This window comes from Pantoea sp. UBA6567, assembly GCF_002434165.1.
GTDB classification, from domain to species: Bacteria; Pseudomonadota; Gammaproteobacteria; order Enterobacterales; family Enterobacteriaceae; genus Pantoea; species Pantoea eucrina.
This window is the reverse complement of the sequence record NZ_DJJN01000010.1, coordinates 57,672-113,344: the sequence shown is the minus strand read 5'-3', so window position 1 is coordinate 113,344 and position 55,673 is coordinate 57,672. Positions and strand designations below refer to the sequence as shown.

The window sequence follows — 55,673 nt, the reverse complement described above, 5'->3', positions numbered from 1 at the left end:
GCTGACGATAAAGTCTGCGATGTGATCAGGCTGATTGATATCCAGCAGCGGCAGATCCAGCGCCAGTGCTTCATCGCTGGCTACGGCAATAACATATTCATCCAGCAACTCTTCTGCCTCACCTTTTACACCACGCCGCCACAGTGCAATTTTTGTCACTTTCTCATCCCTGAATCCTTCAACCAGTATCAGATCCAGCGCTGCGCTGTTCATCTGTGCTGCCAGATGTTGCAGAGAGGCGGGTTCATCAGGCGTTTCACACATCAGCGCCCAGCGCCGCTCGCTGGCAACCATCACCTGATCGGCGCCCGCTTTACGTAAAACGTAGCTGTCCTTGCCTGGCGTATCGATCTCCAGCTGATGATGAGAATGTTTAATCAAACCGGTCCGCACACCGCGCTGTTTTAATAGCGGTATCAGCGATTTAAGCAGTGTGGTCTTGCCGGTACCGCTCCACGCGGCAATGGCGAGTAGAGGTACGTCCATTATTCTTCCTGCTCCTGTGCCAGATCGTCTGCTGTATTAATATTGCGAAACACCCTCTCATCCTCCTCAAACAACACTGCATGACCGCCGCTGGCACGCAAAAACTGCATCAGACGCCGTTCGCCGCGGGCGAGATAGGTGGCAAGTTCATCAGCCAGCGCCCGGTTAAGCAGAGCCAGCACCGGATGATCGCGCATGGCTGACCTGACCCAGACCGCCGGCGCTTCTGCGCGCTGTTGCCACAGCTGCAGAACGAAATCCTGAGGTATATAGGGTGTATCACAGGCGCAGAAAACGACCCACTCACTCTGGCTATGGCGTAACCCGCTCAGCATACCTGCCAGCGGTCCGGGCCAGTCAGGTAATGTGTCGGTTATCACCTTACAGCCGCTTAACTGATATTGATCAAGGTGCCGGTTAGCGCTGATCAGCACACTATCTACCTGTGGCTGCAGTCGCTGCAGAACATGCTGATAAAGAGGCTGATTGTGCAGCTGCACCAGCCCCTTATCACGGCCTCCCATACGACTACCCTGGCCGCCTGCCAGAATAACGCCGGTAAATACGGGCATGGTTGTCTCCTTTAATGAACCCGTGCAGTGTAAAGCAGTGTGATGAGGGATCCGCTATGAAAAACCATCGTCTTAACGAACTGATTGCGCTTCTGCAGCCTGCCTGGCAGCAGGAGCCAGAATGTCACCTGCTGGCCTTTTTACACAAGCTGGCGCAGGAGGCGGGCTTTCATGGCCCGTTAAGTGAATTACGCGACGACATATTGATTTACCATCTCAAAATGCGTGATGCCGACAGCACGACAGAAATACCCGGTATCAGAAAAGATTACGAAGCAGACTTTAAAACGGCACTGTTACGCGCACGCGGTGTGATCAAGGCTGACGAGTAGTGCTATCCTTGCGCATCTACTGCAAAGGTAACATACAGGGCCGAAAATGAACGACGCTGCCTTTAATTTTCATACGCTGGATCCGGATGCCATCCTCGATGCTTTATGGGATACCGGGCTGCGGGTGGAGTCAGGCTTAACGGCACTGAACAGCTACGAAAACCGCGTTTACCAGTTCAGCGATGATGAAAACCGGCGCTACGTCGCTAAGTTCTATCGTCCGCAGCGCTGGAGCCGGGAACAGATCCTTGAAGAGCATGCGCTGTCGCTGGATCTGCTGAATGACGACGTGCCGGTAGCGGCACCGCTTACGCTACAGGGCAGCACGCTTAACCAGCATGCCGGATTTATGTTTGCCGTGTTTCCCAGCGTTGGCGGTCGTCAGTATGAAACGGATAACGAAGAACAGATGGAGTGGACAGGACGTTTCCTCGGCCGCATGCATCAGACCGGCTGCCGTAAACCTTTTGTCCGGCGTCCGACGCTGGGTCTTGAGGAGTATATCCTGCAGCCACAGCAGACGCTGGCGCACAGCGAGCTGGTGCCAGCAAGGCTTAAAGAGAGCTTACTGAAGGCGCTGGATAGCCTTTTTATCACGCTGCAGCAGAGCTGGCATACAAAGTGGCAGCCGCTGCGCCTGCACGGTGACTGTCATCCGGGCAATATTTTGTGGCGCGACGGCCCGATGTTTGTTGATCTGGATGACGCGCGCACCGGTCCGGCCGTGCAGGATCTCTGGATGCTGATAAACGGCGACCGGCAGGAGCAGCGCATTCAGTGGGATATCCTGATAGAGGCGTATAACGAGTTCGGTGATTTCGATTTACATGAATTGACACTGATTGAGTCTTTACGCGCCATGCGCATGGTTTATTATCTGGCCTGGGTCGTACGCCGCTGGCAGGATCCCGCTTTTCCGCGTGCGTTTCCCTGGATGACTGACGAGGATTTCTGGCGCCGGCAGATTGCCCTCCTGATTGAGCAGGAGCGACTGTTGCACGAACCCCCATTACGGCTTGGTCCGCAATTTTAATAACGTACTCAGGAGATAGGTTAACAATGAAAAAAATCTGGCTTGCGCTGGCGGGAATGCTGCTGGCATTTAGCGTATCAGCGGCGCAGTTCACCGACGGTAAACAGTATGTCACGCTGCAGAAACCGGTGGCAGGTGAACCGCAGGTCATGGAGTTCTTCTCCTTTTTCTGCCCGCACTGCTATCAGTTTGAACGTGTTTATCACGTCAGCGATGCGGTGAAGAAGAACCTGCCAGCTGAGACCAAAGTGACAAAATATCACGTCGATTTTCTCGGCGGCGATTTAGGCCCGGTGGTCACGCATGCCTGGGCAGTGGCCATGGCGCTGGGCGTGGAAAGCAAAGTTACCGCACCGATTTTTGATGGCATTCAGAAAACGCAAACCATCACCGATCCGGCCAGCCTGAAAGAAACCTTTATTAAAGCAGCAGGGATCTCAGCTGGCGATTATGACGCTGCCTGGAACAGCTTTGCGGTGAAAGCGCTGGTTGCGCAGCAGCAGAAAGCGGCTTCTGATGTTAATCTGCAGGGCGTTCCGGCTATTTTCGTCAACGGCAAATATATGGTTAATAACGGCGGTCTCGACACCAGCTCTATGGAGAATTTTGTCGCCGATTATGCCAACGTGGTTAAGTTCCTGGCTGAAAAGCAGTAACGCGCCACCCTTAAACGCTGGCAACGCCAGCGTTTTTTATTTCTTCACCCTCATTTATTCTTTTTCCTGCCTGCACTCTGTAGTGATATCCACATGGACGATCGCGTTTTCAAAATCGCGTTCTGCGTCACGGCAACTTATTAACCTGTTGTAAATAAATAGTTATTATCTGCTTATTATTTTTCTCATGCTAAAAAAATAGCGCCTTATGAAATTTGCGCACAAAGTTATCCACAGAAAGATCGTTGCGATCCACGTTTGATAACCGTGAAAAAAAGCCCCTCTCTCCCGTGTTCATTCAACATTTTTCTCAGGTTGTGGCATCCTTATAAGCCTGAATCTCGCAACGAAGAAACCTTAACACTATGGCGAAAATCGCAGAAAATCCCCTGATTCTGGTAGACGGATCCTCTTATCTCTACCGTGCATATCATGCCTTTCCGCCACTGACCAACAGCGCGGGCGAACCTACCGGCGCGATGTATGGTGTGCTCAACATGCTGAAAAGTCTGTTGATGCAGTATCAGCCCAGCCATGTGGCTGTGGTCTTCGATGCGAAAGGAAAAACCTTCCGCGACGAACTGTTTGAACACTACAAATCTCATCGTCCGCCGATGCCTGACGATCTGCGTGCGCAGATAGCACCGCTGCATGAGATGGTAAAAGCGATGGGGCTGCCGCTGCTGGCTGTATCGGGCGTGGAGGCAGACGATGTTATCGGTACGCTGGCACTGGAAGCGGGCAAACAGGGGCGCAGCGTACTGATCAGTACCGGTGATAAAGATATGGCGCAGCTGGTCACGCCAGAGATCACACTGATCAATACCATGAGCAATACCGTACTGGGACCGGAAGAGGTTGAAGAGAAATATGGTGTGCCGCCGGCACTGATCATCGATTTTCTGGCGATGATGGGCGACAGCTCCGATAACATTCCCGGCGTACCCGGCGTGGGAGAGAAGACCGCACAGGCGCTGCTGCAGGGGCTGGGTGGTATGCACGCCATTTATGACAATCTCGATAAAGTGTCCGGTCTGTCATTCCGCGGCGCGAAAACCATGGCGGCTAAACTCGAACAGAACCGCGATGTGGCCTTTCTCTCTTACCAGCTGGCGACCATTAAAACCGATGTGCCACTGGAGGTCAGTTACGATCAACTGACGGTAAACCAGCCTGACGTTGAGACGCTGCAGACGCTGTTTGCCCGCTTTGAATTCCGGCGCTGGCAGGCCGATCTGCAGGAAGGTAAGTGGCTGCAGGGTAAAAAGAGTAATGTGCAGGCGCAGAGCGCTCTGGCTGATGAGCCTGAGGCTGCGGAAGCTACCAGCGTGCTCTCCGCGGACGGGTATGTCACTATCCTTGATGAGGCAACCTTTAGCGCCTGGCTCGATAAGCTGAGGCAGGCTGAGGTGTTTGCATTCGATCTCGAAACGGATTCACTCGATACGCTTAGCGCCACCATTGTCGGTATCGCGTTTGCTGTCGCCCCAGGGGAGGCTGCCTACCTGCCGGTTGCGCATGACTATCTGGACGCACCCGATCAGCTCGATCGCACTGACGTGCTGACGAAATTAAAGCCGTTGCTGGAGGATGAACGCGCGGCGAAAGTGGGGCAGAACCTGAAATACGATCGCGGCGTGCTGAAAAATTACGGTATTGAGCTGCGCGGCATCCGGTTTGACACCATGCTGGAGTCCTACTGCCTGAACAGCGTTGGCGGCAAGCATGATATGGATAGCCTCTCTGCGCGCTGGCTGAATCACAAGACGGTCACGTTCACAGAGATCGCCGGCAAAGGTAAAAATCAGCTCACGTTTAACCAAATCGCGCTGGAACAGGCGGCACACTATGCGGCGGAAGATGCCGATGTGACGCTGCAGCTGCATCAGCAGATGTGGCCAAAACTGGAGCAGGAGGCGGGCCCGAAACAGGTCTTCACCGATATCGAAATGCCTCTGGTTACGGTGATTTCGCGCATTGAGCGTAACGGCGTGCTTATCGATCAGAATATCCTCGCCAGACATTCGCAGGAGCTGACGACCCGCCTCTCTGAGCTGGAACTGAAGGCGCATGAACTGGCGGGAGAGCCGTTTAACCTCTCTTCCACCAAACAGCTGCAGACCATCCTGTTTGAAAAGCAGGGCATCAAGCCCACGAAAAAGACGCCGGGCGGCGCGCCCTCAACCAGTGAAGAGGTGCTGGCCGAGCTGGCGCTTGATTATCCGCTGCCAAAAGTCATCCTGGAACATCGCGGGCTGTCGAAGCTGAAATCTACCTACACCGATAAACTGCCGCAGATGATCAATCCGGTCTCAGGACGCGTTCACACCTCTTATCATCAGGCGGTCACGGCGACCGGCCGGCTCTCCTCAACCGATCCGAACCTGCAGAACATTCCGGTTCGCAACGAAGAAGGGCGCCGGATCCGTCAGGCCTTTGTCGCCGGTGCAGATAAACGCATTGTTGCTGCGGACTATTCTCAGATTGAGCTGCGCATCATGGCGCATCTGTCGCAGGATAAAGGTCTGCTGGAGGCCTTTGCGCAGGGAGAAGATATTCACCGCGCCACGGCAGCGGAAGTGTTTGGTGCCCCGCTGGAAAAGGTCTCAGCTGAGCAGCGCCGCAGCGCCAAAGCGATTAACTTCGGCCTGATTTACGGCATGAGTGCGTTTGGCCTCTCGCGTCAGCTGAACATCGGTGCCGGTGAAGCGAAGAAATATATGGATCTCTACTTCGAACGCTATCCGGGCGTACTGCGCTATATGGAAAAGACCCGCGATCAGGCGGCGTCTAAAGGTTACGTAGAGACGCTGGACGGGCGTCGTCTGTGGCTGCCGGATATCAAATCCAGCAACGCTATCCGCCGCAAAGCCGCTGAGCGGGCGGCCATTAATGCGCCGATGCAGGGCACTGCAGCGGATATCATCAAGCGGGCGATGATTGCCGTGGATGGCTGGCTGCAGCAGCAGAACAGTGATGATGTGAAGATGATCATGCAGGTACACGATGAACTGGTATTTGAGATCCATAAAGACGCGGTAGAGAGCGCCAGCGAGAAAATCCGTCAGCTGATGGAGAGCAGTATGTCGCTGGATGTGCCGCTGCTGGTGGAAGTGGGTGTCGGTGATAACTGGGATCAGGCGCACTGATCTAACTCGCTGCCTGTTAAACATTTTTTTGGAAATTAAACTACAGCCGCTGTGCGAAAGTGTGACGGAGCTGGTAAAAATTATGTCAAAAGCTGAAATTGGATCACAAAAAATCCTTTGTCGGTCAGAAAAAATCAGGTAAAGTTCGTCGCGTAGGGTACAGAGGTAAGATGTTCTATCTTTCAGACCTTTTACTTCACGTAATCGGATTTGGCTGAATATTTAGCCGCCCCAGTCAGTTATGACTGGGGCGTTTTTTATTGGGCTTTTTTCACCCGGCAACGCTGCCGTTACTCAGCCGGCTGGTTATCTGCGTCACCTTCACGGGCCGGCTCAAGTTCGCTGAACCAGGTATCCAGTTTCTGACGCACCTTGTCCACGCCCAGCTTTTTCAGCGAAGAGAACATCTCAACCTGCACGTCGCCCATAAAGCCCAGCGCGGCTTCGCGCACCATGTTGAGCTGCGCTTTACGTGCGCCAGAGGCGAGCTTGTCCGCTTTGGTCAGCAGCACCAGTACCGGAATATTGCTGCTTACGGCCCACTCAATCATCTGCTGATCGAGATCTTTAAGCGGATGGCGAATATCCATCAGCACCACCAGCCCTTTCAGCGCCTGCCGCTTCTGCAGATACTCTGCCAGCGCACGCTGCCATTTACGTTTCATCTCCTCAGGCACTTCGGCATAGCCGTAGCCGGGCAGATCCACCAGACGTTTGCCTTCAACCACTTCAAACAGGTTGATAAGCTGAGTGCGCCCCGGCGTTTTACTGGTGCGCGCCAGACTTTTCTGGTTGGTCAGGGTATTAAGCGCACTGGATTTGCCTGCATTTGAGCGCCCGGCAAAGGCTACTTCAATACCCGTGTCGGCCGGCAGATGACGGATATCTGGCGCACTGAGCATGAAGTGAGTGATGTGATAATTCAAAGCAGACAAAATAGACTCCAGCTGATAGATACGGACTAATGGCGCTGATTATACCTGTTATGGCGCAAAAGTACCCGACAGCCGTAGCCCTGACAAATCGTGTAAGAGATCGCCGATTTTTGCTGCCAGTTTTAGCTTAAAAATAAAAAGTTCAATATTTTTTTATTATTATAATACAATGAATTGCGCATTATTTTGCTCTTTTCCCTTTAAAAAAGAGCGAGATCTTACTTGTTGATTTGGCACTTTCGTCTACATTTGTTGTCAGTGCAAGGCAGCACCCATCAGGATGATGCGCTCAGGAGTGTCCGGAAGACCAGGAGCATGGCAGGAGTACGATTCAGGCAGGAATCGGGAATGGACAGGGATTACTCGCAGGAGCGATATGGCGACGGAGCGACCGGGACGTTGAGAGCCGTAAAGGATTTATTCAGAGTTTCCTTCGTACGAAGGTGCGAAATAAGGCGATAGCAAAAGCTATCGCCTTTTTTCTTTGTCTGCTTTCTGCTAGATTTCGCCGCAATTCTATACTGAACTCACCAGGCATCACTGAGACCGGACATCATGAAGCAACCTGCACCCGCCCAGCGTGGCAAACCCGCTGCTAAAGCCAAACGTAAATCGCGTGAAGAACTGAATCAGGAAGCGCGCGATCGTAAACGCGATAAAAAGCATAGCGGCCATAAATCGGGCAGCCGCACCAGCCCGACGGCGCAGAGCAGCGGCAGCGCACAGACTAAAAAAAGCAGCGATGCCCGCATTGGCAGCAAAAAACCGGTGGCGCTGGTGGCTGACGGCAAAACGCAGCCCGTGACAAAAGCGGCACCTCAGCCCAAAGCGAAAGCGCAGAAAGTACGCCTGACGCCTGAAGAGGAGCTGGCGAAGCTGGAGAACGATGAACGTCTCGACACGCTGCTCGATCGCCTGGAAAAAGGCGAGACGCTGAGCGGTGAAGACCAGGCGTGGCTGGATGAGACGCTGGACCGCATCGATGAGCTGATGGAAACGCTGGGGATCGCGCTGGATGATGACGCCGAAGATGAACAGGCTGAAGAAGATATGATGCGCCTGCTGAAAGGGCAGTAATCCCGTTACCGGACGGCATGCGCCGTATCGCATGCCGCGCTGAACAGGTATTCGACAATGTTTTGGCCTGGATCAATTTTAGCGCTGCTGCTCACATGTTATATCCTCTGGTTATTGTTTAAACTACGCCGCCTGTCGCGCCTGAAGTCGCGTTTACGGCGGCGTTCTCTTCACCGCTTCACTGACCCTTCTGCGCGACCTTTCCGGACCACACGCCACCGAAAGAGGTAAGCATGACCGCGCAGCAGATAGAATGGGATCAGCAGCTGGTGGAGAAATACAGCGGCTCAGGCCCGCGTTATACCTCCTATCCTACCGCGCCGGAATTCAGCGAAACTTTTCGCGCCGCAGATTTTGAGCAGGCTGCTACCCGTTATCCTCACCGGCCGCTCTCTCTTTACGTGCATATCCCGTTCTGCCACAAACTGTGTTACTTCTGCGGCTGCAATAAAATAGTGACGCGCCAGCGGCAAAAAGCTGATCGCTATCTGAATGCGCTGGCGCAGGAGATTGCCTGTCGTGCTCCGCTGTTTGCCGGTCGCCGGGTGACACAGCTGCACTGGGGCGGTGGCACGCCGACCTTTCTTGACGGAGCGCAGATAAGCCGGCTGATGGCGCTGCTGCGGCATCACTTCGCGATAACGGATGATGCTGAAATGTCGATCGAAATCGATCCGCGTGAGATCGCGCCGGCCACGATCGATCATCTGCGGACGGAAGGATTCAACCGTCTGAGCATCGGGATCCAGGATTTTGATCGGGCGGTGCAGGCGCGCATTAACCGGATACAGGATGAAGCGGCCATTGGTGCGCTGGTAAAGCGCGCGCGCGAACAGGGTTTTCGTTCGGTCAGTTTCGATCTGATCTACGGTCTGCCGCTGCAGAGTGCGGAACGGTTTGCGCTGACGCTGCAGCGGGTGATCGCGCTCGCTCCCGACCGTCTGAGCCTGTTCAGCTATGCGCATATGCCGGCGCTGTTTGCGGCACAGCGCAAAATCAAAGCAGCAGACCTGCCTGACGGCGCGCAAAAGCTGCTGATCCTGCAGCAGAGCATTGCCACACTGACCGCCGCAGGTTACCGGTTTATCGGGATGGACCACTTCGCCCGGCCGGATGATGACCTGGCGATCGCACAGCGCAGCGGTCTGCTGCACCGCAATTTTCAGGGCTACACCACGCACGGTGAGAGCGATCTGCTGGGGCTGGGCGTATCTGCCATCAGCATGCTGGGCGACAGCTATGCGCAGAACCGGAAAGCGCTGAATGAGTGGTATGCAGGGGTGGAACAGCAGGGTAGCGCGCTGTGGCGCGGATTAACGCTGACGGAGGACGATCGTCTGCGGCGTGAGGTGATTAAACAGCTTATCTGCAACTTCACGCTCGATTTTGCCGCCGTGGAGGCGCAGTGGCCGATCGTGTTTGAGGACTATTTTGCCGACGATCTGGCACAGCTGGCTCCGCTGGTGGCGGAGGGGCTGGTTTGCTATGAGAGGCGGCGTATAACGGCGACCGGACGCGGTCGTCTGCTGATCCGCTCTGTCTGCATGTGTTTCGATCGCTACCTGCGGCAGAAAAGCCGCCAGCAGCACTATTCCCGGATCATCTGAATAACAAAGGGAGCATACGCTCCCTTGCTATTAACTGAACAGGCTCGCCGTAATGGCGCATACCACAGCAGCCAGCGCAGTCTGCGGCGAATGGGCCACCGCGCTGCCAATGGCTGCCAGATTATGCGCTATTGTCAGCATGACAGATTGCAGCATGATACTTCTCTCCCGATTACCGCGAATATCATACTCACCGGTAACGGTCTGTACAGCCTGTGCGTGCAAAAAATCAGCAGAAGCGCCGCTGATGTCGCAGCGTTACTCCATGCCCAGCTCTTTAAGTTTGCGCGTCAGCGTATTGCGCCCCCAGCCAAGCAGGCGTGCCGCTTCCTGTTTATGCCCCTGGGTGTGACGCAGCGCCGTGGTCAGCAGCGTACGCTCCATCTCCGGCTGCGCTTCAGATAACAGGTTCTGATGACCGGAACGCAGCGCGCGATCGGCCCACTGCGCCAGCAGCGTGGCCCAGCTGTCCGGCAGCGACTGCACCGGACTGTCAGGCGTGGCGGATTCAAACAGCTCCGGCGGCAGATCCTGAATCAGCACTTCCTGACCGGCGGCCATGACCGTCAGCCAGCGGCAGGTGTTCTCCAGCTGGCGCACGTTGCCCGACCAGTGCAGGCGGGTCAGCGCCGTTTCCGTTTCCGGATGCAGGATTTTAGCCTCAACGCCCAGCTCGCGTGCGGCAACCTGCAGGAAGTAGCGTGCCAGACGCGGAATATCTTCGCGGCGCTCACGCAGCGGCGGAAGATGTACCCGAATGACATTGAGGCGGTGGAACAGATCCTCACGGAATTTGCCTTCCTGCACGCGCAGCTCAAGGTTCTGATGCGTGGCGGCAATAATGCGCACGTCCACTTTTACCGGCGCGTAGCCGCCCACGCGATAGAACTGACCGTCTGCCAGCACGCGCAGCAGACGCGTCTGCACATCCAGCGGCATATCGCCAATCTCATCAAGAAATAGTGTGCCGCCATCAGCCTGTTCAAAGCGCCCCTGACGGATCTGATTGGCGCCGGTAAACGCGCCTTTTTCATGCCCGAACAGTTCAGATTCAATCAGGTCTTTCGGGATCGCCGCCATATTCAGCGCGATAAAAGGCGCCTTGGCGCGCGGGCTGTGGCGGTGCAGCGCATGCGCGACCAGCTCTTTACCGGTTCCCGACTCACCGTTAATCAGCACGCTGATGGAGGAGCGTGACAGACGGCCAATAATACGGAACACATCCTGCATCGCCGGCGCTTCGCCGATGATGTCGGTTGTCGGGCCGCTGACGGGCTGATTGCGCGGCTGCTGCTGCTCCTGATAGTGGCTGATGGCGCGCTCGACCAGCGCTACCGCCTCATCGATATCAAACGGCTTGGGCAGATAATCAAATGCGCCCTGCTGATAGGCACTGACGGCGGCATCAAGATCGGAGTGCGCCGTCATAATGATGACCGGCAGCATCGGATGACGCTGCTTGATCTGCTTCAGTAGCGCCAGGCCATCCATGCCCGGCATGCGAATATCTGACAATAGTACGTCCGGGGTTTTGCTGGCGAGTGCATCCAGCACCTCACTGGCGCTGTCAAACGTCGCGCAGCTTAAACCGGCTCCAGTGAGCGCGCGTTCAAGCACCCAGCGGATGGAGCTATCGTCATCGACGATCCAGACTATCCCTCGTTGCATAGAAACCTCACTGGCGAATGGGCAGGTAGACCGAAAACTCGGTGTGACCTGGCCAACTGTTAAATTCAATTTTTCCGGAGTGCTGATCGATCAGGCTGCGGGCGATAGAGAGTCCGAGACCGGTACCCCCTTCGCGTCCGCTGACCATGGGATAGAACAGCGTATCCTGCAGCTGTGCCGGTATGCCCGGCCCGTTATCTTCCACATCAATACGTGCCACCAGCCGGTAGCGCGTGCCGTGCAGCGTCAGCTGAAAAGCGGTACGCGTACGCAGCACGATGGTACCGCCCTCTGCGCCGAGCGCCTGCAGCGCATTGCGTACGACGTTAAGCAGCACCTGTTCAATCTGGTCAGGATCGTGCGGCAGCTCCGGCAGGCTGGGATCGTAGTCGCGTACCAGCGTTATGTTGTCCGGCAGCTCCATCGAGACCAGCTTGACCACGCGCTCCGCCACCTGATGAATGCTCTGCGTAACGTGCAGCCCCGGCTGCTGCGGGCCCAGCAGACGATCGACCAGGTTGCGCAGCCGGTCTGCCTGCTCGATGATAACGTTGGTGTATTCGTTCAGCGACGGGTCAGGTAGCGCGCGCGACAGCAGCTGTGCCGCGCCGCGCAGGCCGCCAAGCGGGTTTTTAATCTCATGCGCCAGGCCGCGCACTAAATCGCGTGCGGCAACCTGCTGAGCATGCTGGATCTGCTCCTGGCTGAGCCGGCGCTGATTGTCCATCGGCGCCATCTCCAGCAGGATCAGGCCGTCCGGCAGACGCTGCGCGGTCAGCGACATGATGTGCGCGCGTCCGTCAACCACCAGCGTGACTTCGCTGTCGGTAAAGCCCTGGCCTGCGGCCAGGCTCTCGCGCATCACGTCAAGATTGAGCGAAAAGTAGCCGGTCAGCTCCGGCAGCGGCGTACCGAACAGCTTACGCGAACTCTGCGCCAGCAGCTGCTGCGCAGCCGGATTGGCATAGTGGATCACCAGCCCGTCATCGACCAGCAGAATACTGTTTATCAGGGAGTTGAGAATCTGCCCTGCGTCGGGCAGTGAGCCAGCAACCATACCACGATCCTCTGCACCAAATGGGTGCACTATAGCGTTTTGGGATGGAAAACTCCCCGATAACGGCAATTTTGCGGTGAAAAAAACCCATCCGGAGATGGGCTAAAGTTTCCACGGCAACAAAAAAACGTTGTCCTCTTTTGCCCGGCCTGGCGGACAAAAGAGGTGAATGGCCATTTAAACGCTGTAGTAGAGTTCAAATTCAACCGGGTGTGGCGTCATGCGAACGCGATCAACATCTGGCTTGCGCAGTTCGATATAAGCATCGATAGCGTCATCAGTGAATACGCCGCCGCGGGTCAGGAACTCGCGATCTTCATTCAGCGCGTTCAGTGCTTCTTCCAGAGAACCGGCTACTTTCGGGATCTCCGCTTCTTCTTCCGGCGGCAGATCGTAGAGGTTTTTGTCCATCGCATCGCCAGGATGGATTTTATTGATGATACCGTCGAGGCCAGCCATCAGCAGCGCAGTAAACGCCAGGTATGGGTTAGCCGCTGGATCCGGGAAGCGCGCTTCAATACGGCGGGCTTTCGGGCTGGCAACCACCGGAATACGGATGGAGGCTGAGCGGTTACGCGCGGAGTAAGCGAGCATAACCGGCGCTTCATAACCCGGCACCAGACGCTTGTAGGAGTTGGTGGTTGGGTTAGCCAGGGCGTTAATCGCTTTAGCGTGCTTGATCACACCGCCGATGTAGAACAGCGCGGTTTCAGAGAGGCCGCCGTACTTATCGCCAGAGAACAGGTTTACGCCACCTTTAGAGAGTGACATATGGCAGTGCATACCGGATCCGTTGTCACCAAACATCGGTTTTGGCATAAAGGTTGCGGTCTTGCCGTAGGCGTGCGCAACGTTGTGCACGACATACTTATAAATCTGAATTTCATCCGCTTTTTTGGTCATGGTGTTGAAGCGGGTTGCCACTTCGTTCTGACCAGCGGTTGCCACTTCGTGGTGATGTGCTTCTACAACCAGACCCATCTGCTCCATAGTCAGACACATGGCAGAACGGATATCCTGAGAGGAGTCAACCGGTGGTACCGGGAAGTAGCCGCCTTTCAGACCCGGACGGTGGCCTTTGTTGCCGCCTTCGTACGCTTTGCCAGTGTTCCAGCACGCTTCAATATCATCGATAGCGACGTGTGAACCTGAAGTCGATGAACCAAAACGGATATCGTCAAACAGGAAAAACTCTGGCTCAGGTCCGAACAGCACGGTGTCAGCAATACCGGAAGCGCGCAGGTACTCTTCAGCGCGCTTGGCGATGGAGCGCGGATCGCGATCGTAACCCTGCAGCGTGCCTGGCTCGAGGATGTCACACCGGATGATGAGGGTCGGGTCTTCGAAGAACGGGTCCATCACCGCAGTGGTGGCATCCGGCATCAGCACCATGTCTGATTCGTTAATGCCTTTCCAGCCACCGATGGATGAACCATCGAACATTTTGCCTTCTTCAAAGAAGTCTGCGTTAACCTGATGAGCAGGAATGGTGACGTGCTGTTCTTTACCTTTAGTATCGGTAAAACGCAGATCGACGAACTTAACTTCATGCTCGTTCATCATCGAGAGAACGTGTTCAGCGGACATACTCAACTCTCCTGGAAATGGTCATCTGTTGTCGTGGTGAGAGAACTCAAAATGCCTGGAATGTGTCACGACTACTGACCACCCCTGACTAAGATCCCGGCAAGCTATTCAGCCATCAGGCCACTGTCGTTTGCACTTAAAAAAGATAAAGCGAATTCTGTGCCAACTTTTTTTAAGTGCAATAAATAGCGCTGTGCGGCGCGCTGCGGTGCATCAGCAGCTGCACCAGAACAGACGCATTGCTTTATTATGGTGCAAAAAGATGCGCTGATGGCACTAAAATGGTGCATAAAGCCAGCAGAGTGCAGATATTTGCACCGCTAATGGTGCTAAAAACCAGCAGCGTGAGAATATTGTCGGGAAAACTGTGATCATGTTCAGTATTCCGCTTAATCCGTGTACAATACCGCGTTATTTCTATAATGCCTGAGGCAAAGCTGTGATCGAAAATTTGCGTAACATCGCCATCATCGCGCACGTTGACCATGGAAAAACCACCCTGGTCGACAAACTGCTGCAACAGTCTGGTACTTTTGACGCTCGTACCGAAGCGACTGAACGTGTGATGGATTCCAATGATTTGGAAAAAGAGCGTGGAATTACCATCCTCGCAAAAAACACCGCCATCAAATGGAACGACTACCGTATCAACATCGTTGATACCCCGGGACACGCCGACTTCGGTGGTGAAGTAGAGCGCGTCATGTCCATGGTGGATTCGGTGCTGCTGGTTGTTGATGCGATGGATGGCCCTATGCCGCAAACCCGCTTCGTAACTAAGAAAGCCTTTGCTCACGGTCTGAAACCTATTGTTGTTATCAACAAAATTGACCGTCCAGGCGCGCGTCCTGACTGGGTTGTAGACCAGGTATTCGACCTGTTCGTTAACCTCGACGCGACTGACGAGCAGCTGGACTTCCCTATCATTTATGCGTCAGCGCTGAATGGTATTGCAGGTCTGGAACACACTGATATGGCTGAGGACATGACTCCGCTGTATCAGGCAATCGTCGATCACGTTTCTCCGCCGCAGGTTGAAGCTGATGCGCCGCTGCAGATGCAGATCTCTCAGCTGGACTACAACAACTACCTGGGCGTTATCGGTATTGGCCGCATCAAGCGCGGTAAAATCAAGCCGAACCAGCAGGTTACTGTGATTGATAGCGAAGGCAAAACCCGCAACGCGAAAGTGGGTAAAGTGCTGACGCATCTGGGTCTGGAGCGTATTGACAGCGATCTGGCAGAAGCGGGCGACATCATTGCCGTTACCGGTCTGGGTGAACTGAACATCTCCGATACCATCTGCGACACGCAGAATGTAGAGGCGCTGCCGGCGCTGAGCGTAGATGAGCCTACCGTAACCATGTTCTTTAACGTCAATACCTCACCGTTCTGCGGTAAAGAAGGTAAATACGTTACTTCACGTCAGATCCTGGATCGCCTGAACAAAGAGCTGGTACACAACGTTGCACTGCGCGTTGAAGAGACCGAAGATGCTGATGCATTCCGCGTATCAGGTCGTGGTGAGCTGCACCTTTCCGTTCTGATCGAAAACATGCGTCGTGAAGGCTTTGAGCTGGCGGTATCCCGTCCGAAAGTTATCTTCCGTGAGCATGAAGGCCGCAAGCAGGAGCCGTTTGAGAACGTTACCCTCGATATCGAAGAGACCCACCAGGGCTCAGTGATGCAGGCGATGGGTGAGCGTAAAGGCGACATGAAAAACATGGATCCGGATGGCAAAGGCCGCGTACGTCTCGACTACGTGATCCCAAGCCGTGGTCTGATCGGCTTCCGTAACGAATTCATGACCATGACCTCCGGTACCGGTCTGCTCTACTCGACTTTCAGCCACTACGACGACGTGCGTCCGGGCGAAGTTGGTCAGCGTCAGAACGGCGTTCTGATCTCTAACGGTCAGGGTAAAGCCGTTGCGTTTGCTCTGTTTGGTCTGCAGGATCGCGGTAAGCTGTTCCTGGGTCACGGTGCAGAGGTTTATGAAGGCCAGATCATCGGTATTCACAGCCGCTCTAACGACCTGACGGTAAACTGTCTCACCGGTAAGAAACTGACCAACATGCGTGCGTCAGGTACCGATGAGGCGACGACGCTGGTTCCGCCACAGAAAATGACGCTGGAGCAGGCGATCGAGTTCATCGATGATGACGAACTGGTTGAAGTTACGCCACAGTCAGTCCGTATCCGTAAACGTCACCTGACCGAGAACGATCGCAAACGCGCGTCTCGCGGCGGTAAAGAGTAAACGATACGTTCTGTTATCAGGCCCCGCACTGCGGGGCTTTTTTGTTTCTGTTGCCCGCCTTTTTCCCCGAATGCTCCCTGTTCAGCTACGCTTTTTGCCGCTAGAGTGAATGATCCCGGAAGCACAGAGGAGAGGCGTCATGCTGTACATCTTTGATTTGGGTAACGTGATTGTTGATATCGACTTCAATCGCGTACTGGGCGTCTGGAGTGATTTAGGCCGTGTGCCGCTGGCCACGCTGCAGAGTCGCTTCAGCATGGATGAAGCGTTTGAACAACATGAACGGGGCGAGATCAGCGACCCGGAATTTGCCGAGCGCCTTTGCGAGCAGCTCGATATTGCCCTGAGCTATGAGCAGTTTACCGCTGGCTGGCAGGCCGTGTTTGTCGGCGTTCGCCCGGAGACGCTGGCGATCATGAACCAGCTTCGCGCCCGCGGCGAACGCGTGGTGATCCTTTCCAACACCAACCAGCTGCATTTTGAATTCTGGCCGACGCACTATCCGGAAGTTCAGCAGGCTGCCGATCGCGTCTATATGTCGCAGGAGCTCGGCATGCGTAAACCGGAAGCGCGGATTTTCAGCCATGTGCTGGCGCAGGAGGGTTACACGGCGGACCAGGCCATCTTCTTTGATGACAATCAGGCGAATATCGATGCGGCGCGCGCGCTGGGAATCGAAAGCGTGCTGGTGGAAGATCACAAAACCCTGCCCGCCTGGTTCGCAGCGCGTGGGTAAATGTGATGGCTAACACTCTGCGCCACCGGGCGCATGCGTTCTTTTTGTGGCTGAAACTGCTGTGGCGGCGCATCGACGAAGATAACATGACCACGCAGGCGGGGAATCTTGCCTACGTCTCCCTGCTGGCGCTGGTGCCGCTGGTGGCGGTGATCTTCGCGCTGTTCGCCGCGTTCCCGGTTTTTTCCGACATCAGCGTACAGCTCAAGAATTTTATCTTTACCAACTTTATGCCGGCAGCTGGCGACGTGATCCAGCGCTACCTTGACCAGTTTGTCGCTAACGTAAATAAAATGACGGCGGTAGGCGCGGTAGGGCTGATTGTCACGGCGCTGCTGCTGATGCACTCCGTTGACAGCGCGCTGAACGCCATCTGGCGCAGCAATTCGCCGCGTCCGATGATCTATTCGTTTGCCGTTTACTGGATGATCCTGACGCTCGGCCCGCTGCTGGCTGGCGCCAGCCTGGCGATTAGCTCCTATCTGCTGTCGCTGCGCTGGGTCAATGTCACCGGCGTTACCAGCCTGATCGACCAGGCGCTGCGTATCTTCCCGCTGGTGCTCTCCATTCTGGCGTTCTGGCTGCTTTACAGCGTGGTGCCAACGCGGCGCGTGCCGGGGCGCGATGCGCTCACCGGGGCGGTGGTGGCAGGCCTGCTGTTTGAGCTGGGTAAAAAAGGCTTTGCGCTCTATGTTACGATGTTTCCCTCGTATCAGTTAATTTATGGCGTACTGGCCGTTATCCCGATTCTGTTTCTGTGGGTCTACTGGACGTGGTGTATTGTTTTGCTGGGAGCGGAAGTCACCGTCACCCTGAATGACTATCGCCAGCTAAAGCTGCAGGAACATGAACCATCCCGTGAGGAAACATGATTGCATTAATTCAGCGCGTCAGTGCCGCCAGCGTGGCGGTCGACAACCAGATCATTGGTGAGATTGGCGCCGGACTGCTGGTGCTGCTGGGCGTGGAAAAAGAGGATGATGATCAAAAAGCCCGGCGGCTCTGCGATAAAGTGCTCGGCTACCGTGTTTTCGGTGACGAGAATGACAAAATGAATCTGAATGTGCACCAGGCTGGCGGCAGCGTGCTGGTGGTTTCGCAGTTTACGCTGGCGGCAGATACCCGTAAGGGCATGCGTCCCTCCTTTTCCGGCGGTGCCGTACCGGCAGAAGCGGAGCGGCTCTATAACGTCTTCAGCGACTGCTGCCGGGCCAGCGGTATCACAACCGCCAGCGGTCGCTTTGCGGCCAATATGCAGGTTTCACTGGTTAACGACGGTCCGGTCACTTTCTGGTTGCAGGTGTGAGATCGGCAGCCTGGCGGCAGGCAATCGGCCACGCTGGCTCCGAACGGGAGAATCATTTTATGTATCATCTTCGAGTGCCTCAGACGGCCGAAGAGCTGGACATGTATTACCAGTTCCGCTGGGAAATGCTGCGCAAGCCGCTGCGCCAGCCGCAGGGCTCAGAGCGGGATGCCTGGGACGCGCTGGCGCACCATCAGATGGTGGTGGATGAGCAGGGCAAGCCGGTTGCCGCAGGCCGCCTCTATATCAACGCAGAGAATGAAGCAGCTATTCGCTTTCTGGCCGTGCACCCGTCGGTACAGGGCAAGGGGCTCGGGACGCTGGTGGCGATGACGCTGGAATCCGTGGCGCGACAGGAAGGCGCCAAGCGCGTAACCTGCAGCGCGCGCGAAGACGCCGTGGAGTTTTTTGCCAAGCTGGGTTTTATCAATCAGGGTGAAATCACCGCACCGCAGACCACGCCGGTGCGCCATTTTCTGATGATCAAACCGGTGGTGACGCTGGATGATATTCTGCATCGCGCCGACTGGTGCGGCCAGCTCCAGCAGGCGTGGTATGAGCATATTCCCCTGAGTGAGAAGATGGGCGTGCGCATCCTGCAATATACCGGGCAGAAATTTGTCACCACCATGCCGGAGACCGGCAATCAGAATCCGCACCATACGCTGTTTGCCGGCAGTCTTTTCTCGCTGGCCACGCTGACCGGCTGGGGGCTGATCTGGCTGCTGCTGCGCGAACGTCATCTGGGCGGAACCATCATTCTGGCGGATGCGCATATCCGCTACAGCAAACCGATCAGCGGACGGCCCGGCGCCACTGCCGATCTCGGCTCGCTGAGCGGCGATCTCGACCGCCTCGCGCGCGGGCGCAAGGCGCGCGTGCAGCTGGAGGTTGAGCTGTACGGAAATGAAGAGCCGGGCGCAGTATTTGAGGGCGTCTATATTGTGCTGCCTGCGGACCAGCATGGTCCACTCGAAGCGGGTGGCTCCGGCGCGCTGATAAACTGAGGATGGTGCAGCCGATCGCGCGGCAACAACGCGATCGGCCTGCCGTTCTTAATCTGTCTGCCCGTTACGCATGCTCTGCTGCAGCGAGCCGGCGTCGGTGGTAACGGAAAGGTCTGCCGAAATGCCCGGACGCAGCGGCGTACCGGCGCGCAGTGACCCCTTAAGCTGCAGCTGCAGATTACTGTCACCGCTCTGCGTCAGCGCTGGCCAGCCCCAGTTTTCCAGTACGTTGACCGGCACCGCCTGGCCCTTCAGACTCAGCGTCAGCGGACGTTCGGCGCTCTGGCCTACCGTTGCCGTCGCCTCCAGCAGTCCATTGCCGTTAAAAGCGCTCATTTCTGTTATCTGGATTTGCTGCTCATCTGCCGTCAGCGCTATTGAGGGATGACGCAGATCGGTACGGTTAAAGGTCGCTTCTGCCGCGTTAAGACTCGCTTTGCCCGACCAGATCCCCCACTGATGCGCGCGCGCCAGCAGCAGATTATCCGCAGAGCCGTCCAGCGCCGTCATCTGGAAAGGAAACGCCGGATTGATATCGATAATCAGGTTACGATTGGCGGTGGCGTGCTTCACCAGCACGCTGTCAAGCCAGGCGGGCAGGGCGGCCTGCCAGCGCTCGCGCCAGTTCTGCGGCAGCGTATACTCCAGTCCGGCCACGGCCAGATCGTCCAGCGTCAGTTGCCGGTTGCTGCGCGTCCAGCTGCCGCTGGCGCGCAGAATACCGTTAACCCAGCGGGAGCTGAACTGCGTAAGTCTGACGCCTTCAGGCGAGAACTCTGCATTAACGATAGGATCATCCAGCGCCAGGCTGCCATTGATAAAGTTGCCGGCATTCATCGCCAGATAGCCTTCGTTACTCTGCCAGTCGCCGTTGCGCAGGGTAATGTCCCGCAGCGTAAGATCGAGGTCGGTGACCGCCCAGTCCGGTCCCTGCAGCCGGGCGTCGGTGACATCCAGACGGTTAATTGTGACCGCAGGGGCCGTCAGCAGCGGGCGCAGGAAATCATTCAGCGATTGGCTGGTCTGCAGACGGATATCATTCAGGCGCAGCTGATCAATGCTCCAGTTACCCTGGTCGTCACGCTCTGCCCGACCGGTCACCGATCCCCGGGCGATATCCGCACCTATCGTGGTGAGCTGCAGGCGGCGCTGCGCCACGTTGCCCTGTAGCAGCACGTTATCACCGGCCAGCCCGTTCAGCGTCAGCTGCGCGGCGCTTATCTGAAACTGTGCGTCACTGCCCAGCATATCGGCGGATACAGGTTTCCATGGAACAATACCGCCATTGACGCCGCGGGCAGAGAGCGGCAGCGCCGTGCGCGGGCTTTCCAGGCGCACATTGCGCAGCTGCAGGCGGTTGGCCTGAACGGGCAGCGTGGTGGATGGCGTCTGATTAGCGAGATTGATCTCCCCTTCATGAATTTCAATGCTGTCAAAATGAAGCCAGTCGCTGAACTGCACCATCGCCAGGCCCAGATCGATGCGTTTAGCCACGACAACCGCAGGCTGGCCATCGTGACCAAAACTGAAATTATCCAGCACGATATGCGAAGGGGAAGAGAAGTTGTGCTCAATTTTACTGACGGAGAGATGCCACGCAGTTTTATCACTTACCCAGCGGCTAAACCAGCCGGCGCCCCACTGTGTCTGCACCAGTACATAACCGATCACCAGCAGCAGCAGAATCAGCAGTAATAGAGTAAGGAAAAACTTGCCCAGGAATTTCATTGCATTCATCCATCGCGATCGTTGTCCGGTCAGTGGTTGTTATGCCTGAATTACCGTTACAGCTCAACCGTCTGGCGAAAAATGCGGATAAATAGCAGGCAGGCGGGCGCCTGCCTGCTGCGCTATTTTTCCTGCGGGAAAATAAGATTAAGCACGATCGCCGTAATACCGCCGGCAGCAATACCGGAAGAGAGCAGCGTTTTCAGCCACTCTGGCGCAAACTGCAGGATCAGCGGCTGCTGAGAGACACCGAGTCCGACCGCCAGCGATAGCGCAATAATCATGATAGCGCGGCGGTTAAGCGGCTCGCGGGATACAATGCGCACGCCGGAAGCGGCAATGGTGCCGAACATCACGATAGTGGCCCCGCCCAGCACCGGTTCCGGAATATGCTGAACAAAGCCGCTGACCGCCGGAAACAGCCCGAGAACCACCAGCATCAGCGCCACCACAAAGCCTACATAGCGGCTGGCCACGCCGGTCAGCTGGATCACGCCGTTGTTCTGACCAAAACAGGAGTTGGGGAAGGTGTTAAACAGGGCAGAGACGCAGGAGTTCAGGCCGTTTGCCAGTACGCCCCCTTTCAGGCGCTTCATATAGAGCGGGCCGCTGACCGGCTGTTCTGAAACGTCAGAGGTGGCGGTGATATCACCGATGGTTTCCAGCGAAGTAACCATAAAGACCAGCATCAGCGGGATCAGCAGATTCCAGTCAAAACCCAGCCCGTAATAGAGCGGTGAAGGCACAGCCAGCAGCGGCTGCTCTACCGGTGCCGCGCTCTCCGGCAGCATATCCAGTCCCCACGCCAGTGCATAACCCACCGCCATCGCGATCACCAGCGATGCCACACGCAGATAGGGGTTGCGCTGACGGTTAAGCAGAATAATCACCAGCAGTACGGCACCTGCCAGCAGCAGATTTCCAGGCGCGCCAAAGCTGTGATCGTTCATAGCAGCAAAGCCGCCGCCAATTGAGGTCAGCCCGACCTGAATCAGTGAGAGACCGATAATCATCACTACGATGCCCGACACCAGCGGCGTAATAATCCGGCGTGCAAGATGCAGCACGCGCGACAGCAGCATTTCGGTACAGGAGGCGACCATCAGCGTGCCAAACAGCGCTGCCATCATGGTGGGCACATCCGCGCCACCATTCTTCAGCGCCATACCGCCCATAATCAGCGGCGTAACAAAGTTAAAGCTGGTGCCCTGAATCGACAGCAGCCCGGAGCCCACCGGTCCCCAGGTTTTGATCTGCAGCAGCGACGCTACGCCGGAGGCAAACAGCGACATACTGATGATGTGCTGCGTATCCTGTGCCGGCAGCCCCAGCGCCTGGCAGATCAGCAGTGCCGGGGTGATCACGGCGACAAACATCGCCAGCAGGTGCTGACAGGCGGCAAACAGCGTCTGCGGCAGCGGCGGGCGATCCTCAAGACGATAAATCAGTTCGCTTTTTGTCGTGGCAGACGCACTGGCGGGCGAAAGGGGTTCGGCACGATTAACAGACATGACAGGCTCTCAGTAACAGCAAAGTGGCGATTTTAAACGGTTGCCCGCTGAAAGCAATCGTTTGCATCGCTGCGGCTGATTACCGGCTGGACAATTTTTCAGCGGGCGCGCAGGGCGCGCCTGAAACCGGCCTCTATGCGTGGCTGTAGCGTTCAGTTTCCGGCAGCCAGCGCTCAATCAGCGCCTGTGCCTGTTCGGGGTAATATTGATGGATATGGCGCGCCACGCGCTGCACTTCGGGGATCATGGCCTGATCGCGCAGCAGGTCAGCGACCCTGAATTCAGCGTTGCCGGTCTGCCGCGTGCCCAGCAGCTCGCCGGGGCCGCGAATTTCAAGATCGTGCTGCGCAATCACAAAGCCGTCGTTGCTGTCGCGCAGTACCTGCAGGCGACGCTGAGCGGTTTTGCTCAGCGGGGCTTTATAAAGCAGCACGCAGTGTGAGGCGACAGCGCCGCGTCCGACGCGTCCACGCAGCTGATGCAGCTGTGCCAGACCGAGCCGCTCCGGGTTTTCGATGATCATCAGGCTGGCGTTAGGGACATCCACGCCAACCTCAATAACGGTAGTGGCGATAAGCAGCTGGATCTCGTTCGCTTTGAACGCGGCCATTACCGCCTGCTTCTCTGCGGGCTTCATCCGACCGTGCACCAGGCCGGTGCGCAGATCGGGTAATGCCACGCTCAGCTCCTGCCAGGTCGCTTCAGCGGCCTGCGCTTCCAGCACGTCCGATTCATCAATCAGGGTGCAGACCCAGTAGGCCTGACGTCCCTCCAGGCAGGCGCTTTTTACGCGTTCAATAATCTCGCTGCGGCGCGTGTCCGGAATGGCAACCGTTGTGACCGGCGTGCGGCCCGGCGGCAGCTCATCGATTGTCGAGGTGTCGAGATCGGCGTAGGCGGTCATCGCCAGCGTGCGCGGAATGGGTGTCGCGGTCATAATGAGCTGATGCGGATGAAAACCCTGCTCTTCGCCTTTTTCCCACAGCGCCAGCCGCTGATGCACACCAAAGCGGTGCTGCTCATCAATAATCACCAGCGCCATGCCGCTGAACTTCACCTGCTCCTGAAACAGCGCGTGCGTGCCCACCACCATCGCCACCTGACCACTGGCGATCGCCGCCTGCTGCGCTTCGCGCGCTTTGCCTTTCTGCTTGCCGGCGAGCCAGCCAACCTCGATGCCGAGCGGCGCAAACCACTGACGGAAATTTGCAGCGTGCTGCTCGGCCAGCAGTTCAGTCGGCGCCATCAGCGCCACCTGTTTGCCGTGGGCAATGACGTTCAGCGCTGCCAGAGCCGCCACCAGCGTTTTACCGGAGCCGACATCGCCCTGTACCAGGCGCAGCATCGGATAGTCATTAGCCAGATCGCGCTCAATCTCTTTTACCACGCGCTGCTGCGCGCCGGTCGGAGAGAAAGGCAGCGCGGCCAGCAGCCTGTCCACCAGCGTATGGCAGGGGGTCAGCGGCAGCGCATGATGACGCTGTGCGCCCGCGCGCACGGCCAGCATGCTGAGATTATGCGCCAGCAGCTCTTCAAGAATTAATCGCTTCTGTGCCGGATGGCGGCCGGTTTCCAGTTCGCTGAGCCGGAGATCGGGCGGCGGCCGGTGCAGCGTGCGCAGCGCATCAGGCAAGCTGATCAGCCCGCCGCTCAGCTCTGACGGCAGCAGCTCAGCGATCGCACAGCTCTCCAGGAGAGTCAGCGCCTGGTCGGTAAGATTGCGCAGCGTGGCCTGACGTATCCCCTCCGTGGTGGGATAGACCGGCGTCAGGGTTTCCTGCAGCTCAACGCCGCCCTGCTCACCCTGAACGCGGTATTCAGGATGGATAATTTCGGCGCCGCGCTGTCCGCGCTTGATCTCACCATAAGCGGTGACGCGGCGACCCGGCGCCAGGCTGTTTTTCATGCCGGCGGTGAAGTTAAAAAAGCGCAGAGTGGCAATCCCGCTGCCGTCACCAATCTGGCATACCAGCATGCGGCGGCGACCAAAGGTGACTTCGCTGTTCAGCACTTCGCCTTCGATGGTGGCCCAGATACCAGGCAGCAGATCGTTAATTTTGTAGAGCTGGGTGCGATCTTCATAGCGCAGGGGCAGGTGCAGCAGCAGATCCTGGATAGTAAACAGGCCGAGTCTGGCCAGCTTAGCGGCCTGGCTGGCGCCGACGCCGGTCAGGGTACTGAGCGGTATGGCATCCAGCAGCCGGCCTTTCATTTCCGACCCGTGGCTTGCATGGCGGACCACCAGCTGGCATCAGCATCGATGCCACCCTGCATGTTGATCTGCGGATAGGGCAGGCCTTTCTGCTTCGCCACGCGGGCGAGAACCGGATAGCCGCCTTCAAACAGCAGACGCTGCTGCTCTTCTTCATCCAGCAGGCTGTGCTTACGCTGATACATGCCGGCATTCTGTCGCTGGCGCTGTGCTTCATACAGAATCAGCGCCGAGGCCACAGAGACATTCAGCGACTGCACCATACCCACCATCGGAATAATAATATCCTGGTCAGCCAGCGCCAGCGCGTCGGCGGTGATGCCGGTTTTTTCCTGACCCATCAGAATGCAGGTCGGGCGGGTGTAATCGATAGCGCGAAAGTCGACCGCCTTGTCTGAAAGATGGGTGGCGAGCACCTGCATGCCGCGATCTTTCAGATGGCGTACCGCTTCCGTAATGTGCGTATGGGTTTTAACTTTTACCCAGCTGTTGCTGCCTGCGGAGGCCGAAACCATCGTGCGCATCCGCACGCTGGGCCAGACGGCGTGAACCTCATGAATGCCCACTGCGTCTGCCGTGCGGATCACCGCAGAGACATTGTGCGGCTTGTGCACCTGCTCCATGCAGACGGTGAGATCGTGCTGACGCAGCGCCAGCATTTCCTGAATTCGGGCAAAACGTTGAGCATTCATGCATTAATTACGGTTACGGTGGACTTTAATCACATCCGGCATCACGCGAATTTTGCGCATGATGTTTGCCAGATGGACGCGGTCGTTAGCAGTCAGACGGATAAAGGCGCTGTAGACGCGGCCATCGCGCTCTTCGGTATTCAGGCTCTGAATATTCGATCCCGCCGTGTTAATGGCGGCGGTCAGGTTCGCCAGCGCACCCTGGTGGTTAAACATATCCACCTTAATCTCCGCCACGAATTCCTGATCGGTTACCTTATCCCACTCTACAGCCATAAACTTCTCGGGCTCTTTCTGGTAGCCACGGATATTACGGCACGATTCATGGTGTACGACCAGACCCTTGCCAGGGCTGACGTGTGCGACAATCGGGTCGCCGGGAATAGGACGGCAGCACTTGGCGAAAGTGATCAGTACGCCATCCGCGCCTTTAATCGGCAGTTTTTTGCTGCGCTTGCTGCTCTGCGCCGCATCCGCAGCGGACTGCAGCAGGTTTTTCGCTACGACCACGCTCATGGCGTTGCCCAGACCAATTTCAGCCAGCAGATCGTCCATGCTGGCGAGCTTCATACGCTCCAGCTCCAGCTGCACGTTTTCTGCCGGTATCTCAGCCAGCTTTTTACTGCCGCCCAGCGCATGGCTCAGCAGACGACGCCCGAGGTTAACGGAATCTTCACGCTTGAGGTTTTTCAGCAGCTGACGGATCTTGGCGCGCGCTTTTGAGCTGACCACAAAGTTGAGCCAGGCAGCGTTCGGGCGTGCGCCAGGCGCGGTGATAATCTCGATTGTCTGTCCGCTGGTCAGCGGCTGTGACAGCGGATAGGGCTGGCGATCGACGCGCGCGCCGACACAGGCGTGGCCAATGTCGGTATGTACCGCGTAGGCGAAATCGACCGGCGTCGCACCAGCAGGCAGCTCAACGATGCGGCCTTCCGGCGTAAATACGTAGATCTCATCCGGAAACAGATCGGATTTAACACTTTCGATAAATTCAAACGAGCTGCCGGCGCTTTGCTGCAGCTCCAGCAGGCTCTGGAGCCATCGCTGAGCGCGGATCTGTGCGGTCGTGCCGCTTTCGCCCGCTTCTTTATAGGCCCAGTGGGCTGCCACCCCCATCTCTGCCATTTGATCCATATCTTCGGTACGGATCTGCACTTCAACCGGCACGCCGTGCGGGCCAATCATGGAGGTGTGCAGGGATTGATAGCCGTTGGCCTTGGGAATAGCGATATAATCTTTGACGCGGCCGGGACGCGGCTTATACAGGCTGTGCATCTGACCCAGCACGCGATAGCAGGTATCGAGATCTTTCACCACCACGCGGAATGCGTAGATATCCATGATCGAGTGAAAACGCTGCTCTTTGAGGTGCATTTTGCGGTAGATAGAGTAAAGATGCTTTTCGCGTCCGCTGACGCGGCAGGGAATGCCCGCCTCCAGCAGACGCCCGTCAATTTCTGACAGGATCTTCTGAATCATCTCTTTACGATTACCGCGCGCCGCTTTGACCACCTCTTTGATCACCCGAAAACGATTAGGGTAGAGCGCTTCAAATCCCAGCTCTTCCAGCTCTGTTTTCAGATGATGAATACCAAGACGGTGCGCCAGCGGGCTGTAAATCTCCAGCGTCTCCAGCGCAATGCGGCGTTTTTTATCCGGACGCAGGGCGCCCAGCGTGCGCATATTGTGCGTACGGTCAGCCAGCTTGATCAGAATGACGCGGATATCCTGCACCATCGCCATGATCATTTTGCGGAAGTTTTCAGCCTGCGCTTCTTTCTTGTCGCGGAACTTCAGCTTGTCGAGCTTGGATACGCCTTCCACCAGTTCAGCCACGCTCTTGCCAAACAGCTGTTCCATGTCCTGATAGGTGGCAGGTGTATCTTCGATCACATCATGAAGCAGCGCGGCCATCAGCGTTTCATGGTCGAGTTTCATCTCGGCCAGAATGCAGGCCACGGCAACAGGATGGGTGATGTAGGGCTCACCGCTGGAGCGAGTCTGTCCCTCGTGAGCATCACGTGCGACAAGGTAGGCTTGCTTGAGGCGCTTGATTTGCTCCTCAGGCAAGTATTTTTCAATCAGCTGATTGAGGCTTTCAAACAGATACAAGGTTGACCTGCAGAGTGCGGTTAACGACGACCTTCAGCGATAGCGGTAACGGCTTGCAACTCAGCGGCTTCCTGCTCTTGCTGTTCCTGACGATCACGCACATCCAGAATCTGGTTGGTGATCAGGCCTTCTTCGATTTCGCGCAGGGCGATAACGGTGGCTTTATCGTTCTCTTCCGGAACCAGCGGGTCTTTGCCGCCTACCTGCATCTGACGTGCACGACGTGCAGCGACCAACACCAGGTCAAAACGGTTACCAATTTTCTCTACTGCGTCCTGAACGGTTACGCGTGCCATAGGTGTGCTACTCCACAGATGATGAAGAAATGACTGGGCATAATACTGAAACTGAATTCAGACTGCCAATAGTTTGCTGATTAAAGCATCATGACGCGCTTTCTGGCGTCCCATACGCAGACGTTCTGCGCGAATAATGGTTTTCAGATCGGACAGCGCCAGATCGAAATCATCATTAACAATCAGGTAATCGTATTCAGCATAGTGGCTCATTTCCGCCACGGCCTGCGCCATGCGGCGGGCGATAACCTCTTCGCTATCCTGACCACGGCCGCGCAGGCGGCGATCCAGCTCTTCGGTTGACGGCGGCAGGACAAAAATACTGCGTGCTGCAGGCATTCTGCTGCGGATCTGCTGCGCGCCCTGCCAGTCGATATCCAGAAAGACATCCACGCCGGTGGCCAGAACCTGCTCAATCGCGGCACGGGATGTACCGTAATAGTTGCCAAACACTTCGGCATGCTCGAGGAACGCATCCTCAGCAATCATGCTTTTGAATTCAGTTTTGGAAACAAAAAAGTAGTGCTCACCATGCGCTTCGCCAGGCCGCATGTCGCGGGTGGTATGCGATACCGACACCTGCGTGTCGTAGAGCGGTTGTGTCTTTAACAGCGCCTGAATCAGGCTGGATTTACCCGCGCCGCTGGGGGCGGAAACAATATAAAGCGTGCCTTGAGCCATGGTTATCTTGAATTGAGTAAAGAGCGGAGTCGATTTCCTGCACAGTATACACGGGTTAGGGCCGCCACGCAGCGTTTGCCGTGCAGGTAAGGCAATTCTTTTCTGCGAACAGGCGCAAACCGCGCGGTAACAGAGAGTAAAACGTCAGATTTGTGCGCGAGCGCGATTCCACACTCTGCGCAGGCTACTGGCTATGAGCCACCACCGTACGCTTCAATCAGCAAAAAAGGAGAGCGGCAATGAAACGATGGCTGTGGTTAGGTCTCTGCCTGCTGAATGCAGAAAGCCGGGGAAAAGCGCTGTGTCCTGTCTGGTCGCCGGTGCGGGCGCAGCAGGAGATAACGCGCCTGCAGGAGCAGTTGCGTCACTGGGACAACGTTTACTACCAGCAGGGGGCGTCGCTGGTCAGCGATGATGACTATGACAGTCTGCTTTCCCGGCTGCAGCAGTGGCAGCGCTGCTTTGTACCCGACGAACCGGTACATGAAACCGCGCTGCCAGCCAGCCGTGGCGCGCCACATCCGGTTGCGCATACCGGGGTGCGCAAGCTGCGCGACAGGCTGGCGGTTGCTTACTGGATGCAGCATAAATCCGCGCTCTGGGTCCAGCCTAAAGTCGATGGCGTGGCCGTCACGCTGCTCTATCGTCACGGCAGGCTGACGTCGCTTATCAGCCGTGGCGATGGCGTGCGCGGTGAGGAGTGGCGCGACAAAGCGGCGCATATTCCGGCTATTCCGCAGCGGATTGAGACCTCGCTGGCGGAGGTCGTCCTGCAGGGAGAGCTGTTTCTGCAGATGACCGATCATCAGCAGGCGCGCGATGGCGGAGCCAATGCGCGGGCGCAGGTGGCCGGCGCGATGATGCGGCGCGAGATCGGTCCGCTGCTGAAACGCACCGGGCTGTTTATCTGGGCGTGGCCGGACGGCCCACCGGAGATGACGGAAAAACTTACGCAGCTGTCGCGCTGGGGCTTTGATCTTGCCCGGCAGTGGAGCCAGCCGGTCAGCGATGAAGAACAGGTTGCCGCGTGGCGCGAGCGCTGGTTTCGCGCCGCGCTGCCGTTTGCCACCGATGGCGTAGTGATCCACGCTGCGCCTTCTGCTGCCGGCCGGGACTGGCAGCCAGGACAGGGAAGCTGGTCCGCCGCATGGAAATATCAGCCTGCCGAAGTCAGCAGCGAAGTGCGTGCCGTTACGTTTTCCGTTGGCCGCACCGGGAAAGTTGCGGTGGTGCTGAACCTGCAGCCGGTGCAGGCAGAGGATAAAACCATCCGGCGTATCAGCATCGGCTCTGTTGCACGCTGGCGCGCGCTGGATGTGATAGCCGGCGATCAGGTCACGCTGACGCTGGCCGGGCTGGGGATCCCGCGTCTGGAGCGGGTGATCTGGCGGGTGGCGGAACGCCACTATCCGGAACCGCCCGCCAGTGATGATTTTCACGCTACCAGCTGTCTGCATATTACGCCTGCCTGTCGTGCGCAATTTCTTTCCCGCCTGAGCGGGCTGAGCCAGAAAACAGTACTCGATATTGCCGGTATGCAGCGCAGCAGCTGGCAGCGCCTGGTGCAGCATGGTGCGCTGACGCACCTGTTTTCATGGCTGACGCTGACGCCAGAGCAGATTGCCGCAGCGGAAGGCATATCGCCGGCACGGGCGCAGCGTATCTGGCTCAGTTTCAGGCTGACGCGTCAGCAGCCGCTGCGACGCTGGATCGCGGCGCTGGGCCTGCCGCTGCCGCGTCAGGCGCTTGCGTCCCTGCCGGATACGCAGTGGGAAGCGCTGCTGGCACGCACCGGGGCGGACTGGCAGCAGCTGCCGGGGGTTGGCGACGTGCTGGCGCAGCGGCTGGTCACCATGCTGCAGACGCCTCAGCTGCGTGAGCTAATCGCGTTTCTGCAGCAGCAGGGCATTCCGGCCGTTCCCTCAGTGTTCAGGATGGGGATAGTTGAAGACCGGCAGGCCGAGACGGAAACGCAGGGCGAGCAGGCGGGCAGCAAAACCGAACAGCAGGGTGATAATGACCACCGCTTCATGTGCCAGCGAGGTTTTCAGCAGCAGGATATAGATCCAGCCAGACGCGAAGGCGATACCGGCATACAGCTCTTTCTGGAACACCAGCGGAATGCGGTTGCAGAACATATCGCGCAGTACGCCGCCAAATACGCCGGTGATGACCGCAGCAATTGCGGCGATGATCGCCGCGTGGCCGGAATCCAGCGCGACCTGCGCACCAATAATCGAGAACACCACCAGGCCCAGTGCATCAAGTACCAGAAACACTTTGCGCAGGTGATTCATCAGCGGTGCAACAAAAGTGGTGACCACCGCTGCCGCCGCAACAATCATGATGTACTCCGGATGCTTTACCCAGCCGAGCGGGTAGTGACCCAGCAGAATATCGCGCACCGACCCGCCTCCGATTGCGGTGACAGAAGCGATGATAATAACGCCAAACAGATCCATTTTGCGCCGGCCTGCAGCCAGCGCGCCGGTCATCGCTTCAGCGGTAATGCCGATAAGGTAGAGAACAGTTAATAGCATGGGGGGCTCCAGCAGTCTGGCCGGCAAGGCTAAAGCCTCCGCGGCGCAGAGACTATTGAGATTTTTTCAACTGAACGGAGTCAGATTAGAATAGATAATGTGATGATTAAGAAAAGGCAGGCAGGGAAGGGGATAAACAAAATGCGTCAATATTTGTGATAAAAAAATATGATGCGGGGCAGCCTGTTTTCAGACGAGGATCGATTAAATCGCCTGCAGCGCAGAAAAGAAAAAAGCGTGCTGTTAACCAGCACGCGAACGCATCGGACAGATGCCCAGAGCCCACCATACAGACTTGTTGTTATTATCCGTTTCTTGCTCGCACGCTGGCGAATTCTTTCAGGCTAAAACGGTACGCAGGCTGGAACCAGGCGCGACCGTAGTAGCAACAGAGCAGCATTCTGACGGAGACCAGCGCAAGGTATCCCCAGACCGCGCATAGCGCCGACGGCATCAGCCACACCGTAAAGAGTGTTGCCGCCAGGCCCGCTGCTACCGAGGTGATCTCGATAAAAGCGATACGCGTAAACTGCTTTTCCCGCTGCAGGATAGCCCGGTAGTGCTGCCCCTGCGGGATAATAATAAATATTACCGACATCATCTCCAGCATAACCGCAAGCTGCGGCTGCTGCGCTATAGCGCTATAAATGTCACTGCCAATAAACAATGCTGCAAAAATAAATAAGCCGGTAAAAATACTTCCCCAGTAAAGAACGGACATTTCGCTATTATTAAAGCTTATTTTGCGAATAATTTTATTATTAAAGCCGCGATCGGCAAGTGTATCGATAACCAGCAGAGCCAGTATGGCGATAACCAGCAGGTTTAATTCATTCGCCTGCAAAGTCTGCGCCAGCAGCGTCAATTGTAAAACGCCAATGCCAATAATTTTTGCTGAAGAGAGAAGCGACCATTTGGCGCTGGACAGCTCTCTTTCACGTATCGCCACAGTATGCTCATTATGGTACATGTACCATCACAGTTAAGGAGTTGTACAGAGCAGAAGCGGCACGCCCTGCACCTTAGTGCAGCACATCCTGACGCAATCCTGAGATACCTTTCAGGTTTTGCCATTTATAAATACACTGCAGCAAATGGTGTTCTGAAAATAGCGCAATACCGCAGGCGTTTATTATTTCTTTTGTCTGCACGGTATCTCCTCCGGTACGGAGGAAATCCGTGAGATCGTTATAAAATCCTTTTGTATTATTATAATCCCCGGCCAGCATCCGTCTGGCAATCTCAACGAATTCTTTTTCTGACAACAAAGGATAAGTTGAGCGATCCATGTTTTTCCCTGTTTTTATTATTAAGTCTTGCTGTGTGTGAATACGTTATACAGTTTTTTATTTAATTTAACACCATGAGAAAATTCCTATAAACAAACTTTAGAAATTAATGGTTTCAGACTATGCATTAAAATAGTTAAGCAGCGATGTTTCTGACTAATTAATCTTTTCAGGAAATTATCTTATTTATCTCAGCGCCCGACCTCCGGATGACATAAATGTCTTTTTATATCAATACCTTTACAAGATTACGTCATGCGGTCAGCCAGGAATTTTCCTGTTAACAACGCTTTAGCCTGGCTGGGGATACGGTGCTGAAATCGGAGAAAAAACCACGAAACAGTTAAGGAGCACTGCGCAAAAAAAATGCAGTTTTTTTTGTAATTGCGCCCAGCAATGGCTGGGAAATCAGGATTTATGTAAGCGTTTGATTCTAGTGAGTTAAAAGATAAAGTAATCTTTCCATGTCGGCGCGCAGGGCCGCCACTTCCTGCACGAAGTGCGCATCGGAAGTAAAAGGCTGACAGTAGAGCACGGCTACAAGTTCAGCTCCCTGGCCATTAGCAATCACGCGCATCGGCATGTAGCGCTCTTTACCGCTGCCGTTATCTGTCCAGTAGTCCATAACGCCAAACGGATTATGCGGGGTAAAACGCAGTTTCAGCGAATTCTCTCCGCGCTTTGCCCGCCAGTATTGTCCCTCCTGCACCAGCGTTGCGCCGTTCAGGTCGCTTACCCATTTTGCAAAACAGGTGGGTTGCCAGATGGTTTCATACAGATCCAGCCAGTTACGCGGCACGGTAAGCGTGAGAGTCTGTGAGGGCAGCATAATGCCTCCTGAGGCAGTGTCATTCGTAATGAACTCACCCTATCGGAACCTGACCGGGCTGCCTATGACGCAACAGAAAAAGTGTGGTGCAGCAGAGGTTTTTTGCGCTATTGCCGGTGAAGCCGCGCCGCCGGCAGGAGGATGACTGTTACGTGAGAGGGCGGGTCAGCCGGCAGCGGATGCTGCCAGCAGGTGTATTCTGATTACCGAAGAGTCCGCACGAAAGAGGAAATGAATGCGGACCGTTATTGCACAGATCAGACGTAAAGAGAGGCTTCACCTGGCGGACGCGTTTTGAAACGACGATGCAGCCACAGGTACTGCTCCGGCGCGCGCAGGATCTCTTTTTCAATCACTCTGTTCATATAGGCAGCGGCAGCGGCTTCATCTTCATGCGGATAGCCTTCCAGTTCCGGCTGAATGATGAGCTGGTATCCGGTTTTATCCGGGTTGCGGATCAGAACAATCGTCAGCATTGCGGGCCGTGCAAGACGCGACAGAACAAAGGTGCCGTTCGTGGTTGCCGCTTTCTCTACCGCAAACAGCGGTGCAAATACGCTGCCTTTCGGACCGTAATCCTGGTCGGGGGCAAACCAGACGGCTTCGCCCTGCTTCAGCGCCTGCACCATGCCGCGCAGATCGCGACGGTCAATCATCGCTTTATTGGAACGCATACGGCCTCTGGTCTGCGCCCACTCCATTGCCTGATTGTTGTGCGGACGATACATGGCCATCATCGGCTGACAGAGACCGGTAATGCGGCCGCCCAGCTCCAGTGACATAAAGTGCACGCCAATAACCATAACGCCGCGCTGCTGATTCTGCGCATTCTGCAGGTTAGCAATGCCGCTGACGTCAAACAGACGACGAACCCGCGCATCTGACCAGAACCATGCGATACCGGTTTCTGCCAGCGCCATGCCGAGCGACTCAAAGTTGCCGGCAATCATGACCTCTTTCTCTTCTTCATTAATATGCGGGAAGCAGAGTTCAATATTGCGACGGGTGATGCGTTCGCGCCGCTTGAGGAAGTGACGCGAGAGTTTACCCGCATTTGCCCCGAGACGGATCAGAACGGGATAGGGAAGCTGCACCAGCAGCCAGAGCACGGCCAGACCGAACCAGGTAAACCAGTAACGGGGATGCAGCAGTGTGGAACGAAATTGTCCGGTTTTCTTCATAGCACCTTCATAGGTAGAGTAAATGTAACGCGCTAAGAAGTCGGTCCATGGTTCCTGGTGCGGTACAACTGTAGTAATTACGACCGGCACTTTAGCAAATAGTGCCTTAAGAATTCTGCTAACTTTAGTATCTTTAGGATTGATGGAATTCATGGAATCCGGGATATTACCGGCTGCAGGAAGGATGATTTTTATTTTATGTAAGTAAAATCAATCAGATAAAACAGCATCATTAATGCTGAAGATACAATAGATATGTCAGTACAGGTCAGCAGCAGACACAGATGTACATCATTGCACGCACAATGCTTACATTGCAAAAGATAAAAAATAGTCTACCTGAAGGGTTGCTGCCTGAACCCGCTGCTGTGTGGGCTCAGGCAGAGATGCTGCTGAGGCTGGCAGATGAAACGTTATTCGATGTTCTGAATCTGCTCGCGCATCTGCTCAATCAGCACCTTCAGCTCAATGGCTGAAGCGGTGATATCTGCATTGATCGATTTAGAGGCTAAGGTGTTCGACTCGCGGTTAAACTCCTGCATCATAAAGTCGAGGCGACGGCCGACCGCTTCCTTCTTCTTCAGGATGTTGTAGGTCTCTTTAACATGCGCGTCGAGGCGATCCAGCTCCTCCGCCACGTCAACGCGCTGGGCCATCATGACCAGTTCCTGCTCCAGACGATTATTCTCCAGCTGAACTTCTGCCTCTTCCAGCCGGGTCACCAGGCGTTCGCGCTGCCATTTCAGCACGTCCGGCATCTGCGCACGTACTTTGCTGACTTCCTGCGATACGCCCGCAAGACGCTGCTCAATCAGACTCTTCAGCGCGTTACCTTCACTTTCACGCGCTTCGATAAAGTCATCCAGCGCGCCATCCAGCGCCGTCAGCAACTCAGCATTAATGGCGTCCAGATCCTGCTCCGGTGCTGACATTACGCCCGGCCAGCGCAGAATATCCAGCGGATTAATGGCACCCTCATCGCTCTGCATTTTTACCCAGTTGGCAGCCTGCACCAGCTGTTTTGCCAGCGCTTCGTTCAGTTGCAGCTCGCCCTGTGCGCCCGGATCGGCATCAAAACGCAGATGGCACTCAATTTTGCCGCGCGTCAGGCGGGTGCGGATGCGCTCGCGGATCACCGGCTCCAGGCCGCGGAACTGTTCCGGCAGGCGAATATAGGTTTCCAGATAGCGCTGGTTCACCGAGCGCAGTTCCCAGGTCGCGCTGCCCCAGCTGCCTTTGGCTTCGCGACGGGCGTAAGCGGTCATACTGCGGATCATAAGCTTGTACTCTTTCAGGGAATGTTCTGCGCATTATAACGGCGTGCGGTGCGGCGGGATAGGGATAGCAAAACGCTGCTATGTTTAGAGCAGGCCCACTAATCCTGAGCGAGCATATTACCCGGCAATGATGATGTCCGATCTGTTTGGTACTGCGTATAAATCTGTTTGCAGCCTGATGGCGCTACTGCTGCTGGCCGGATGTCAGACTGCACCCGCGCGTCTGCAGCCGATCCCGCAGCACAACGCACCGGTGGCGCTGTGCGGTGCCGGCGAGATGATGATGCAGACCACGCTGTGGCTGAGTGCAGTGCCGGAGCGGGAATGGCAGCCGTTTCTGCGTGAGGCGCTGATGCCGCACTTTGGCGATACGCTGACAAGCTATGACGCTGCAGGGAAGGGGGAAGCGCGCCGGGTTGTAGTGCTGCTCTATCCGCCGGATGTCGCTTTTTCTGCCGTGATTGAGCGCGCGCGCGACCGGTATCGGGCGCGCTTTAACGCCAAAACCACCACCCGCATCGATACGCTGGTCTGCGCTGCTGTCCGCTGAGCAGAAAGAGAATCGTCGATCTGCCCCATGCGCGCGGGACAGCTGCGGCTGAAGTCCGTATAATGCGCAGCCAAACTCAAGCAAGCCGGAGAGAACCTATGCGTCCTGCAGGCCGTAGCACTTCTGAAGTGCGTCCCGTTACCCTTACCCGTCACTACACCAGACACGCCGAAGGCTCGGTTCTGGTTGAATTTGGTGAAACCAAAGTGCTCTGCACCGCGACCGTTGAGGAAGGCGTGCCGCGTTTTCTTAAGGGTAAAGGTCAGGGCTGGGTAACCGCAGAATATGGCATGCTGCCGCGTTCAACCCACAGCCGCATGGCGCGCGAAGCGGCCAAAGGCAAGCAGGGTGGCCGTACGCTGGAGATCCAGCGTCTGATTGCCCGCTCGCTGCGTGCTGCGGTCGACCTCGCCGCGCTGGGTGAATACACCATTACGCTGGATTGCGATGTTATTCAGGCGGACGGCGGCACGCGTACCGCGTCAATCACCGGCGCCTGCGTGGCGCTGGCGGATGCGCTGAATGCGCTGGTTGCTACAGGTAAACTGAAGCGCAGCCCGCTGAAAGGCATGGTAGCCGCTATCTCCGTCGGTATCGTTGGCAGCGAGGCGCTATGCGATCTGGAGTATGTTGAAGATTCCGCAGCGGAAACGGATATGAACGTGGTGATGATGGAAGATGGTCGTATGATTGAGGTGCAGGGCACCGCAGAAGGCGAACCGTTCAGCCACGAGGAGCTGTTAACACTGCTGGCGCTGGCGCGAGGCGGGATTGAACAGTTGATTCAGGCGCAGAAGGCTGCGCTATCCAGTTGATGTACTAAGGCGACCTTCGGGTCGCCTTTTCTTTATTTGAGGAGTGAGAGATGAAAGCCTGGCAGCGTCAGTTTATTGAATTTGCCCTGAATAAAGGGGTGCTTAAATTTGGTGAGTTTACCCTGAAGTCGGGACGAAAAAGCCCCTACTTTTTTAATGCCGGCCTGTTTAACAGCGGACGCGATCTGGCCCTGCTGGGGCGTTTCTATGCGCAGGCGCTGGTTGACGGCGGTGTCAGTTTCGACCTGCTGTTTGGCCCGGCTTATAAAGGTATTCCTATCGCCACGACCACCGCCGTAGCGCTGGCCGACCATCACGATCGCGACGTGCCCTACTGCTTTAACCGCAAAGAAGCAAAAGATCACGGTGAAGGCGGTTTGCTGGTGGGCAGCCCGCTGGAAGGCAAAGTGATGCTGGTTGATGATGTTATCACCGCCGGTACGGCAATCCGCGAATCGATGGACATTATCAGCGCGCATCATGCCACGCTGGCTGGCGTCCTGATTTCACTCGATCGCCAGGAACGCGGGCGCGGGGAGATATCAGCGATTCAGGAAGTCGAGCGCGACTATCACTGTACGGTTACCGCCATTATTACCCTGAGCGATCTGATCGATTATCTGGCTGAGAAGCCGGAGATGGCAGATCATCTGGCGAAAGTGCGCGCTTACCGTAACGAATACGGTATTTAAAACCGCGCTGCGGCCGCCATCAGTGACGGCCGCAGCATGCGCGCTGATGCACGCCTGGCCCGACAGGTAAGAGATTAAATCAGCTGCGCGACTATCAGCGGCCAGCGGCTGTCAAACTCTGCGGTCGGACTATAGCGAAACTCAGAACGGACAAAGCGCGACAGCAGGCCTTCACAAAACGCCAGCAGCTGGCTGGCCAGCAGGGCTTCATCTGTCCGGAACCCCTCTCCGTCGCGGATTTTCTTTTCACGCATCACCTGACGCATCTGCGTTTCAATGCGCTCAAACAGCTGGTTGATACGGCCCTGCAGGCGATCCTGTTCAAACATCAGCGCGTGGCCGGTCAGAATACGTGTCAGCCCCGGATTACGCTCACCAAATCCCAGGATCAGCTGCACAATCAGACGCAATCGTGCCGTGGTCTCTTTTTCGTCGTTCAGGATCAGATTGATGCGGGTAATCAGACTCTCTTCGATAAACTCAATCAGACTGTCAAACATCCGTGTTTTACTGGGGAAGTGGCGGTAGAGAGCCGCCTCGGAAACGCCTACGTTAGCGGCCAGCCGGGCGGTGGTAATTCGCTGGGTGCCATCCCCTGACTCCAGCATCTGCGCCAGCGTCTGCAAAATCTCTTCGCGACGATTCCTTTTCGCGACTTTTTTCTCTGCCATGACCTTCAACACCCCTGAAATTCATTAAATACAGGCAATACCTGCCTGTCTGCCACAGGTAATGACCTGCAGCGACATGCGTTAACAAGATGGCTAAATGAAGAGTGGTAACTTACTGACGGCCAGAGTGGCCAAAACCGCCTGCACCGCGGTCGCTGGTGTCAAAATCTTCGACCAGGTTAAATTCCGCCTGTACCACCGGCACGAACACCAGCTGCGCCAGACGATCGCCCGGCTGCAGGGTAAAGTGCTCCTGACCGCGGTTCCAGACTGAAACCATAAGCTGTCCCTGGTAGTCAGAATCGATCAGGCCGACCAGATTACCGAGCACGATACCGTGCTTGTGGCCCAGGCCGGAGCGCGGCAGGATCACCGCGGCCAGCGTCGGATCAGCGATATGGATGGCCAGGCCGGTTGGCACCAGGGTAGTCATGCCTGGCGCAATTTCCAGCGCCTCATCGAGGCAGGCGCGTAAGTCGAGACCTGCAGAACCAGAGGTGGCGTAAGCGGGCAGCGGAAAGTCGCTGCCAACGCGCGCATCAAGAATTTTAACGTCTATTTTTTTCATCATAACGGCTGACTATCTCGTCTATTAACTGTTGGCCAAGGAGCGACTTATCGCTGAGCGGTAAGCGCTTTTCTCCCTCCTGCCAGAAAAGGTGAAGCGCATTGGTGTCGCTGTTAAAACCCTGACCCGCCTGCGCGACATCGTTGGCGCAAATCAGATCCAGATTTTTCCGTACGCGTTTTTGCCGCGCGTATTCTTCCACATTCCGGGTTTCGGCAGCAAATCCCACCACGTAGGGACGATTCTCCTGCAGTGCCGCCACGCCGGCGACAATGTCCGGATTCTTCACCAGCTGCAGCGTGACGTTATCGTCGTCACCCTGTTTTTTCATTTTTTCAGCTGCAACGGTTGCCGCGCGATAGTCCGCCACGGCGGCACTGGCAATAAAGATATGCTGCTGGCCGATTTGCGCCATGACCGCCGCCTGCATCTCCAGCGCGGTCGTCACGTCGATACGCTGCACGCCGGCGGGGGCGGCCAGCGTGACCGGACCGGAGACCAGCGTGACGCGCGCACCGCGCCGGGCCGCGGCGGCGGCTATCGCGTAGCCCATTTTGCCTGAGCTGTGGTTGCTGATATAGCGCACCGGATCCAGCGCTTCGCGGGTCGGACCCGCGGTAATCATGATACTGAGATGCTGCAGATCGCGGACTGGCTCGGCCCACTCAAGCGCATGCGCCACAATCGCCAGCGGATCGAGCATACGGCCTGGTCCTGTGTCACCGCACGCCTGGCTGCCGCTATCCGGTCCCCAGATCATGACGCCGCGCTGCTGCAGGCGCTGCAGGTTCTCCTGCGTAATGGCGGCACGGTACATCTGCTGATTCATCGCCGGTACCAGCGCCAGCGGCGCGTCGCTGGCGAGACAGGCGGTAGTCACCAGATCGTTAGCCATCCCGGCAGTTATGCGGGCGATTAAATCAGCCGAGGCGGGAGCCAGTACAATCAGGTCAGCCCATTTCGCCAGCTCAATATGGCCCATCGCGGCTTCGGCAGCGGGATCGAGCAGGTCATCAAACACCGGGTAGCCGGAGACCGCCTGCAGACTGAGCGGGGTAATAAAGGCGCGGGCTGCGGAGGTCATCATTACGCGCACCTCGGCGCCGCGATCGCGCAGACGTCGCACCAGCTCCGGCGCTTTATAGGCAGCGATACCGCCGCTGACGCCCAGCAGAATTTTTTTCCCGGCTAATCCAGTCATGTTGTTTGCCTCAACTTAACGCATGATGCCGCGCCCGGCGCAGCAGACAGGCCAACTTTATCATAAAACCGCCCGGCCGCCTGTTCACCGACCGTGCCCTTTGCGAGGCATCTCTGAAAAGAGAAATGCAGCACTGGCATCGCTGACCGCCAGCGCGCATCCTGTCCATACGCCACGGGGAGTTGTGCAATGAAGAAACTGGCACCACGGGAAAAACTGATACAGGCAGGCGCAGAATCGCTGGATGATGCTGAACTGCTGGCAATCTTTCTGCGCACCGGTACGCACGGCATCAGCGTTATGACGCTGGCGCGGCAGATGCTCAATGAGTTTGGCTCACTGTATTGCATCATGACTGCCAGCGAGCGTGAACTGAGCCTGATCAAAGGCGTTGGCAGAGCAAAGCTGACCCAGCTGCATGCGATAGCAGAGCTGGGAAGGCGTTTTTTTGCCAGCCAGCTGGCGCGTGAAAATGTGATGGAGAATCCGCAGGTCACACGTCACTATCTGCAAAGCGTACTGGCTCATGAGACGCGGGAAATTTTTATGGTGCTGTTCCTTGATAACCAGCATCGTGTTCTGCAGGCGCAGAAGATGTTTGCCGGCTCGATCAGTAGCGTGGAGGTTCATCCGCGCGAAATTGTGCGGGAAGCGCTGAAAATCAACGCTGCAGCGGTGATTCTGGCGCACAATCACCCTTCGGGACACGCCGATCCGAGCCGCGCGGATCGTGAAATTACCGCAAAAATTGCTCAGGCCTGCGCGCTGCTGAGTATTCGCCTGCTGGACCATCTGGTGATCGGTCACGGCGAGTTTACCTCATTCGCTGAGCGCGGCTGGCTATAGTTTTACGCTTCAATCGGGCAGAAATGCGGCGTTTTTGCACGATCCGGAGGGATCTTTATCTGTTCGGGACTTGAGCACTTGAGCTGAGCGGCGTATACTACGCCACCTTTGAGAATCTCGGGTTTGGCGTTTGGGCCAGCTTAGCGGGTTCACATGGAACTCGCCTGGCGGGCTAAGGCCTGACGAGGCGGCCAAAACCTATGTTTTTAAAGCTCGAGCTGATTTGATTTTTGGAGAATAGAAATGTCACGAGTCTGCCAGGTAACTGGAAAGCGTCCGGTGACCGGTAACAACCGTTCCCACGCAATGAACGCGACGAAACGCCGTTTCCTGCCGAACCTGCACTCTCACCGTTTCTGGGTTGAGAGCGAGAAGCGCTTCGTTACTCTGCGTGTATCTGCTAAAGGTATGCGTGTTATTGATAAAAAGGGCATCGATACGGTTCTGGCCGAAATCCGCGCCCGTGGTGAGAAGTACTAAGGAACTGAATCATGGCTAAAGGTATTCGTGAGAAGATCAAGCTGGTTTCCTCTGCTGGTACAGGTCACTTCTATACCACCACGAAGAACAAGCGTACTAAACCTGAGAAGCTGGAACTGAAAAAGTTCGATCCGGTTGTACGTCAGCACGTGATCTACAAAGAAGCCAAAATTAAGTAATTTTGGTGTTCTTGCGAAAAACCCGGCTCCGGCCGGGTTTTTTGTTTGTGCGCTATGTCAACACGTTGAGGAGATGCGATGCCTGAATTACCTGAGGTAGAAACCAGCCGACGCGGTATTGAGCCACACCTGGTGGGGGAAACCATTCTGCACGCTATTGTGCGCAATGGGCGCCTGCGCTGGCCGGTTTCCAGTGAAATACACGCGCTGAGCGATCAGCCGGTACTGAGCGTGCAGCGGCGGGCAAAGTATCTGCTGCTGGAGCTGCCCCATGGCTGGATCATCATTCATCTCGGCATGTCCGGCAGCCTGCGCATTCTGCCCGGTGAACAGCCGGCAGAAAAGCATGACCATGTCGATCTGGTCATGAGTAACGGCAAAGTGCTGCGCTATACCGATCCGCGACGTTTTGGCGCGTGGCTCTGGAGCGCCGATCCGGCGGGCAGCAGCGTGCTGGCCCATCTTGGACCGGAGCCGCTGAGCGACGCCTTCAGCAGTGACTATCTGTTTACCCGCTCGCGCGGCAAGCGTACCGCCATCAAGCAGTGGCTGATGGACAATAAAATTGTGGTCGGGGTGGGCAATATTTACGCCAGTGAGTCGCTGTTCACCGCCGGTATACTGCCGGATCGGGCAGCGGGAAGCCTGAGCGAGGCGGAAGCGACGCTGCTGGTGGACACGATAAAAGCGGTGCTGCTGCGCTCCATTGAGCAGGGAGGCACCACGCTGCGCGATTTTTTACAGACCGACGGAAAGCCTGGCTATTTTGCTCAGCAGCTGCAGGTTTACGGCCGCGCTGGCGAACCCTGCCGCGCCTGCGGCACGCCGATCCTCAGCGGCCGGCATGGACAGCGCAGCACCTTCTGGTGTCCGCACTGCCAGCACTGATCACGGCTGCTGCAGTCTGGCCAGCAGCGCCTGATGAATGACGGCAGGCAGGAATGCCTGTACGTCACCGCCGTGACGCGCCACCTCTTTAACCAGCGATGACGACACAAATGAGAAGCCCTGCGACGGCAGCAGAAACACCGTTTCCAGCGCGGGCAGCAGATGGCGGTTCATCTGTGCCAGCTGTGATTCGTACTCAAAATCAGCCACCGCCCGCACGCCGCGGACCAGTACGTTCGCCTGCTGCGTCCGGGCAAAATCAGCCATCAGCTCATTAAAGCCCACGACCTCAACGTTAGTCAGGTGCGCGGTGGCCTGACGCGCTAAATCGACGCGTTCGTCCAGCGTAAACAGCGGTTTCTTACCGGGGCTGGCAGCAATCGCCACGACCAGGCGATCAAACATCCGGGCCGCGCGCGTGACAATATCAAGGTGTCCGAGCGTCATCGGGTCAAACGTGCCGGGATATATCGCTTTCGTACTCATACGCGGCCTTGTGCAGAAGTATGGTGCAGCGCCCAGAGCGCGGCATATTTATTGAACGTGTACTGCGCGTTAACCACTGCCAGGATCCAGCCCTGCTTCCCGTCAAGAAAGCCGGCGCGCAGCAGCAGCGTTTTAGCAAACGCCCCCAGCGTATGGGAGAAAATGGCGAACAGGCCGCAGCGCTTGCCGCGCTGAAAGCGCTCCTGCGCCCAGGCTTCGGCATAGTTCATCTGCTTACGCTGAAACGTTATCAGATCGCGGCAGGTGAGGTGCGCCAGATCGCCAGGCAGCGCCACCACGGGCGCGCCCTGCGTCTCCAGCGACTCATGCACCAGATTGTCGTTATAGCTGAGATGGCGCGGATAGAGACGCATCACGCGATCCGGATACCAGCCGCTGTGACGCATAAAACGGCCGAGGAAAAAATTGCTGCGGCTAAGGCTATAAACCGTGGCAGAAGGCGGCTGGCACAGCACCTGCTCAATTGAGCGGCGCAGCGCCGGAGTCACGCGCTCGTCAGCATCCAGCATCAGGATCATCTCTCCGGTAGCGAATGCCTGCGCGCGCTGGCGCTGCTTGCCATAGCCTGCCCACGGCAGCGCTTCATACACCTGCGCGCCCTGCGCCCGGGCAATCTCTGCAGTGGCGTCACTGCTGCCCGAATCGAGCAGGATAATTTCATCGGCCCAGGCAACAGATGCCAGCGCGTCAGGCAGAAGTTCAGCTTCATTCCGGGCGATCATCACGACCGAAAGACGTTGGCGTTGTGACATAAATTAGTGTGCTCGCGGTGGCAGATGAGGCTCCAGCAGCTGCAGCAGGCGCTGCAGCGCGCCCTGATTCTGATGCAAAACCTCAACGGCGTGACGGCCATAATAGCGACGATAGTCATCATCCTGCAGCAGATTGGCGACCTCTTTCTCCAGCGCAGCGGCGTCGCTGACCGTGATCAGCCCCTCTGCCTGCTGCAATTTGGCGCAGATATCTTTGAAGTTCCAGGTGTGCGGCCCCATCAACACCGGGATGGCATGAGCAGCAGGTTCGAGCGGGTTATGACCGCCGCGTTCAACCAGACTGCCGCCGACAAAAGCGAGGTCGGCAATGCCATACAGCAGCATCAGCTCGCCCATGGTGTCGCCAATCACGACCTGTGTGGCGGCGGAAGGAACCGCACCGCTGCTGCGCAGCATAAACGTAAAGCCGCGCTTTTGCGTCAGATGGCACGCATCCTTAAAGCGTTCCGGATGACGCGGCACCAGGATCAGCAGCAGATCGGGAAACTGCTGCAGCAGCTGGCGGTGGGCATCCAGCACGATGGCCTCTTCACCTTCGTGAGTGCTGGTGGCAATCCACACCGGACGGCGCGATGCCCACTGACGCCGCAGCGTAACGGCTCTGGCCGCCAGCTCTGGCGTAACGGAGATATCAAATTTCAGGCTGCCGGTGACCGCCAGGTGCGACCGTTTCAGGCCCAGGCTGAGAAAGCGGTCGCCATCTTCGCTGTTCTGCGCCGCGATAAGCGTGATGCTCTGCAGCAGATCGCGCATAAAGCCACCCAGCTTTTTATAGCCGCGGGCGGAACGCTCAGAGAGACGGGCGTTGGCGATGACCAGCGGAATCTCGCGCTGGTGCAGGATGCGAATGATATTTGGCCACAGCTCGGTTTCCATAATGATAACCAGACGCGGATCAACCGTATCCAGAAACCGGTTAATGGCACCGGGCAGATCGTACGGCAGGTAAACATGGTGCACATCTTTACCAAATGCCGACTGCGCGCGCTCTGAGCCGGTGGGCGTCATGGTGGTCACGGTGATGGGCAGTGACGGATAGCGATGGCGCAGCGCCCGCACCAGCGGTACTGCAGCCAGCGTTTCACCTACCGATACTGAATGCAGCACGATACCGTGCGGCTCAACCTTGCCGGTGCAGTAGCCATATCGCTCAGCCCAGCGTTTACGGTAGGCCGGCGCTTTACGACCGCGCAGCCACAGGCGCAGCCAGATAAATGGCTGAATCAGATAGAGCAGGGCGGTATACAGGGTCGTCATAGTTATCGTTACGACATATTCGCGTCAAAAAACCGGAGAAAGGCGGCATACTATCAGAAATTCACCGCCTGCTCACATCACTTCGTCAGCGCTGGCTCAGCACGCGCTGATAGAGCGAGGTCAGCGCATCTGCCAGTCGCTCAGGCCCGTAAGGTTCCACCCGGCAGCGGGCGGCGGCGCCCATACGGTTGTCGTCTGACAGGGCAGGCACCGCCAGCACGGCCTCTTTTAACGCGCGAATATCCAGCGCGTCGCAGACAAAGCCCTCTTCACCGTGACGGATAAACTCGGCTCCGCCGCAGCCGGTGCTGGTGATCACCGCCAGTCCGCAGGCCATGGCTTCCAGGACCACATTCGGAAATGGATCGTACAGCGTTGGCAGCAGCAGCGCATCGGCGGCGTGATAGAACGGCTGCACATCCTGCTGAACGCCGGCAAAGCGCAGGCGATCAAGACAGTTAAGCTGGTTTGCCAGCTGCTGATAGCGCGACAGCTGTTTATCCTGACCGACCACAATCAGATAGCGATCGGTTTGCGCCACCGCCTCGATCGCCGCTTTCAGCCCCTTGCGCTCAAACCCGGAGCCGACGTAGATCATCACGTGCGCATCCTGCGGCAGCCGCAGCTGATGGCGCGCCGCATGGCGCAGGCTGGGTGTCGCGGGCTGAAAGCGTTTGCTGTCAATGGCATTGTGGATCACGTGAATATTGCCGGCATCCAGCGTGAAATGGCGCAGGATATCCCGCTTCACCATCTCAGAGTTGCAGATCACCGCTTTGAGCGACGGATCGTTAAACATCTCCGCTTCAGCCTGCAGCACATAGCGATGGTACGGGCTGAGCGCTGCGCTCAGACGCTGCCACGGGGAAACAATGCGCGCCCGCTGCTCTAACCAGACCCGATGTACGCCGTCGCCGGCACGAAAAATGTCGCACCCGGCGATGCGCTCGTGACTCTGAACAAGGTCAAACTGTTCCCGCTCCCAGCAGGCGCGCGCTGCACGTGCGAACCCGCACTCGCGGGAGATGCGGCCAAACTTTGCCGGGTTGCAGATATGCAGATGCCAGGCGGGATTGGGCGCGCCCTGCCAGCTGCGGGTAATGATATTGAGATCCAGCTGCTCGCTATCCAGCGCTTCCAGCGCGCGTGAAATAAAGCGTTCGGCCCCGCCGTCCGGGCGATATTTCTGCCGGACGATAGCCAGACGTATTTTATTCATGCAAATAGCTCCTTGCGGCGGTCAGCACATCGGCGACCGGAATCGCGGAAAGATAGCGCTGCTCCGTGCGGGTGTCGATCGAGTCGGGCGACGGCAGCGGTGCATAATCACCTGCCCAGATCACCCGGTTATTATTGCCCCACGGGCGCCAGTGCTGCAGCTTTGTCGGTCCGAACAGCGCCAGGCAGGGCGTGTCCAGCGCCGCGGCCATATGCATCGGCGCAGAGTCGACACCAATAAAGAGCTGCGCCGCGTCGATTAGCGCGGCCAGCTGCGGCAGCGACAGCTGGCCGGCAAGGGATACCACGCGTGAGGCGGAGCAGAGCGACTGAATATGCGCTATCATCGCCAGCTCTTTTTTATCCGGCGCTGCCGTCAGCACCAGGGTATGCCCTTCATCAGAGAGCGCCGTGATCAGCTGCGCCATCTTTTCATCGTCCCAGCATTTAAATACCCAGCGCGACGTAGGCTGCAGCACAATAAACGGCCCGGCGATCTGCTGCTGCGCCAGCAAAACATCTACTTTCTGCCGATCGGCTTCGCTGAAATGCATCGACGCGACTGCATTTGTTACGTCGATTCCGAGCGGAGCCAGCGCGCTCATATTCTGTTCAACCGTATGCAGCTGATGATGCCGGGTGGTAGGGACGCGCTGATTGTGGCACCAGCGCCAGAGGGCGTTGTCGCGTTTGCGATAGGCAAAGCCGATGCGCACCGCAGCACCTGACAGGCCGGTAATAATGGCGCTGCGCCACTGGTCGGCGAGGTTGATCACCAGATCGTAGCGGCAGGCGCGAACGGCGGAGAGCAGCGCCAGTTCATGGCGCAGTTTCTGCAGGCTGCCCTCTTTTTTCCAGCTGCGATCGATAATATGCAGCTGGCGAATTGCCGGATGCGCTTCCAGCATTGGTCGGGTTTCTTTATAGAGCAGCACATCGATATGTGCATCAGGATAACGCGCACGCAGCGCATTGATAACAGGCGTTGTCAGCAGCATGTCACCATGATGGCGCAGTTTGATCACTAAAATAGATTGTGGTGTGAACCGGGCTGGAATCGGGCTTGCCATACTTATTGATCTCAGGATTCAGTGAGCCGATTGTAGGGCAAACCCGAAAGGGGTTAAAGCGAGCAGTGGTGCTTATTTCTGGCGCCAGCGATAAATGCGGCTCAGCCACAGCAGCAGCTGATACCACTGCTTCAGGCCGCGCGCATTGCGCAGCATACGTTTATGCGTCCCTGTACTGAACAGATCCGCCAGCATTGCCTGCCGCGCTTCCGCTTCAGGCTCGCGCCGGATAGCGTGACAGACGCTGAGCGCTTCATGCGTGATCTGGTAGTGAAATGCCGGATAAATGCGGATATGACGGCGATAGCGCTGGTTCAGCTCTTCCAGCATCCGGGCAATTTTCAGGTAGTGACGCTGATACTCTACGTTGCGCTGGCCGGTGCGTTTGCGGTTACTGATGGAAGCGTCGTGCATGTAGTAGCGATAGAGCACGCGATCGGTATAGCGCACGCGCGTGGCGTTAAACATAAATTCTGTGGTCCAGGGAATGTCCTGATGATGCAGTCCCGGCTCAAACAGCAGATTGCAGCGCGTAATCAGCTCACGACGATAGATGCCGAGCCAGACAACATGCATGTAACGCCGCGTTCTGAGCGCGGTGTTCAGCCACTCAGGTCCGCTCAGCACAGCGGTGCTGGTGAGACGATCGTGAGGAATAAGCGGTCTGGTACGCTGACTCGCTTTGAAATACCACTCGGCGTTGCACTGTGCTGCATCGAGTCCATCACGCTCTGCCATCTCCGTCAGCGTCTGATACATCGCTGCATCCATGGTGTCATCGGCGTCGGGAAAGCTGACGTACTTACCGCGCGCGATCGCCAGGCCGGCATTTCGCGCCCGTGACACGCCGCCGTTGGCCTGATGGATCACACGGATATGCGGATAGCGTGCAGCGTAAGCGTCCGCCTGCTCGCCGGAGCCATCAGTTGAGCCATCATCGACAATGATGATCTCAAGGTCGGTCAGCGTCTGGGCTAACAGCGCCTGGAGGCAGGCAGTAAACTCAGTGCCGGCATTGAACATCGGGATAATAAGGCTGAGTAGTGGCATGGAATGTTCTGGCTGGGCTGTCATGAGGTCATTTCATTGTTTCGGCGCGCCAGACGCTGCTGCTGTCGGGTGCGAATAAAATCGTGGATATCACTCAGCTTACGCTGATCCAGGTTGAAAAGCTGTTCAACCGGATGCGCGAATTTATATTGCGCATCAAAGACAAAAGAAGAGGGCGCGATATGGTCAGGACCAATCAGCAGTACATCGCCCAGCGGCCTCTGCTCTTCTGCGCAGCAGGGACCATAAATCAGAATCACCGGTACCTGCTGTGCATCAGCGATGTACACATTGCCGGAATCGGAGGCGATATAAAAATCCATTTCGCCGATAACGGCCGGCAGCGCTTCCAGCGACACTTTCCCCACCAGACTGATCAGGTTGTCGCGATGCCCGGCTGTTTTGAATAGCTCCTGAACGCGCGATTGTTCATTCGGCGCACCAAAAGCAAAAAAGGTGCAGTGAAGGTCGCTCAGGTGGTCAAACAAACGCTGCCAGATAGCTGGCGGAATGGTTTTGGCCTGATTACCGGCGGTCACACTGATACCGATACGCGTTCCCGCGCACGCGGTAATCTCTGCGGGCAGGGAATCAGGCTGCCATAGCGGCAGCGTCGCGTGTTTGGGGTAGCTCTCTTTAGTGAAAGAGCGATCGGCCAGCTTCAGATAGTTTTCCAGCGTCAGCGTATTTTTTTCATGCTGCACTTCGCCGCTTGCGGTGTAATAGAAAAGGTTCTGATACCCCTTGCGGCGATAGCTGGACAGAAACTGCTTATTATCTGCATTGCAGCAGGCGGCAATAAACAGATTCAGGTTAGTCGGGTGCAGCAGATAAATATTGTCGTAGCGATTGAGCAGATGCCAGACTAACCTGAGCTTTTTCAGCAGGCTGGAACGATACTCTTCGATATACCAGATGCGTTCAAGGGTGACATCATTGCTGGCGAGCGGCGCAACGCTTCTGCTCAGCAGCGCATCGCTTTTCCCGAGGTGCGTGAGCAGCGGAGTGATATTAATAAAATCGCCAATTTTGGCGGTCTGAATCACCAGATTTTTTTCGCTGCGCGTCCGGAACAGCTTCATTACCCATTTAATCGGGCAAAAAATGATAAATATAATAAGGTAGGTCAAGCAATTATCCCCATATTCTGGCCGCATCCCACCGGGGATTTCTTAATTCGAAACATGGCGTGCCGTTGAAAATGATGTTTCTGTTACAGGATCCAGCTGCAGATATTGCTGACAAATCGTAGCCAGACTATAAATGCTTAAATCGAGGTGCTGTAAATCGGGGGGGCTGGCATACACATCGCGCATTTTTTCTGCCAGCGATGCGGCGTTCAGATCGGCCAGACAGCGGGAGAGCGGGCCGGTCAGGATCTCAGCCGGGCCACCGGGGCAGCGTGTACTGACTACCGCCGTGCCGCAATGTAAAGCCTCAACCAGCACGTTGCCAAACCCTTCGCTATCTGAACTCACAACCAGCATCTGAGCATGGCGGATCCACGGATAAGGGTTTTGCTGAAAGCCTTCGAAGCAGACGCGCTCTGAAATGCCCAAATCCCGTGCCTGCTGGCGTAACGCCTCCAGGAGTTTCGCGCTGCCCTGACCCAGCAACACCAGGGGAGCCATTATGCCGCTCCGCGCATAAGCGTCGAGCAAACGGTCCTGACGTTTCGCCTCATGAATGCGTCCTACGTGGACAAGGTAATTCTGGCCGGCCAGCGGGCAGGGCCCGGCCGCCAGCTCGTCGAGCCGATCAAAGTCGAAAGGATTGAAAATAACGCGGGTCAGGCGTGGCCTGACGCCGACATTCTTTATCAGATCATCGATAACATACTGCGACACGCCGACCAGCTGACGCCCCTGATAGACGTAGCGTATTTTTAGCTGCTTTAACCAGCGGGAAAAACCTGTTTTGCGTCCCAGATAGGAGGCAGAAAAGACGCCGTGCAGGCAGTACCAGGTTTTAGCAGAATCAAGCGATCGGGCTCGCCTGACAATGCGATCGGTTTTGTGTAAGTGGGAAAAGATTAAACTGAACTTGCCGTTCAGCGCTTCACTCTGGCGTACCGCCTCATCCAGCAAGCGCGCACGGCGTACGGTTTCTGTCATTTTTCGCCACGGGCGGACGCTGTGATCGCACACCACCTGATAATCCACGCCTGCAGGGATAGGGTAATCGCATATTTTTCGCAGAGAGAAAATCGAGACACGATGTCCCAGGGAAATAAAACCCTCAGCCAGCGTTAAGACGACTTTTTCGGCGCCGCCGCCGGGCAAACCATCGATCACCATTAAAATGCGTTTCGACAAATTATCTACCTCTGCCTGCCTGTCAGCCTGGTGGTGAAACTGATCTATTATCTTTCCGATATGAGTACGTTTATCGGCAAATGAACGAATGCTGTAAAAAGTCTGCCATAACTGCGCGCGGTAAGCAGCTAAAGATAAATCCGCCCTGCTTTTTATTCACGCTATTCTGGTTTAATCAGAGCGCTGCTCCCTGACCCGGCCAGCGGCGCTGGAAAAGTTTGCGCCTGCCACAGGCGGTGCGTACCATAGTGATGATAACAGTGAAATATACCGGACAAGTTATGGAAAAGCCTGCCTTTTTGATTACCCTGGATACGGAAGGCGATAACCTGTGGCGCAACCGCAGCGGAAAGGTGACAACGCATAATGTCAGCTTCCTGCCCCGCTTTCAGAGGCTGTGCGAAAAGTATGGCTTCAAACCCACCTGGCTGACGAATTACGAGATGGCGAGCGATCCTGCCTATGTAGAGTTCGGACAGGATCTACTGGCCCGCGGACAGGGGGAGATCGGTATGCATCTTCACGCCTGGTATAGCCCGCCGGAATATAAACTGACGCAGGATGACTGGCGTTATCAACCCTATCTGATTGAGTATCCTGAGTCCGTTTTACGCGATAAGGTCGCCTTTATGACGGCGTTGCTGGAGGATGCATTTCAGCAAAAAATGACCAGTCATCGCGCCGGTCGCTGGGCCTTTAACGAAGTTTATGCGCAGGCTTTAATCGATAACGGTTATCTGGTTGACTGCTCCGTGACGCCCCGGGTCAGCTGGCGTAATTCATCCGGCGCCCCGCAGGGGAGCGGAGGAACCGACTATAGTCATTTCCCCGATCGCGCTTACTATATAGACACCAGCGATATCTCAAAGCCGGGTAACAGTTCGCTGCTGGAGTTGCCCATGAGCATTCAGTATCGCTATGGCGCGATGACCAACCAGTTTAAAAAGGCGTGGAATCAGCTGCGTGGCAAGCCGCGTGGTCCCTCAGTTAACTGGCTGCGCCCGACCGGCGGCAACCTGAATGAAATGAAAAAGGTTGCTGCGCAGACGCTCGATCAGGGCAGTGATTACATTGAGTTTATGCTGCACTCCTCTGAATTCATGCCAGACGGCAGCCCCACGTTTAAAACGGAGGCGGACATCGACAGGCTGTACGACGATCTGGAGCAGCTGTTTATCTGGCTTCAGCCGCGTGTACAGGGAATGACGCTGACAGAGTATGCCTTGCATAAAAAAGCTCATGCACGCTGATGCGTTTCAGATTTGCGCTTTCTGAACCGGCTTTTCAGGTATGAGAAGAGTGTATCGACCTGAGGAAAGCGCAGCTGCAGATATTTTTTTGTCCTGCAGTTGCCCTTGCAGATTATTGCCGCTGCGCGGAACAGCGTGATGGCAGAGCGTTCATAATAGTAATAGCCGTAGATGATTTTCGACATACTCTTTATTTCTTTAAAGCAGTCCATCAGCATATAGGATGCCAGACGCTGACGAGAATTATCTTTATCTTTTGCCCAGGCAAGCATTTTCTGCATGGCAAAGGTCAGATCATCGATATCGCTTTTTCTGACATTGCGCGTAATACCGCTTTTGTTATCGCGGTAAAAATAGAGCGTATTGTCCAGATGCGTAATCTTATCTGTCCTGAAATAGAGGAAAGGCGTAAAGATAACATCTTCGTAGCGCCTGCCTGATGCGAAACTTTCACCGCTCAGCAGAGCGCGGCGGTAAACCCGGTTCCACAGATGCCACATCGATTTTTGGAACAGGGGTTCAAGGCAATCTATCCCCAGAGTCTGAAAGTCATAGGCGATATGTTTTACATCGACTTTTTCCGTCTCATCAGGCGGCTGATGTTCAAAACGCTGATAGTTAAAGTCGATTAAATCATCATTATCAGCCAGCAGCAGCGGCCTGATAACCGCAATATAGTGTCTGCTGATAATATCGTCTGCATCAATAAATGTGACAAACTTTCCCTGAGCCTGCTGCATGCCGGTATTGCGGGTATCAGCAATCCCACAGTTCTTCTGCTGCAGAAACCGAACTGCCTGGTGCTGTTGTGCCTGCAAAAAATTTTCTATCACGCTGACTGAGTTATCTGTTGAACCATCATCAATAATGATGACCTCAATGTCAGATTCAAGTTGCGCAAACAGCGATTGCAGGCAGGGAATAATAAACTCCCCCGCATTAAAGCAGGGGATAATGATGCTTAAAACAGGCGGGATCGATTTCGTCATTGATTTTTTTCCTGATGATGCGGGCCTTTCATCATGGAGAAAGCAAATATAATAGTGAGGCAGTAGATCAGCGTACATTCTGTACTAAAGAAAATCACATCACTTAACCCATAACCGATCAATGCCAGCGCCAGCGTCAGTAAAAGCGCATTGCCGCCGCGCCTGAATGCATAAACCAGCAGCATAATATAGAAGTTCACCAGTGCCAGCGCGCCGGCGATACCCTTTATCGAAAAGGTTTCCAGCACTTCGTTATGCATATGAACCGTCAGGTAGGGTAAGGCGCCATAGAGTTGTGGCTGCTGCTGAATGATCTTTCTGGCCAGCAGAGCCCGCTGTTCGGCTGACTGGCCCGCAGGTGACTCGATGCCGGTTTGCAAAGCAATAATCTGCATGCTCAGGCGGGAGACAACTGAGTTTTCACCGCGGTTTTTATGCATATCTGCAATATTTTGCTGTAACTCGTCGATGCGATTAGCAATCTTTTCTTTGAATATCAGCGAGCCGGCGATAAACAGCGCTGGAATAATGACAAAAAGCGCGATTTTATATCTTCTGCTGATAACATTTTTTGAAAATAAGACGAGTATCAGGGCCATTACGGGAAAAAGAAGCATTGCCGCACGCGTGCCGGTCAGAATAATGGCAAGATAACTAAACAGAAAGGCTGCAGGAAAAAGGAAAAGCTTAAGTTTGTTTTTCTGCAACAAAATTGCTTTGAGAAACAATAAATTAACAGCACTGATGATATAGGCAGCCATGGTGGCCCGATCAAAGTTCAGCTCAACGCGGCGCAGATGCAGCCAGACGCCCTGATAGATGGCATAGGCATTAACCGCCAGGCCAGTCAGCAGTGCGGCAAGGATGGCTTTTTGGCGCAAATCGCTTTTATCATTTAAAACAAAGAAAAGAATAAGTGCGCCCGATATCTGCAAGCGGCCCGTTGACTGATACTGGCGATAGAGGCTGATAAAGTCACCAGGCTGTTTATAGACCGCGGTCCAGATGATACTGGCGATACCCACCAGTAACATAGCTACAGGCAAAGCGATATTTATTCGCAATTTAGCGTAATATAAGGCATGGGTAGCCAGGGTAATAAAAGCAATATAGCTGGTTATATAAAATACGTTGCGGCCAAAGCTGCCACCAAAGGGCGCTGTAAGCAGCGCAGTTGCGCATCCAAAAAATATCAGGGTACTTATTGCTGAGTGAGGAGCTTCACGCCTTGCCAGGTAATTACTGATTTGCATTTTTTGTATTCGCAATCTCGGTTAAGGAACTCTCTATTTCATGTCTGAAATACGCATAGTCAAAGTGCTTCATAGTCCAGCTTTTAGCATTTTCACTGTATGTCTGATAGTTCTCTTTTTGTATCAGAAATTCAAACGCATCAGCACAATCGATATGAGAAAGCAGCATCGGTTCTGTCATGTCATCTTTTATCGGGTCATACACCTGATAAGGGAAATTGACATCAATTCCCGTAAGCTGCTGATGTTCACTCAAAGAGACTTTTGGTGCTAAGCCGACGCCGCAAATTTTGTCTGCAATCACTTCAGGCTGCCCGTCGACAAAAGGAAAAATTACAGGTACGCCAAAATAGAGTGCTTCCATACATGAGAGCCCAAAAGGCTCGGTCACCGGCGTGCTCATGTAAATATCAACGCGATTGAAAAATTCGGCAATATTATGCTGAAAACCACTGAACCTGACACGCTCTGCTATGCCAAGCCGCTGCGCTAAATCTTCAAATGCTTCACGGTCAGGGCCTTTGCCGGCAATTTCAAGCGTGACATTGTGCCCGCGCGTTAACAGCTCTTTCATCATCAGTAGCGAAACGGAGATCCCCTTCAGACCCACCTGACGTGATGCCGTTCCGATTCTGACTGGCTGGCTAAGCTGCCGCACTGCAGGATCTATTCCCTGAGGCGTAACGAGACGGTTAATTACGACTTTATGCAGGCAGGGCAGATTGAAGCGGTGCTGCATTACTCTGGACGACGCCCGGGAAGCGGAAATAACCCCATCCAGCATGGCCATAAACGCAAGCGTCTTGCCGTTCTTTGGATAACGCCATGAACAGCCGTGATCGTAATAAACCAGTTTTGCCTTGCGGGGTTTAGCGGTAAGCCGGGGAACCAGATCCCAGACGATAATCATATCGGCATTACTGGCATTTACGCGTTTTTGCAGCAGGTGCTTGCGCAGAAACTGCGGGCTTTTCAGACGAAAGCGCGAAAACAGCCGGTTAGCGAAGGTAACGTGCTGCCGGGGCATCTGCTGCAAAATATCCGGGTCGATCTGATTGCTGATGCAGATGACGTCATCGCTTCCGTCAGAGACATCATTAATGTACTGAAGGAACAGCCGCTCAACGCCGCCCATTTTACCTAAGTTGATAATGTGCAGTTTCTTCATACCAGCACCTGCTTTAATGTCTCCAGCACCGTATCCGGCATGATATCTGCCATGCTGTCACCCTGAACCGGGCGCAGCGCATGCTGGTTTCTGCCGTAACCGCCAATCAGACCCGGA

At 55.8% G+C, this 55,673-nt stretch carries 54 protein-coding genes and 1 pseudogene (1 of these 55 only partly in view); 20 read left to right on the top strand and 35 right to left on the bottom strand.

Annotated features, from left to right (window positions below; genetic code table 11):
• Positions 1 to 486 (bottom strand): molybdopterin-guanine dinucleotide biosynthesis protein MobB (gene mobB, locus B4M48_RS16295; protein ID WP_288657217.1); only part of this gene is annotated, 486 nt, incomplete at its 3' end.
• Complete coding sequence (gene mobA / locus B4M48_RS16290; protein WP_283340846.1) at positions 486 to 1,058, bottom strand: molybdenum cofactor guanylyltransferase MobA; 573 nt, start codon at positions 1,056 to 1,058, stop codon at positions 486 to 488. The genes mobA and mobB, both read right to left, overlap by 1 nt.
• 56 nt (positions 1,059 to 1,114) lie before the next feature.
• On the opposite strand from mobA, the gene B4M48_RS16285 reads away from it, so the two are divergent.
• The 4 genes from B4M48_RS16285 to polA all read left to right on the top strand — a co-directional run bounded on the left by B4M48_RS16285 (position 1,115) and on the right by polA (position 6,228).
• A complete protein-coding gene (locus tag B4M48_RS16285) occupies positions 1,115 to 1,390 on the top strand; it encodes a YihD family protein (RefSeq protein WP_039381361.1) in 276 nt (91 codons plus the stop codon).
• Between the two features lie 46 nt (positions 1,391 to 1,436).
• A complete protein-coding gene (locus tag B4M48_RS16280; RefSeq protein WP_039381359.1) occupies positions 1,437 to 2,423 on the top strand; it encodes a serine/threonine protein kinase in 987 nt (328 codons plus the stop codon).
• A 26-nt stretch (positions 2,424 to 2,449) separates the two neighbouring features.
• Positions 2,450 to 3,079 (top strand): thiol:disulfide interchange protein DsbA, encoded by a 630-nt coding sequence (dsbA, locus tag B4M48_RS16275; RefSeq protein ID WP_039381357.1) that lies wholly within the window; start codon positions 2,450 to 2,452, stop codon positions 3,077 to 3,079.
• A gap of 365 nt (positions 3,080 to 3,444) precedes the next feature.
• A complete protein-coding gene (polA, locus tag B4M48_RS16270) occupies positions 3,445 to 6,228 on the top strand; it encodes a DNA polymerase I (RefSeq protein WP_288657214.1) in 2,784 nt (927 codons plus the stop codon).
• A 290-nt stretch (positions 6,229 to 6,518) separates the two neighbouring features.
• On the opposite strand, the gene yihA is transcribed toward polA, so the two are convergent.
• A complete protein-coding gene (yihA, locus tag B4M48_RS16265) occupies positions 6,519 to 7,163 on the bottom strand; it encodes a ribosome biogenesis GTP-binding protein YihA/YsxC (RefSeq protein WP_039381353.1) in 645 nt (214 codons plus the stop codon).
• A gap of 555 nt (positions 7,164 to 7,718) precedes the next feature.
• Between yihA and yihI the strand changes: the two genes are divergently transcribed.
• Both yihI and hemN read left to right on the top strand, forming a co-directional pair.
• A complete protein-coding gene (yihI, locus tag B4M48_RS16260) occupies positions 7,719 to 8,240 on the top strand; it encodes a Der GTPase-activating protein YihI (protein WP_039381350.1) in 522 nt (173 codons plus the stop codon).
• 233 nt (positions 8,241 to 8,473) lie between these two features.
• A complete protein-coding gene (hemN, locus tag B4M48_RS16255; protein ID WP_039381347.1) occupies positions 8,474 to 9,847 on the top strand; it encodes an oxygen-independent coproporphyrinogen III oxidase in 1,374 nt (457 codons plus the stop codon).
• 30 nt (positions 9,848 to 9,877) lie between these two features.
• On the opposite strand, the gene B4M48_RS16250 is transcribed toward hemN, so the two are convergent.
• The 4 genes from B4M48_RS16250 to glnA all read right to left on the bottom strand — a co-directional run bounded on the left by B4M48_RS16250 (position 9,878) and on the right by glnA (position 14,159).
• Positions 9,878 to 10,003 (bottom strand): YshB family small membrane protein, encoded by a 126-nt coding sequence (locus B4M48_RS16250; RefSeq protein WP_139239666.1) that lies wholly within the window; start codon positions 10,001 to 10,003, stop codon positions 9,878 to 9,880.
• A gap of 102 nt (positions 10,004 to 10,105) precedes the next feature.
• Positions 10,106 to 11,515: a nitrogen regulation protein NR(I) gene (gene glnG, locus B4M48_RS16245; RefSeq protein ID WP_039381345.1), complete on the bottom strand. Its 1,410-nt coding sequence runs from the start codon at positions 11,513 to 11,515 to the stop codon at positions 10,106 to 10,108.
• 7 nt (positions 11,516 to 11,522) lie between these two features.
• Positions 11,523 to 12,572, bottom strand: a complete 1,050-nt coding sequence (glnL, locus tag B4M48_RS16240) for a nitrogen regulation protein NR(II) (RefSeq protein WP_039381343.1) — start codon at positions 12,570 to 12,572, stop codon at positions 11,523 to 11,525.
• A gap of 177 nt (positions 12,573 to 12,749) precedes the next feature.
• Positions 12,750 to 14,159, bottom strand: coding sequence for a glutamate--ammonia ligase (gene glnA, locus B4M48_RS16235; protein ID WP_039381340.1), 1,410 nt, complete (start codon positions 14,157 to 14,159; stop codon positions 12,750 to 12,752).
• Positions 14,160 to 14,598: 439 nt separating this feature from the next.
• On the opposite strand from glnA, the gene typA reads away from it, so the two are divergent.
• The 5 genes from typA to fabY all read left to right on the top strand — a co-directional run bounded on the left by typA (position 14,599) and on the right by fabY (position 19,468).
• Positions 14,599 to 16,419, top strand: a complete 1,821-nt coding sequence (gene typA / locus B4M48_RS16230) for a ribosome-dependent GTPase TypA (protein ID WP_039381337.1) — start codon at positions 14,599 to 14,601, stop codon at positions 16,417 to 16,419.
• A gap of 139 nt (positions 16,420 to 16,558) precedes the next feature.
• A complete protein-coding gene (gene yihX, locus B4M48_RS16225; RefSeq protein ID WP_039381334.1) occupies positions 16,559 to 17,155 on the top strand; it encodes a glucose-1-phosphatase in 597 nt (198 codons plus the stop codon).
• A 5-nt stretch (positions 17,156 to 17,160) separates the two neighbouring features.
• Positions 17,161 to 18,027 carry a virulence factor BrkB family protein gene (locus B4M48_RS16220; protein WP_039381331.1) on the top strand — a complete coding sequence of 289 codons (867 nt, stop codon included), beginning with the start codon at positions 17,161 to 17,163 and terminating at the stop codon, positions 18,025 to 18,027.
• Positions 18,024 to 18,461, top strand: a complete 438-nt coding sequence (gene dtd / locus B4M48_RS16215; protein WP_039381329.1) for a D-aminoacyl-tRNA deacylase — start codon at positions 18,024 to 18,026, stop codon at positions 18,459 to 18,461. Before B4M48_RS16220 ends, dtd begins: the two co-directional genes overlap by 4 nt.
• A 59-nt stretch (positions 18,462 to 18,520) precedes the next feature.
• The gene (gene fabY, locus B4M48_RS16210; RefSeq protein WP_039381327.1) at positions 18,521 to 19,468 is read left to right on the top strand and encodes a fatty acid biosynthesis protein FabY; all 948 of its coding nucleotides are present in this window, start codon (positions 18,521 to 18,523) and stop codon (positions 19,466 to 19,468) included.
• Positions 19,469 to 19,516: 48 nt separating this feature from the next.
• Here fabY and B4M48_RS16205 read toward each other — a convergent pair whose 3' ends face one another.
• The 7 genes from B4M48_RS16205 to gmk all read right to left on the bottom strand — a co-directional run bounded on the left by B4M48_RS16205 (position 19,517) and on the right by gmk (position 28,700).
• Positions 19,517 to 21,196, bottom strand: coding sequence for an AsmA family protein (locus tag B4M48_RS16205; RefSeq protein ID WP_039385670.1), 1,680 nt, complete (start codon positions 21,194 to 21,196; stop codon positions 19,517 to 19,519).
• 122 nt (positions 21,197 to 21,318) lie between these two features.
• On the bottom strand, positions 21,319 to 22,707 hold the full coding sequence (locus tag B4M48_RS16200) for a nucleobase:cation symporter-2 family protein (protein ID WP_039381325.1): 1,389 nt from the start codon (positions 22,705 to 22,707) through the stop codon (positions 21,319 to 21,321).
• Between the two features lie 133 nt (positions 22,708 to 22,840).
• Entirely contained in the window at positions 22,841 to 24,919 is a 2,079-nt protein-coding gene (gene recG, locus B4M48_RS16195; protein ID WP_039381322.1) for an ATP-dependent DNA helicase RecG, read from the bottom strand.
• Positions 24,916 to 25,611 (bottom strand): tRNA (guanosine(18)-2'-O)-methyltransferase TrmH, encoded by a 696-nt coding sequence (gene trmH / locus B4M48_RS16190; RefSeq protein ID WP_039381320.1) that lies wholly within the window; start codon positions 25,609 to 25,611, stop codon positions 24,916 to 24,918. The genes recG and trmH overlap by 4 nt, the downstream gene beginning before the upstream one ends.
• A gap of 3 nt (positions 25,612 to 25,614) precedes the next feature.
• Positions 25,615 to 27,723 carry a bifunctional GTP diphosphokinase/guanosine-3',5'-bis pyrophosphate 3'-pyrophosphohydrolase gene (gene spoT, locus B4M48_RS16185; RefSeq protein WP_039381317.1) on the bottom strand — a complete coding sequence of 703 codons (2,109 nt, stop codon included), beginning with the start codon at positions 27,721 to 27,723 and terminating at the stop codon, positions 25,615 to 25,617.
• Between the two features lie 20 nt (positions 27,724 to 27,743).
• Entirely contained in the window at positions 27,744 to 28,019 is a 276-nt protein-coding gene (gene rpoZ / locus B4M48_RS16180) for a DNA-directed RNA polymerase subunit omega (RefSeq protein WP_013511051.1), read from the bottom strand.
• 57 nt (positions 28,020 to 28,076) lie between these two features.
• Entirely contained in the window at positions 28,077 to 28,700 is a 624-nt protein-coding gene (gmk, locus tag B4M48_RS16175; RefSeq protein WP_039381313.1) for a guanylate kinase, read from the bottom strand.
• A 239-nt stretch (positions 28,701 to 28,939) separates the two neighbouring features.
• Between gmk and ligB the strand changes: the two are divergent.
• Positions 28,940 to 30,676: pseudogene (gene ligB, locus B4M48_RS16170) on the top strand (NAD-dependent DNA ligase LigB); the annotation flags it as partial.
• Here the strand turns inward: ligB and B4M48_RS16165 are convergent.
• The 6 genes from B4M48_RS16165 to B4M48_RS16140 all read right to left on the bottom strand — a co-directional run bounded on the left by B4M48_RS16165 (position 30,623) and on the right by B4M48_RS16140 (position 35,816).
• Positions 30,623 to 31,240: a trimeric intracellular cation channel family protein gene (locus B4M48_RS16165; RefSeq protein WP_071668661.1), complete on the bottom strand. Its 618-nt coding sequence runs from the start codon at positions 31,238 to 31,240 to the stop codon at positions 30,623 to 30,625. The pseudogene ligB and the gene B4M48_RS16165 sit on opposite strands and share 54 nt — an antisense overlap.
• 304 nt (positions 31,241 to 31,544) lie before the next feature.
• On the bottom strand, positions 31,545 to 32,189 hold the full coding sequence (locus tag B4M48_RS16160; RefSeq protein WP_190289178.1) for an oligosaccharide flippase family protein: 645 nt from the start codon (positions 32,187 to 32,189) through the stop codon (positions 31,545 to 31,547).
• A gap of 73 nt (positions 32,190 to 32,262) precedes the next feature.
• Positions 32,263 to 32,529, bottom strand: a complete 267-nt coding sequence (locus tag B4M48_RS16155) for a hypothetical protein (RefSeq protein ID WP_071668654.1) — start codon at positions 32,527 to 32,529, stop codon at positions 32,263 to 32,265.
• 433 nt (positions 32,530 to 32,962) lie between these two features.
• Complete coding sequence (locus B4M48_RS16150) at positions 32,963 to 33,358, bottom strand: polyketide cyclase (protein WP_071668653.1); 396 nt, start codon at positions 33,356 to 33,358, stop codon at positions 32,963 to 32,965.
• A gap of 257 nt (positions 33,359 to 33,615) precedes the next feature.
• Positions 33,616 to 34,539, bottom strand: coding sequence for a kdo(2)-lipid IV(A) palmitoleoyltransferase (gene lpxP, locus B4M48_RS16145; RefSeq protein WP_283341430.1), 924 nt, complete (start codon positions 34,537 to 34,539; stop codon positions 33,616 to 33,618).
• Positions 34,540 to 34,952: 413 nt separating this feature from the next.
• On the bottom strand, positions 34,953 to 35,816 hold the full coding sequence (locus B4M48_RS16140) for a YicC/YloC family endoribonuclease (protein WP_039381293.1): 864 nt from the start codon (positions 35,814 to 35,816) through the stop codon (positions 34,953 to 34,955).
• Between the two features lie 133 nt (positions 35,817 to 35,949).
• On the opposite strand from B4M48_RS16140, the gene B4M48_RS16135 reads away from it, so the two are divergent.
• The 3 genes from B4M48_RS16135 to pyrE all read left to right on the top strand — a co-directional run bounded on the left by B4M48_RS16135 (position 35,950) and on the right by pyrE (position 37,873).
• Positions 35,950 to 36,366 carry a DUF3574 domain-containing protein gene (locus tag B4M48_RS16135; protein WP_039381290.1) on the top strand — a complete coding sequence of 139 codons (417 nt, stop codon included), beginning with the start codon at positions 35,950 to 35,952 and terminating at the stop codon, positions 36,364 to 36,366.
• A 98-nt stretch (positions 36,367 to 36,464) separates the two neighbouring features.
• Positions 36,465 to 37,181 carry a ribonuclease PH gene (gene rph / locus B4M48_RS16130; RefSeq protein ID WP_039381287.1) on the top strand — a complete coding sequence of 239 codons (717 nt, stop codon included), beginning with the start codon at positions 36,465 to 36,467 and terminating at the stop codon, positions 37,179 to 37,181.
• 50 nt (positions 37,182 to 37,231) lie between these two features.
• Entirely contained in the window at positions 37,232 to 37,873 is a 642-nt protein-coding gene (pyrE, locus tag B4M48_RS16125; RefSeq protein WP_039381285.1) for an orotate phosphoribosyltransferase, read from the top strand.
• Between the two features lie 74 nt (positions 37,874 to 37,947).
• On the opposite strand, the gene slmA is transcribed toward pyrE, so the two are convergent.
• The 3 genes from slmA to coaBC all read right to left on the bottom strand — a co-directional run bounded on the left by slmA (position 37,948) and on the right by coaBC (position 40,313).
• Entirely contained in the window at positions 37,948 to 38,544 is a 597-nt protein-coding gene (gene slmA, locus B4M48_RS16120; RefSeq protein ID WP_039381278.1) for a nucleoid occlusion factor SlmA, read from the bottom strand.
• A gap of 112 nt (positions 38,545 to 38,656) precedes the next feature.
• Positions 38,657 to 39,115 carry a dUTP diphosphatase gene (dut, locus tag B4M48_RS16115; RefSeq protein ID WP_039381277.1) on the bottom strand — a complete coding sequence of 153 codons (459 nt, stop codon included), beginning with the start codon at positions 39,113 to 39,115 and terminating at the stop codon, positions 38,657 to 38,659.
• Positions 39,093 to 40,313 (bottom strand): bifunctional phosphopantothenoylcysteine decarboxylase/phosphopantothenate--cysteine ligase CoaBC, encoded by a 1,221-nt coding sequence (coaBC, locus tag B4M48_RS16110; protein ID WP_071668651.1) that lies wholly within the window; start codon positions 40,311 to 40,313, stop codon positions 39,093 to 39,095. Before coaBC ends, dut begins: the two co-directional genes overlap by 23 nt.
• 189 nt (positions 40,314 to 40,502) lie before the next feature.
• On the opposite strand from coaBC, the gene radC reads away from it, so the two are divergent.
• From radC to mutM, 4 genes are all read left to right on the top strand, one after another.
• Entirely contained in the window at positions 40,503 to 41,159 is a 657-nt protein-coding gene (gene radC / locus B4M48_RS16105) for a RadC family protein (protein WP_071668650.1), read from the top strand.
• Positions 41,160 to 41,402: 243 nt separating this feature from the next.
• On the top strand, positions 41,403 to 41,639 hold the full coding sequence (gene rpmB / locus B4M48_RS16100) for a 50S ribosomal protein L28 (protein WP_010616494.1): 237 nt from the start codon (positions 41,403 to 41,405) through the stop codon (positions 41,637 to 41,639).
• Positions 41,640 to 41,650: 11 nt separating this feature from the next.
• Positions 41,651 to 41,818: a 50S ribosomal protein L33 gene (gene rpmG / locus B4M48_RS16095; protein WP_001051798.1), complete on the top strand. Its 168-nt coding sequence runs from the start codon at positions 41,651 to 41,653 to the stop codon at positions 41,816 to 41,818.
• Positions 41,819 to 41,896: 78 nt separating this feature from the next.
• A complete protein-coding gene (gene mutM, locus B4M48_RS16090; protein WP_039381267.1) occupies positions 41,897 to 42,706 on the top strand; it encodes a bifunctional DNA-formamidopyrimidine glycosylase/DNA-(apurinic or apyrimidinic site) lyase in 810 nt (269 codons plus the stop codon).
• Here the strand turns inward: mutM and coaD are convergent, their stop codons facing one another.
• The 8 genes from coaD to B4M48_RS16050 form a co-directional block, all read right to left on the bottom strand.
• Positions 42,707 to 43,192 (bottom strand): pantetheine-phosphate adenylyltransferase, encoded by a 486-nt coding sequence (gene coaD, locus B4M48_RS16085; protein ID WP_039381263.1) that lies wholly within the window; start codon positions 43,190 to 43,192, stop codon positions 42,707 to 42,709. It lies immediately after the preceding gene.
• Positions 43,189 to 43,965 (bottom strand): glycosyltransferase family 2 protein, encoded by a 777-nt coding sequence (locus B4M48_RS16080; RefSeq protein WP_071668649.1) that lies wholly within the window; start codon positions 43,963 to 43,965, stop codon positions 43,189 to 43,191. The genes coaD and B4M48_RS16080 overlap by 4 nt, the downstream gene beginning before the upstream one ends.
• Positions 43,966 to 43,968: 3 nt before the next feature.
• On the bottom strand, positions 43,969 to 45,243 hold the full coding sequence (waaA, locus tag B4M48_RS16075) for a lipid IV(A) 3-deoxy-D-manno-octulosonic acid transferase (protein WP_039381256.1): 1,275 nt from the start codon (positions 45,241 to 45,243) through the stop codon (positions 43,969 to 43,971).
• An 85-nt stretch (positions 45,244 to 45,328) separates the two neighbouring features.
• A complete protein-coding gene (locus tag B4M48_RS16070; RefSeq protein ID WP_288657208.1) occupies positions 45,329 to 46,462 on the bottom strand; it encodes a glycosyltransferase family 4 protein in 1,134 nt (377 codons plus the stop codon).
• Entirely contained in the window at positions 46,455 to 47,531 is a 1,077-nt protein-coding gene (rfaQ, locus tag B4M48_RS16065) for a putative lipopolysaccharide heptosyltransferase III (RefSeq protein ID WP_039381252.1), read from the bottom strand. The genes B4M48_RS16070 and rfaQ overlap by 8 nt, the downstream gene beginning before the upstream one ends.
• Positions 47,532 to 47,603: 72 nt before the next feature.
• Positions 47,604 to 48,581, bottom strand: coding sequence for a glycosyltransferase (locus B4M48_RS16060; protein ID WP_283340902.1), 978 nt, complete (start codon positions 48,579 to 48,581; stop codon positions 47,604 to 47,606).
• Positions 48,582 to 48,601: 20 nt separating this feature from the next.
• Entirely contained in the window at positions 48,602 to 49,711 is a 1,110-nt protein-coding gene (locus tag B4M48_RS16055; protein ID WP_039381248.1) for a glycosyltransferase family 9 protein, read from the bottom strand.
• A gap of 42 nt (positions 49,712 to 49,753) precedes the next feature.
• Positions 49,754 to 50,878, bottom strand: coding sequence for a glycosyltransferase (locus B4M48_RS16050; protein WP_052246462.1), 1,125 nt, complete (start codon positions 50,876 to 50,878; stop codon positions 49,754 to 49,756).
• Between the two features lie 299 nt (positions 50,879 to 51,177).
• Between B4M48_RS16050 and B4M48_RS16045 the strand changes: the two genes are divergently transcribed.
• Positions 51,178 to 52,146: a deacetylase gene (locus tag B4M48_RS16045; protein WP_039381247.1), complete on the top strand. Its 969-nt coding sequence runs from the start codon at positions 51,178 to 51,180 to the stop codon at positions 52,144 to 52,146.
• Here B4M48_RS16045 and B4M48_RS16040 read toward each other — a convergent pair.
• The 4 genes in view from B4M48_RS16040 to rfaC are tightly spaced (each overlapping or abutting the next) and all read right to left on the bottom strand, a layout consistent with a single transcriptional unit that may run on beyond the window.
• A complete protein-coding gene (locus B4M48_RS16040; RefSeq protein WP_039381242.1) occupies positions 52,134 to 53,135 on the bottom strand; it encodes a glycosyltransferase family 2 protein in 1,002 nt (333 codons plus the stop codon). The genes B4M48_RS16045 and B4M48_RS16040 overlap by 13 nt on opposite strands.
• A complete protein-coding gene (locus B4M48_RS16035) occupies positions 53,132 to 54,388 on the bottom strand; it encodes an O-antigen ligase family protein (RefSeq protein WP_288657205.1) in 1,257 nt (418 codons plus the stop codon). Before B4M48_RS16035 ends, B4M48_RS16040 begins: the two co-directional genes overlap by 4 nt.
• On the bottom strand, positions 54,375 to 55,556 hold the full coding sequence (locus tag B4M48_RS16030; RefSeq protein ID WP_039381240.1) for a glycosyltransferase: 1,182 nt from the start codon (positions 55,554 to 55,556) through the stop codon (positions 54,375 to 54,377). The genes B4M48_RS16035 and B4M48_RS16030 overlap by 14 nt, the downstream gene beginning before the upstream one ends.
• Positions 55,553 to 55,673, bottom strand: the 3' portion of a protein-coding gene (gene rfaC, locus B4M48_RS16025; RefSeq protein WP_288657203.1) for a lipopolysaccharide heptosyltransferase RfaC. 848 nt of this gene lie beyond the right edge of the window; 121 of the gene's 969 nt are visible here — the last part of the coding sequence; the start codon falls outside the window, past its right edge; its stop codon occupies positions 55,553 to 55,555. The genes B4M48_RS16030 and rfaC overlap by 4 nt, the downstream gene beginning before the upstream one ends.

Excerpts from the sequence above, each read along its gene's own strand:
- B4M48_RS16135 (WP_039381290.1), top strand. The coding sequence starts at position 35,950 with ATGTCCGATCTGTTTGGTACTGCGTATAAATCTGTTTGCAGCCTGATG.
- gmk (WP_039381313.1), bottom strand. The coding sequence starts at position 28,700 with ATGGCTCAAGGCACGCTTTATATTGTTTCCGCCCCCAGCGGCGCGGGT.
- recG (WP_039381322.1), bottom strand. The coding sequence starts at position 24,919 with ATGAAAGGCCGGCTGCTGGATGCCATACCGCTCAGTACCCTGACCGGC.
- B4M48_RS16155 (WP_071668654.1), bottom strand. The coding sequence starts at position 32,529 with ATGGATCGCTCAACTTATCCTTTGTTGTCAGAAAAAGAATTCGTTGAG.
- lpxP (WP_283341430.1), bottom strand. The coding sequence starts at position 34,539 with ATGAAGAAAACCGGACAATTTCGTTCCACACTGCTGCATCCCCGTTAC.
- mutM (WP_039381267.1), top strand. The coding sequence starts at position 41,897 with ATGCCTGAATTACCTGAGGTAGAAACCAGCCGACGCGGTATTGAGCCA.
- B4M48_RS16200 (WP_039381325.1), bottom strand. The coding sequence starts at position 22,707 with ATGTCTGTTAATCGTGCCGAACCCCTTTCGCCCGCCAGTGCGTCTGCC.
- glnL (WP_039381343.1), bottom strand. The coding sequence starts at position 12,572 with ATGGTTGCTGGCTCACTGCCCGACGCAGGGCAGATTCTCAACTCCCTG.
- B4M48_RS16165 (WP_071668661.1), bottom strand. The coding sequence starts at position 31,240 with ATGCTATTAACTGTTCTCTACCTTATCGGCATTACCGCTGAAGCGATG.
- glnG (WP_039381345.1), bottom strand. The coding sequence starts at position 11,515 with ATGCAACGAGGGATAGTCTGGATCGTCGATGACGATAGCTCCATCCGC.
- pyrE (WP_039381285.1), top strand. The coding sequence starts at position 37,232 with ATGAAAGCCTGGCAGCGTCAGTTTATTGAATTTGCCCTGAATAAAGGG.
- polA (WP_288657214.1), top strand. The coding sequence starts at position 3,445 with ATGGCGAAAATCGCAGAAAATCCCCTGATTCTGGTAGACGGATCCTCT.
- fabY (WP_039381327.1), top strand. The coding sequence starts at position 18,521 with ATGTATCATCTTCGAGTGCCTCAGACGGCCGAAGAGCTGGACATGTAT.
- B4M48_RS16285 (WP_039381361.1), top strand. The coding sequence starts at position 1,115 with ATGAAAAACCATCGTCTTAACGAACTGATTGCGCTTCTGCAGCCTGCC.
- slmA (WP_039381278.1), bottom strand. The coding sequence starts at position 38,544 with ATGGCAGAGAAAAAAGTCGCGAAAAGGAATCGTCGCGAAGAGATTTTG.
- B4M48_RS16045 (WP_039381247.1), top strand. The coding sequence starts at position 51,178 with ATGGAAAAGCCTGCCTTTTTGATTACCCTGGATACGGAAGGCGATAAC.
- mobA (WP_283340846.1), bottom strand. The coding sequence starts at position 1,058 with ATGCCCGTATTTACCGGCGTTATTCTGGCAGGCGGCCAGGGTAGTCGT.
- rfaQ (WP_039381252.1), bottom strand. The coding sequence starts at position 47,531 with ATGGCAAGCCCGATTCCAGCCCGGTTCACACCACAATCTATTTTAGTG.
- rph (WP_039381287.1), top strand. The coding sequence starts at position 36,465 with ATGCGTCCTGCAGGCCGTAGCACTTCTGAAGTGCGTCCCGTTACCCTT.
- B4M48_RS16205 (WP_039385670.1), bottom strand. The coding sequence starts at position 21,196 with ATGAAATTCCTGGGCAAGTTTTTCCTTACTCTATTACTGCTGATTCTG.
- yihI (WP_039381350.1), top strand. The coding sequence starts at position 7,719 with ATGAAGCAACCTGCACCCGCCCAGCGTGGCAAACCCGCTGCTAAAGCC.
- dtd (WP_039381329.1), top strand. The coding sequence starts at position 18,024 with ATGATTGCATTAATTCAGCGCGTCAGTGCCGCCAGCGTGGCGGTCGAC.
- coaBC (WP_071668651.1), bottom strand. The coding sequence starts at position 40,313 with ATGACTGGATTAGCCGGGAAAAAAATTCTGCTGGGCGTCAGCGGCGGT.
- dsbA (WP_039381357.1), top strand. The coding sequence starts at position 2,450 with ATGAAAAAAATCTGGCTTGCGCTGGCGGGAATGCTGCTGGCATTTAGC.
- B4M48_RS16220 (WP_039381331.1), top strand. The coding sequence starts at position 17,161 with ATGGCTAACACTCTGCGCCACCGGGCGCATGCGTTCTTTTTGTGGCTG.
- radC (WP_071668650.1), top strand. The coding sequence starts at position 40,503 with ATGAAGAAACTGGCACCACGGGAAAAACTGATACAGGCAGGCGCAGAA.
- B4M48_RS16150 (WP_071668653.1), bottom strand. The coding sequence starts at position 33,358 with ATGCTGCCCTCACAGACTCTCACGCTTACCGTGCCGCGTAACTGGCTG.
- rpmG (WP_001051798.1), top strand. The coding sequence starts at position 41,651 with ATGGCTAAAGGTATTCGTGAGAAGATCAAGCTGGTTTCCTCTGCTGGT.
- B4M48_RS16280 (WP_039381359.1), top strand. The coding sequence starts at position 1,437 with ATGAACGACGCTGCCTTTAATTTTCATACGCTGGATCCGGATGCCATC.
- glnA (WP_039381340.1), bottom strand. The coding sequence starts at position 14,159 with ATGTCCGCTGAACACGTTCTCTCGATGATGAACGAGCATGAAGTTAAG.
- dut (WP_039381277.1), bottom strand. The coding sequence starts at position 39,115 with ATGATGAAAAAAATAGACGTTAAAATTCTTGATGCGCGCGTTGGCAGC.
- B4M48_RS16035 (WP_288657205.1), bottom strand. The coding sequence starts at position 54,388 with ATGCAAATCAGTAATTACCTGGCAAGGCGTGAAGCTCCTCACTCAGCA.
- waaA (WP_039381256.1), bottom strand. The coding sequence starts at position 45,243 with ATGACGACCCTGTATACCGCCCTGCTCTATCTGATTCAGCCATTTATC.
- B4M48_RS16070 (WP_288657208.1), bottom strand. The coding sequence starts at position 46,462 with ATGAATAAAATACGTCTGGCTATCGTCCGGCAGAAATATCGCCCGGAC.
- B4M48_RS16030 (WP_039381240.1), bottom strand. The coding sequence starts at position 55,556 with ATGAAGAAACTGCACATTATCAACTTAGGTAAAATGGGCGGCGTTGAG.
- hemN (WP_039381347.1), top strand. The coding sequence starts at position 8,474 with ATGACCGCGCAGCAGATAGAATGGGATCAGCAGCTGGTGGAGAAATAC.
- rpoZ (WP_013511051.1), bottom strand. The coding sequence starts at position 28,019 with ATGGCACGCGTAACCGTTCAGGACGCAGTAGAGAAAATTGGTAACCGT.
- trmH (WP_039381320.1), bottom strand. The coding sequence starts at position 25,611 with ATGAATGCTCAACGTTTTGCCCGAATTCAGGAAATGCTGGCGCTGCGT.
- B4M48_RS16250 (WP_139239666.1), bottom strand. The coding sequence starts at position 10,003 with ATGCTGCAATCTGTCATGCTGACAATAGCGCATAATCTGGCAGCCATT.
- B4M48_RS16060 (WP_283340902.1), bottom strand. The coding sequence starts at position 48,581 with ATGCCACTACTCAGCCTTATTATCCCGATGTTCAATGCCGGCACTGAG.
- coaD (WP_039381263.1), bottom strand. The coding sequence starts at position 43,192 with ATGAGTACGAAAGCGATATATCCCGGCACGTTTGACCCGATGACGCTC.
- B4M48_RS16040 (WP_039381242.1), bottom strand. The coding sequence starts at position 53,135 with ATGACGAAATCGATCCCGCCTGTTTTAAGCATCATTATCCCCTGCTTT.
- yihX (WP_039381334.1), top strand. The coding sequence starts at position 16,559 with ATGCTGTACATCTTTGATTTGGGTAACGTGATTGTTGATATCGACTTC.
- B4M48_RS16050 (WP_052246462.1), bottom strand. The coding sequence starts at position 50,878 with ATGGTGATCGATGGTTTGCCCGGCGGCGGCGCCGAAAAAGTCGTCTTA.
- B4M48_RS16140 (WP_039381293.1), bottom strand. The coding sequence starts at position 35,816 with ATGATCCGCAGTATGACCGCTTACGCCCGTCGCGAAGCCAAAGGCAGC.
- rpmB (WP_010616494.1), top strand. The coding sequence starts at position 41,403 with ATGTCACGAGTCTGCCAGGTAACTGGAAAGCGTCCGGTGACCGGTAAC.
- B4M48_RS16080 (WP_071668649.1), bottom strand. The coding sequence starts at position 43,965 with ATGTCACAACGCCAACGTCTTTCGGTCGTGATGATCGCCCGGAATGAA.